Raw genomic sequence first — 57,671 nt, forward strand, 5'->3', positions numbered from 1 at the left:
CGAACAAAATGAGAAAAAGGAATAAACTAGGGAGAATGTTGAATCAAGCGGGAATAAGTGGAACAAAACCAATGAAAACAAGGGCGCAAGAAAAACGGCGTCCTTTTTTATTGAAGAATAGATAAAAACCAAAAATGCGAAAGATTTTAAAAATCGCAAAAAAAAGCGAAACAAAATGCGAAAATAAAAAAGCGTTTAAAAAGCGTTTAAAAATCGTTTAAAGCGGTTTTTTGTTTTTATCTTGTAATTGTTTTATCAGCGCGTAAATCTGACATTTTTCGTAGCAATTGATGTTTATGTTGTCCGCTATACAGATGTCATTTCTTGTGTAGTTGTTGCCATATTGAATGTATATGCTGCCTTGTGGCGCGTCCTTAGTATTATCATTAAAGAATTTAAGAATTGACTGCTTGTCCATATAACCCCTTATCTATGCAACCAATTTAACCAAATTAATAATCTTCTCGTTAGCGCTTTCTTCGCTTAGTAATTCGTAAATCATCCATACCATTTGCGCCTTGGCTTCGGGCGCCATGGTTTTGCGTGTCATTGCTAGTATTTCTTCTAATGTGCTAATCGCCGTAAGAAAGCGCGCCTTGCTTACTTCTGTCAAGTCTTCATTATTTATACGTTGTTCTACATGATAAGGCGATACGGGCTCGCGTATGCTTTTTGGTTCAATGCCTAGTTGTCTCTGCACATCTTCGGGAAATGAAGAATAATGAAATTCTAACCCTCCACCTTTTACACCTATAACATCCCTTGCCTTCCAGTTTTCTTTTTTAGCTTTTCGCGTGATGTTAGTAGCTTGGGCGGGAATTCCTTTGAGTTTTAGTTCCTCCAGTTGCTTGGATGTGTACCATTCCTTAAATGATTTCATAAATACTCCTTTCTTAATCATTTGATGATTAAGAAAAATAAAAATTAATATTTAGCCAAATCAATAAGTTAAAGAAAAATCAATAAAAACTAGAAATTTTTTCAAATCATCACTTGATTAATAAAAGATTTAGTAATATTATTAATTCCGTAGTTAATCAGCTAGATGATTAAGTAAGTGATTAAGTACGCTTTAAACTAAAAATAAAGGATTACACAAAATGAAAGAAAAGAAAAGACCTAAAGATATGCATCGCGCAGATATTCGCGCGGAATTGATGAAAAAGGGTATTTCTTTGGCTCAATTAGGTGTGAAGCACGGATTAGCAAAAACAACGCTAAGAAATGCGCTTGATAAGCCATATCCAAGAGGAGAAAAAATTATATCCGCCAGGCAATGTACGTATAGATGGCAGTTACACCAATGCTATTCGCGATGGTTCATCTTTTAAGCTGACCTGGGCGCACCGTGACCGTGACGTGCAAGCCGAGAAGCTCATTGCGCACACCGAGGACAGCACCGTTCTGGGCGAGGGCGTCAGCTACAAACTAGATTTGTTGGACGGCGATAGCGTGGTCCGCTCAATTGACACCACGGACACCCAATTTGACTACCCGGACGCCAAAAAAGTCGAGGGTGAGCAATTTAGTCAGATAGCGCTTTATAGCGTTAAAAACGGCTTACACAGCCTGCACAAGTACCTGTTTAATGTGCAAGGGGCGTTATTATTGCTGCACAAGTTTGATTATCAAGCCACATGGAGTGCCGGCGATAACTATTTAAATCGCTACAATGACGGCTATTTCGGCGGCTTAGGCTATATTATGCTAAGCGATGGCGCAAGCCCGACTACCGATATTTACAATGATTATGCGATTGCAGCGGGACAGTATGCGCGCTTTGTGCTAGATTATAAGATACTGAGTTACGCGCAGCGCAAAGGCAAATGCCGGGTGATTGTGCAGCTTTTAAGCGGGGCCGATGTGGTGCAATCATACCAATCGGAGCTTCTGGGCGACTGGACAACTGACGATTGGCATCCTCAACAAGTGGCTGATAGTCTTGCGCAAAATGTCGATAAAATTCGTGTGCGTATTGAGGCACAGCCCGGCGTTAGCCGCAATGCGCTGGCATTCAGGGATATTACAATTCGGGTCGGGCATAATTAAACAAATGGACGCACTGATGGAGGCTTATAAAAATGGCTAATAAAGTTTATTTGGCATTTTACAAATATAGACGCAACTGGCGCAAAGAACCGATTAAAGCCCTTGCGGACGCGGTAACGCGCTTTCTTACAAAAGGCAAATATTCACACTGTGAGTTAGTAATTGAAGAGATTAAATTCACAAGCGGAGACCACTACGAGCACGAAACTATCTATCATTGTTTTTCTGCTTCAATAGAGGACGGAGGCGTCCGCCAAAAAGAAATTGATGTGATGAATGGTAAGTGGGACTTAATTGAACTGCATAATGTAGATCCGAATCACATTATAAATTATTTCGGTTGGACGAAAGGCATGAAGTACGACTGGTGGGGCGCGATTGGTGTAGTGTTTGGCATTAAGCACAAACGCAGTAAATATTTCTCTTCAGAATGGTGCTACAACACTTTACACAGCAGTCAAGACGGCTGGCGATTCAGCCCAAATGATTTGGCGGTTATTTTTAAACAAGGATAAATGCTATGAACAAATTAACAGTCGAATATTTAACAAGTCTGATTAGTAGCGTTGAGCATATTCACCAAGGCTTACTGACTATCTGCACAATTACGTTAAAAAACGGGTTCCAATTAGTCGGTACAAGCGCTTGTGTAAGCAAAGGAAACTACGACGTACAAATCGGCAGAACAATCGCTTATGAAAACGCATTTAATAAGTTGTGGGAGCTTGAAGGCTACTTATTAAAATGGCGTATCTATGAAAGCCAAAACAACAAAGTAACATTGCGCAACGGCAAGCAAGGCGAGGTTGTATATACAAGCCCATTCGGCAAGTTGTTAGTCGTTGAGAATAACGGTGATGAATTGCCTACAGTGCATTGGCACAACACCGACGGATCTTTTTATGCGGACACGGAAAGCGGTTTAGATGTAATTGACTTAACTTAAGGATAATCATGCAATGCTTGAACAAACAAACAAACAAATTCACTGCCGAACAGGCAGACAAAAACGGCGGGGTAATACCCGTCGTTTTTGTTTATGTACGTATGATGATTCTGCGTTAAATTTGAGGGCGATTAGTCGTTAGTCATGTGTAAAATTTACGTAGTGTTGTTTTATTAAATTATTCATACAATTTGCGAAAATATTGTTTCGCAAATTGCTCTATTCTCTTTCGCAAATTGCTCACTCCGCTACAACCAGTGCAATCACTTCGCTACGGTGCGTAGCACACATATTGGCAGAGAGATGAAGTTTGATGCCGTTTGAAGGCAGCGCGGCAAAAAGCCTACGGGCATGTTTGCGGGTATTGACCACCGCCAAAACACATGGACGCTCTGCAATTTCGTCGGCAATCTCTTGCCAGCTCTGTGTTTCATCATTTGGAGGCGGCATTTTGATGCGGACGCGGCGCAGACGTTCCGATAAGGCAATTTTGTCCGCCACAATCTCGCGCACATCCGGCAAACCTTCCAAAACGGTACGTCCGAATGCGTCAATATTTTTGCCAAGTTCAGGCTGAGTTGCCGTGCAAAGAACAAAGGTAACGCCGTAATCACACGCCAATATCCGCATCATATCGGTAATCGGTTTTTGAAAATCGCGCGGAAGCTGTTGGACTTCATCCAAAATAATCACGCTGTCTGCAATATTGTGAATCTTGCGGCAGCGGCTGGTTCTTGCCGCAAACAGGCTTTCAAACAACTGCACATTGGTAGTAACAATCAACGGCGCATCCCAGTTTTCCGCAGCAAGGCGCGTTTTGGCAGTTTCCTTGTCTTCCTTGACTTCCAAATTGCTGTGATGCTCCAGCACCGCATCATCGCCCAATGCTTTACGGAAAACATCGGCGTTTTGTTCAATAATGCTGGTAAAGGGAATGGCGTAGATAATCCGTTTTTTACCGAACTTCAAAGCGTGTTTTAAAGCAAACCCCAAGCTCGCCAAGGTTTTGCCACCACCTGTCGGCACAGTTAAAGAAAATAAAGTGCGGTCGGATTCTGCGGCAGAAAAACATTGCGCTAAAATGGCACTCCGCTCTTGATTTAACACTGAATGCTTATCCGATTTTTCTGCAAGATCAAGCATATGCTTCTCGTAACGGCTGTGCATATCTTCTAAATCGGGGAAATTCGGGCGAAAACCTGCCTGTTGCGCCGCATCCGCATCGACAAAACCGTTCATAAAGGCTTCGGTATCTAAAAAATCAGCATCCACCAAACAAGAAAAGAGAAAACGCATCCAAATATGCAGTTCTTCAAGATTTATCCCGCTTTCCCAAACGTTTAAAAGGTCTTCTTCAAGCGCATCACCAGATAAGGATAAAAAGTCTTCAACTAGCCCACTTTTTTCCAAACCGGCTAAAGACTCTGCCAATTCATCGTCCGCCTGTGCCAAACGGTATTTCAAACTACCTTTGTCATACCAATCCGCCAAACCGGCATGATGCCCTGCTATTAAATATGCCAATAAATGCCCTAAGAAAGGATCAAGATTTTGCGTTGCATATTTTGCGCCTGCGGTCGAATGGGGAATTTTATGGGGTTTGGAAGATTCAATATCCTCAAGATGCGCGTTTTCCCGTTCAAATCCTGTAACCCTACGGATATATTCCTGAAAAGCCTCTTGAAATTTTCCCAAATCATGCAAAAGCCCTGCATATTCGGCAAACAAAGCCCCGTAACGTCCGGCAAAGCGTCTGGCGAGTTTTGCTACTTTTTTCAAGTGGTTTTGCAGAGGGTGAAAATGCCATTTTGAATCTTGGCGGGCATGGGCGATGACTTCAGACATTTGCATCTCCGTAATAGAAAAGCAATCGGTTTGTTTTTCCAGTACTGCATTGGGAATATCTGCCGAAGTCGTGCAGGAGGCCGAGGAGTTCGGCGGCTAAACTTAAATTTAGTTTTGAGGCAAGCTGTCCGGCAATGGAAGAGGTTTCGAATAAATGATCAATAAGTAACTGCCGTAATCCATTGGACTGGCGCACGTGTGCAATCGCATTTCTACTCATCGCGGTTTCCTTTAGGTCAAAAAATCGGCCTAACTTTTTTAGCAATAGCATTTTTAATTATGGGAGGAGGATAGCAAAAAACATTCAGCGCCACCAAACAGATAAATTCAAATTTGCGACCTCCCTCACACTTTCCCCCCCACTCTGAAAATTCCCCATTTCATGCTAAAGTTAGCGCACATTTTTTCATAAGGGTTCATCATGTCTTTTGTTGCATCATTCAGCGATAAACTTAATTCACTTGCCGAGATGTTAATCCAATCTTTTCCTGAGCAATTCGATTCGGCGTTATTTGCACAAATCCGGCAGCAGAAAGACGATCCTGCAAGCCATATCGGGCAGATTGCCGTGGCAGTGGCGATGTCGGATTTTGTGGTGGAAGTGTGGCAAAAACAACCGCACTTTTTGGCGAAATGCTGGCAAAATCCACCGCACTTTGATGACTGCGATCATTATGCCGAACGGCTGGATGCGGTGTTGCAAAAGGTGCAAACGGAAGAAGAATTTTATCGGTCATTACGTCAGTTTCGCGCCCGTGAAATGGTGAAACTGAGTTTTTGCCAAAGCCTGAATCTTGCCACGGTGGAACAGATTTTTATTCGCTTGTCGCAACTGGCGGAAAGCCTGATTATCGGGGCACGCGATTGGCTTTATGTGCGCGCTTGTGAGGAAATGGGCACGCCGATGGATGCGCAGGGCAACGCACAGCAGCTCTACATTCTCGGTATGGGCAAGCTGGGCGGCTTTGAGCTGAATTTTTCCTCCGACATTGATTTGATTTTTACGTACCCGAGCCAAGGGGAAACCGTGGGCGCACGCCGTAACATAGACAATGCAAAATTCTTCACCCGCTTGGGACAACGCCTGATTAACGCCTTGGATCAATACACCGCAGACGGCTTTGTGTATCACACTGATATGCGTCTGCGCCCGTTTGGTGACAGCGGTGCGCTGGCGCTCAGTTTTAATGCCATGGAACAATATTATCAGGATCAGGGGCGCGATTGGGAACGTTACGCCATGATCAAAGGGCGGATTTTAGGCGCGCAGACAACGGATCCGAATGTCACCGTGTTGCAAAATTTACTGCGCCCGTTTGTGTATCGTCGCTACATTGATTTCAGTGTGATTCAAGCATTGCGCGACATGAAGCAGAAAATCGAGCGGGAAGTGCGTCGCCGCAACCTCACCGATAACATTAAACTGGGTGCCGGCGGGATTCGTGAAGTAGAATTTATCGTGCAGGTTTTTCAGCTGATCCGCGGTGGGCGTGAAGCCGCGCTGCAACAACCCGAACTGCTGAGTTTATTGCCTGAACTCACCAAGCTTCACTTAATTTCCGACGAACAGGAAACGCAGTTGCGCCATGCCTATTTATTTTTGCGACGTGCGGAAAACGTGCTGCAAGCCATCAAAGATCAGCAAACACAACAACTGCCCGATAATGAATCGGATCGCCAACGTTTAATCTTCGCCTGTGCGGAATTCACCCAATGGAATGCGCAGCGGAAAAGTGTCAATATCCGTTATCCGATTCACGATTGGAGCGGTTTTCTTGACGTGTTGCATGACCATCAACGTAAAGTGCGGTCGGTTTTCCAATCATTAATTGGTGACGAACAGGAAGAAAATACCTCAGAAAACGAATGGGAAGATTTTCTCGAAACGGATTTTGACGAACAGGAATTGCTCGGCATTTTGCAACAAAACGGCGTGCCGGAGACGGAACAGGATGTGGTGTTGGATCGCCTGTTACAATTTCGTAATGAACTGCCCCGTTATGCCATCGGCGTACGTGGGCGGGCGGTGCTCAATCGCTTAATGCCCAATGTGTTGCAACAGGTTTTGTATACGCCTCATTGTCCTATTTTGCTGCCGCGCATTCTAACCATCATCGAAAAAATCCTGACCCGCACCACCTATTTGGAATTGCTGGCGGAAAATCCGCAAGCCCTAACGCAACTTATTGAGCTTTGCGCCCAATCGAAGTTTATTGCAGAACAAGTGGCGCGCCACCCGATTTTGCTGGATGAACTGCTCGATCAAAAATCCTTGCGAAATCCACCGCACTTTACCGAGTATGCCTCCGAATTGCAGCAATATTTATTGCGTTTGCCGCAAGGCGACGAAGAACAATTTATCGACGGCTTGCGGCAATTTAAGCACGCCGCCCTGCTTCGTATTGCCGCCGCGGATATTCTCGGCGTACTGCCGGTGATGAAAGTCAGCGACCATCTCACCTATTTGGCGGAAGCAATTATCGGCGCGGTGGTCAATCTGGCATGGCAACAAATTGCCGTTCGCTTCGGCGTACCCGAACATTTGGCGGAAGGACAGAAAAATTTCCTGGTGGTGGGTTACGGCAAATTAGGCGGCATTGAATTGGGCTATAAATCCGATTTGGATTTGGTGTTTTTATACGATCCCGCTACTAATAGCCAAACCGTCGGCGGTAAAAAAGTCATCGACAGCAACCAGTTTTATTTGCGCTTGGCACAAAAAATCGTCAGCATTTTCAGCATGAACACCAGCGCGGGGATTTTATACGACGTCGATATGCGATTGCGTCCGTCGGGCGATGCGGGCTTACTGGGTTGTTCCTTCGCCGCCTTTGAAAACTACCAACTGAACGAAGCCTGGACGTGGGAAAAACAAGCCCTGGTGCGTAGCCGGGCGGTCTTCGGCGAACCAACACTACGAGAAGAATTTGACGCCATTCGTCACAAAGTGCTAGCCGCGCCACGGGATCCAGCAAAACTCAAACAGGACGTATGTGAAATGCGCAAAAAAATGTATCAGCATTTGACGCAACAGACGGAAAATCAATTCAACATCAAAACCGACTCGGGCGGCATTACGGACATTGAATTCATCGCGCAATATCTGGTGCTGGCGCATTCACCACAACAACCAGCACTCACCCGCTGGTCTGACAATGTGCGTATTTTCGACATCATGGTGAAATACGGCGTAATTTCCGAAACAGACGGCGAACGCCTGAAACAATGCTATGTAGATCTGCGAAACCGCACTCACCACCTGAATTTACTGGGCTTGCCTTCCGTGGTCAACGCCTCGGAATTTCACGCCGAACGAGCGTTTGTGCGGGAGATTTGGGCGCGGTTGTTTTATTAGATAAAGTGCGGTCATTTATTTTGTTAAATCACAATTTAAATTTGAAAAAACCGCTGATGTCCATCAGGCATTTCTACACTAAGGCGTAATTTGCCGCCCATTGCTTCGATGTAACGTTTGAGGGTTGCAAGCTTAATTTCATTGCCACGCTGTTCCAGTTGATTAATTGCAGGTTGAGTTACACCTAAAATCGTAGCTAATTGTTGTTGCGATATATTTAATTCTTCTCGCAACAGTTGCAAACCGGTTTCAAGAATTAAATCTTCCGCCATGGTTTGAATACGTTGGCGGCTTTCTACCGAACGTTCATCAATAACTTGTTGTAATGTTTTCATTTTGTTTGCTCCATGGTTGCCAAATAATGATTCAATTCTTGATCTGCAATTCTAATCATCGTACGGTAAAACCGCTTGTCATTGCCTTTATCTCCACCACATAAAACAATGGCTCTACGCTTTGGATCAAAAGCAAAAAAGAGTCGAATTGCTCTTCCCGAATGCTGAACGCGTAGTTCTTTCATGTTGCTATGAATTGACCCTGCTACGCTATCTACATAAGGACGGGCTAAATTCGGACCAAAATGTTCCAACCGTACCAAGTTTGCCAAAACACATTCCTGCGTTTTTATCGGCTGTTGATTTAACCAAGTTTCAAATCGTTCCGTTAAAATCACCGCCCACATAACCACCTCATTTTATAAGTTATAGCTTATACTTTCAATCCTAAATAAAACAAGTATGAAAACGAGATAAAAATCGTAAAGAAATGTGAACTCATTTTGCGATGGCGATCGCAAAAACTCCAAAAAAACAACCGCACTTTGATCAAGAAAACCAAAGTGCGGTCTTATTTTTTATGTTTTGCGGCATTAATGCTCGCGGGTTTTGAAGAAGGTGACGTCGGGGTAACGCTCCTGTGCAAGATTCAGATTCACCATGGTCGGGGCGATATAAGTGAGATTATCGCCACCATCTAATGCGAGGTTTTGCTCGTTTTTGCGTTTAAATTCTTCAAATTGTTTCGCATCACGACATTCAACCCAACGAGCGGTTGCCACATTGACATTTTCGTAAATCGCTTCCACGTTGTATTCGGATTTCAAACGGGACACCACCACATCAAACTGCAACACACCCACTGCACCAACGATTAAATCGTTGTTCAGCAACGGGCAGAAAACCTGCACCGCGCCTTCTTCGGAAAGTTGCACCAAGCCTTTTAACAATTGTTTTTGCTTGAGCGGATCTTTCAAACGAATACGACGGAACAATTCCGGTGCGAAATTCGGAATACCGGTGAATTTCAAATCTTCCCCCTGGGTGAAAGTGTCGCCGATTTGAATGGTGCCGTGGTTGTGCAAGCCGATAATGTCGCCGGCGTAGGCTTCTTCCGCATGAGCGCGATCGCCAGCCATAAAGGTTAAAGCATCGGAAATCACCACATCTTTGCCGATGCGCACGTGTTTGAGCTTCATGCCTTTTTCGTATTTACCGGACACCACGCGCAGGAACGCCACGCGGTCGCGGTGTTTCGGATCCATATTAGCTTGAATTTTAAACACGAAGCCGCTGAATTTTTCTTCGTCGGCGAAGACTTTACGCGAGTCTGCCTGACGAGCTTGCGGCGCTGGCGCCCATTCCGTTAAACCGTCGAGGAAATGATCCACACCGAAATTTCCTAACGCCGTACCGAAAAACACCGGCGTGAGTTCGCCGCTCAGGAATAAGTCTAAATCGAATTCATTGCTGGCGCCTTTCACTAATTCCAGTTCATCACGTAATTGCTGCGCCAAATCATCGCCCACGGCGTTATCTAATTCGGGATTATCCAATCCTTTGATAATACGCACTTCTTGAATGGTGTGACCTTGCCCCGTTTGGTAAAGATAGGTTTCGTCTTTATATAAGTGATACACGCCTTTGAACAATTTGCCACAGCCGATAGGCCAAGTAATAGGCGCACAATGGATTTTCAGCACGTTTTCCACTTCGTCCAGCAATTCCATCGGGTCACGAATATCGCGGTCGAGTTTATTCATAAAGGTAATAATCGGTGTATCACGCAAACGGGTCACTTCCATTAATTTAATGGTGCGCTCCTCCACCCCTTTTGCCGAGTCGATCACCATCAAACAGCTGTCCACAGCGGTTAAAGTGCGGTAAGTATCTTCAGAGAAATCCTCGTGTCCCGGGGTGTCCAGCAGGTTGACTAAACAGTCGTTATATGGGAATTGCATGACGGAGGTGGTGATGGAAATCCCGCGTTGTTTCTCCATTTCCATCCAGTCGGATTTGGCGTGTTGCGCCGAACCCTTGCCTTTCACCGAACCGGCTTTTTGAATGGCGTTGCCGTAAAGCAACACTTTTTCGGTAATGGTGGTTTTACCCGCATCGGGGTGAGAAATAATCGCAAACGTGCGGCGTTTGCTCACTTGTTCTTGAGGATGTGTCATCTGCTGTTTGTCTTATAAATAATGAAGAAAACCGTCCTGAGACGGCTGAGAATTTGGTCGCGCAACTATATGCTTTTTAGCCTGTCTTTTCAAGACTGGAAAATAATGCTAACAATCACCGCAAAAAATGCAAACGTTTACGTAAAAAGTGCGGTACAATACGCGCCACGATTTTTGCCCGGATAAAAGGTAATGAAATGACACAACTCAGTCTTAAAAAAATCTATTCCGACAAAGTGTCGCCAAAGTAATTGCAGAAATATCAAGAAGCGTTGGATTTATTAACGAAATAACTTTAAAGCAATCCCTTCTATGGATTAGAATAGCGGGGATTTTTTATCATGAATAGGAGTTATATGAGGTCGGTTGCGATTGTCGGCTTGGGTTGGTTAGGGTTGCCGTTGGCGCGCTATTTAAAGAATCTGGGTTGGGAAGTGAAAGGCACGAAACGCACCCACGACAGTGTGGAGCAAATGCGTTTGTTGCGATTAGAAACTTACCACTTGGAACTCACCCCCGATATTAATGCCGATCCCGACGATTTAAGCGCGTTGCTTTCTGTTGATACGTTGATTATCAATATTCCTCCGAGCCAATATTTTTTCGATCTCAAACATTATGTGGTCGGCGTGCAGAATCTGGTGAATGAAGCCTTATTGCACGGAGTTCATCATATTATTTTTATTAGTTCCACCTCCGTTTTCCCTGAGATTTCCGCGCATTTTGACGAATCCATCCAACCGCAGCCCGAAACGGATGTGGGGCGCGCCTTAGTGGAAATTGAAAATAACTTGGCGCAACTACAGAATATTGATTGCGATGTTATTCGTTTTGCCGGTCTTGTGGGGCAAGATCGCCATCCGATTTTTTCCCTCGCCGACAAACAGGATCTCAAGTGCGGTCGTTCGCCGGTGAATTTAGTGCACTTGGACGATTGTGCCCGTGCCATTCAACTTCTATTGGAAACACCCGGCGGCTATCGCCTGTATCATTTGTCAGCGCCCGTGCATCCGCCCCGTGAAGCTTATTACCGCTTGGCGGCGGAAAAACACCGTTTAAATCCACCGCACTTTATCAGCGCACCGGAAGATCCACAGCGCATTATTGTGGCGAACAAAATTTGTCGTGAACTGGATTTCGTTTATCAATACCCCGATCCGAATCTAATGTTTTCGGAAAAATAAAAGTGCGGTCGGTTTTTAAGTTATTTTTTAGTTGCACTTTTTATTAAAACCCGTTTAACCAAAAATAAACACAAAACAAATAAGGAAAGAAAATATGTCAAATACCATTTTGCAACACCTACCGAAAGGTGAAAAAGTCGGCATCGCCTTTTCCGGTGGCTTAGATACCAGCGCGGCATTGCTTTGGATGCGTCAAAAAGGCGCCATTCCTTGCGCTTACACCGCCAATTTAGGTCAACCGGACGAAGACGACTACAACGCAATCCCGCGTAAAGCGAAAGAATATGGCGCGGAAATGGCGCGTTTAATCGACTGCCGCACCCAATTGGCACAAGAAGGTATTGCTGCCATTCAATGCGGCGCCTTCCACGTTTCCACCGGCGGCGCCACCTATTTCAACACCACTCCGTTAGGTCGTGCGGTCACCGGCACCATGTTGGTATCCGCCATGAAAGAAGACGACGTACATATTTGGGGCGACGGCAGCACCTACAAGGGCAACGACATTGAACGTTTTTACCGCTACGGTTTATTAACCAACCCACAATTAAAAATCTATAAACCTTGGTTGGATCAACAATTTATCGACGAATTGGGTGGCCGTTTTGAAATGTCCAACTTCTTAATCGAAAACGGCTTCGACTACAAAATGTCCGTGGAAAAAGCCTACTCCACCGATTCCAATATGCTCGGCGCCACCCATGAAGCCAAAGACCTGGAATTCTTAAATTCCGGCATTCGTATCGTCAACCCGATCATGGGCGTGCCGTTCTGGCGTGAAGACGTACAAATCAAAGCGGAAGAAGTCACCGTGCGCTTTGAAGAAGGCGTGCCGGTGGCATTAAACGGCCAAACCTTTGATAACATCGTGGAATTATTCCTTGAAGCCAACCGCATCGGCGGTCGTCACGGTTTAGGTATGTCTGACCAAATCGAAAACCGTATCATTGAAGCCAAATCACGCGGCATTTACGAAGCCCCGGGCATGGCATTATTGCACATTGCCTACGAACGTTTGGTGACCGGTATCCACAACGAAGACACCATCGAACAATACCGCATCAACGGTATCCGTTTAGGGCGTTTGTTATACCAAGGTCGCTGGTTCGATCCGCAAGCGTTAATGTTACGCGAAACCTCCCAACGCTGGGTGGCGCGTGCGGTTACCGGTGAAGTGACGCTAGAATTACGTCGTGGTAACGACTACTCCTTACTCAATACCGAATCGCCGAACTTAACCTATCATCCTGAACGGTTAAGTATGGAAAAAGTGGAAAATGCGCCATTCGATCCGCTCGATCGTATCGGTCAATTAACCATGCGCAATCTGGATATTATTGATACCCGCGATAAATTGGGCATTTATTCCGGCACCGGTTTATTGGCGGTGAACAAAGAATCTGCGTTGCCGCAGTTGTATAAAAAGGCGTAAGTCGTTTTTTCGCCAAGGTAACAACAAAATTGCCTTAAATTATTGAACATAATTCAGCCTCATTGGGGCTGTTTTATCTTTCGGAACTTGAGGAAAATTAACCAAGCACCCCCCTCCTCTGCATATATTTTGCAATCGCCTGCCATTTGCAATATCATAGCGCCCTTTCTTATTACTTGATTTGGAGTAACTTATGCTTGAAATTGATTCCGTTGAAATTCTGGGCTATGTGGCAACCTTAATTGTCGCCGCCTCCTTTTTGTTTAAGTCTATCGTGCCGCTTCGCATTGTAAACGGTATCGGCGCGGCGTTATTCGTCGTTTATGCCCTGATTACCCAAACCTACCCTGTGGCGTTATTGAACGCGTTTTTAGTCGTCGTACATATTTACCAGCTATGGCGTTTGAAAACCACCGGCAAAATCACCCGTATCGAATAAATCTCTTCTCAAAAGTGCGGTCGGTTTTTTATGTGTTTTTATATCACGGACGACCGCATGCTTTTCTCTAACTTATCACTAATAAAATTTATTTATCTCAAACATTAGAAAAAGTATCAAAATATGTGATCTAGGTCACAAATTTACCCTTCATTTTGTGATCTCTTGTTGTTTTAATCAGCAAAATTAGGTTAATCTCAAAGCGGTTATTTCACACACAACAGGAGAAAATATGAAGAAATTCACAACAAAATGCTTACTCAGCAGCCTTGCGCTTTCTATTGCGCTTGCCGTAGGCAGCCCGGCTATAGCGAACCCGCAAGCCCCTGCCATGACCGCAACGGAACTGGCTGCAGCCCGTTACGACAGCGCTAACGACATATTTCATCCTGTTTATGCCAAACATGGCATGGTCGCCAGTGAACAAGGGTTAGCCAGTGAAGTGGGCGCCGCCATTTTACGCCAAGGCGGCAATGCCGTGGACGCCGCAGTCGCCGTGGGATTTGCGCTCGCCGTGGTATTGCCGAACGCCGGTAACATCGGTGGTGGCGGTTTTATGGTGCTACATGATGCCAAGAGTGGCGAAAACTACTCCGTGGATTTCCGCGAAACTGCGCCCCTGAAAGCCCATCGTGATATGTATTTGGACAAAGACGGCAATGTGATTGACGGACGCTCCCTTTACACCCACTTTGCCGTCGGCGTGCCGGGCACCGTTGCGGGCATGGAATACGCGCTGAAAAAATGGGGCACTCTGTCTCTCGCTAAAGTCGTTGAACCCGCCATTCAATTGGCGGAAAAAGGCTTTACCGTCGGTCCGATGCTCGCCAAAACGCTGAAAGAAGAAAAGGACAATTTGGGCAAATGGGCATCATCCAAAGCTATTTTCTTTAAAGATGGAGAACCGTTAAAAGAAGGGGATTTGTTGGTGCAAAAAGATCTGGCGAATTCTTTAAAACTCATCGCCAAACAAGGTGCCAAAGCTTTTTATGAAGGCGACATTGCGAAAAAAATCGTCGCTGAAATGGAAAAGCACCAGGGTTTGATCACCATGGAGGATCTGAAAGGCTATAAAGCCATTGAACGCAAACCTGTTGAAGGCGAATATCGCGGTTTCAAAGTGGTCACCATGCCGCCACCAAGCTCCGGCGGGATTCATTTGGTACAAATTCTGAATATTCTGGAACGCTACCCTCTCGCCGATTATGGTGTAAACAGCGCAAAATCCATTCATTATCTAGCGGAAGCCATGAAACTTGCCTATGCCGACCGCTCCGAATATTTGGGTGATCCGGATTTCGTAAAAATTCCGATGAAAGGTTTAACCTCTAAAAAATATGCTGACCAATTGGCACAAGGCATTAGCGAAGCGACAGTAAAACCGGCGGCGGAAATCAAACCGGGACAACCGCAGCCTTATGAGAGCGATCAAACCACCCACTTCTCCGTAATGGATAAAAACGGCAACGCGGTGGCGGTGACTTATACGCTAAACTTCAATTTCGGCAGCGGCATTGTGGCAGCAGGCACCGGCATTTTATTAAACGACGAAATGGATGACTTCTCCGCCAAACCAGGCGTACCGAACGGCTTCGGCTTAATCGGCGGCGAAGCCAACGCCATCGCCCCACAAAAACGTCCGCTTTCTTCCATGACACCAACTTTAGTCATGAAAGACAACAAACCTTGGTTAGTCACCGGCAGCCCGGGCGGCGCACGCATTATCACCACCGTGCTGCAAAGTATCGTCAACACTGTGGATCATAAAATGAACCCGGCGGAAGCCATCGTCACCCCACGCGTCCACCATCAGTGGTTGCCTGACGAATTGCGTGTAGAAGAAGGTTTAAGCCCCGACACCTTGGCGATCCTAAAAGCCCAAGGCTACACCATCAAAGAAAAAGCCCCGATGGGACGTGTGCAAATTATCCAAGCCCGCGAAGACGGCTTCTACGGCTACTCCGACCCACGCAATCCGGAAGGGAAAACGGTCGGGTATTGATCATTAAAATGCGGTAAAAATAAACCGCACTTTGATTTCGCCGATCAAAGTGCGGTTATTTTTTCAAGTGTTTTTGAACGCCCGGAAAAAAGATCGCACGTCATGCGACCTTTCTATCAAACGGATTACAACTGAATCTCTGCCAACAAACCCATTCGGTTGCCATTCAGATCCGTGGTATTTTTTAACCGCACTTTGTAGTGATGCAATTCGGCGATACGGTGAACGATGGATAAGCCCAAGCCGCTGCCTTTTTCGTTCTGTCCCGCCGGGCGATAAAAGCGTTGTCCGAGTTTGGCGAGATCGGCGTCGTCTACGCCACCGCCGTTGTCTTCCACCGCAATCTTGGATTTTTCTAACCGCACTTTAATGCGGCTACCTTGCGGGCAATAACGAATGGCGTTGTCGATAAGGTTGCGCAACATTAAAGAAAGCAACAACGGCTGCCCCAGCTTCACTGCCGGCACGGCAATTTCTTCAAACTCAAGAGTAATATCACGTTTTTCCGCATGAAAATACAGGTCGCCGATAAGGGACGGAACAATTTGCTCCCAATGAATTTCCTGTAAATTATCCAATTCCTGCAAACTGTCCAAACGGGAAAGGGTTAATAATTGTTCAATTAATTGCGTCGCACGGTCGATACCTTGGGTTAAATTATCCAACGCCTGTTCGCGCATATTGGCGTCATCACCGGCAATTTGCGCCACTTCCGTTTGAATACGCAACGCCGCAAGCGGGCTGCGTAATTCGTGGGCGGCGTCGGAGGTAAAACGCCGTTCACGCAATAACATGGAAGAAGTGCGGTCAAAAAACTGATTCAAACTTTGAATGAGCGGCAGGATTTCCGTCGGGATATTTTCCGTTTTCAACAAAGACGCATCATCAGGCGTACGTTTTGCCACTTGTTCACCGATTTGTTTCAGGCTTTTTAACTCTTTGCGAATCACCAATCCGAGAGCGAGCAGTAAAAACGGCAAGCCGGCAAACCAAATCCACATTTGCCCAAACACCATTTCATTTACTAAGTCATCGCGATATTCCTGTTCCTGCCCTACGGCGATCATGAGCGGTCCGTCTCCCACCGGAAGCCAGAAAATACGCCATTCGTCATCATCTTCCCGCAGACGGGATTTACTGAAGCCACGCGCCGGCGCAAAAATAAAGTTTTCCCCATTTTCGCCGTCGCTCAATAAAATATCCCCGTCCGGCGCAAAAATCGCAAAAGCTAAGGCGTCATCTTCATAATCCGGTCTTTTAAAACCGTGGCGTTTATGCGACGGTTTGCCACGTTGATGACCGATTAAAATGGTGCGTAAATCGGAAGACGCCAGACGTTGGGCAAATAAAATTTGTTGTGCGTCAAACACTTGGTTCACTTCTTTACGCACCTGAAACCAAGCCACCGCCGTGAAAATCAGCCACACGCACACCGACACCAGCGACAAGGTGACAATCAAACGAAAACGCAGGCTGTAATTATTCCACTTACTCAGTTTCATCATTTTTTCCCAGTGCATAGCCCACGCCGTGAACGGTGCGAATAAATTGTTTGCCGAGCTTTTGGCGCAGGTTGTAAATATGCACTTCCAGCGCGTTACTGCTCACTTCGTTATCCCAGTTATAAAGTTTGTCTTCAATAAAATCGCGGGTCAGCACGCGTTCTTTATTCAACATAAAGAGTTCAAGCAGTTTATATTCACGGGTGGTCAGGGCAATTTCCTGATCGCACAGAAAAACCTTTCGTTGATTCGGATCGAATTTCACCCGGCTATGTTGAATAATCGGGTTGGCGTGTCCGTAGCGACGACGAATCAGTGCCTGCAAACGTGCCACCACTTCCGCCAGGGCAAACGGCTTACACAAATAATCGTCCGCACCGCGTTGCAAGCCGGTAATGCGCTCATCCAGAGTATCCCGCGCGGTAAGAATCAGCACCGGCACATCCTGCCCGTTTTTACGCCATGCCTGCAACACATCCAGCCCGTCCATTTTCGGCAAGGTTAAATCCAGCACCACTGCATCATAAGGCGCCGACTCCGCCGCTTCCAATCCGGTTTTGCCGTCGGTAAACCAATCCACGGCGAAACCGGATTTGGTCAACCCAATTTGAATGCCGTTACCGATTAAAGGATCATCTTCGATTAATAAAATCCGCATAAAAAACCTACCGCACTTTTTAAGTCAATCTCTTTACGCCTCCCGTTTATGGGGAAGGAACGTCTTGCTTTTAAGAATAAAAATACAAAAACAAACAAAAAGCGGCATAGCGCCACTTTCTGTTTTTTCGGTTTGGATTATTTTACAATTTTTTCTACGCGTTCAATATCCACTTCGGTCTTATTCCAGGATTTATCCACTTCGCCGTAAAGTTTCACTTCATCGCTTGGGGAAACATCCTGTCCGCGCCAGGCTTTGCGTTCGATTTCCACTTGGATTTCGCCGCTGGCATCTTTAAAGATAAAGTCATCTTTGCCCACTTGTTTCACGATGTTACCTTGTAAAATGATGTATTGATCATCTTGCCAGGAACCGGCTTCAGAAGCTTTGCTCACCGTTTGATCGGTATTCACAAAACCGCCACGTTTGAAATCACCTTTTTTGTGGTGTTCCATTTTCGGCGCATTCGGGTCTTGAAAACCGCCTTGTGCAAACACGCCGGTAGCAGCGATGGTTGATAATACTAAAATTGTTGCTAAACTGCGTTTCTTCATGTGAAATCTCCTCAATTAAATTCATCTTATAAGTAACAAAGCCTTGCTTTGTTGCGAGCTATTAAACGAAACAAAAGTTAAGAAAGTATTAAGTCCAACACTTTTTTATAAAAAAGGAAAAATTATGCGTTATGACCAAATGTCTGCCTTCATTGTGATGGATATTGTACGGGAAGCGGCGAAATGTACCGACGGCAGCTATAAATTCGCCAAACTACGACCTACACCCGCAATATCGAGCATTTGTAGGAAGGCGTAAATCGCATTAAGCAATGGCTGGCGAACAAATAAAATACCCGTTAGGGTCATTGAACGGCAAATTTATGCGCCTATAATAAGCACGAATTTTCACTTTCTATTAACAACACAACTATGAGCATCCGAATTCTTCCCGAAAATGAAATTAAACAGGCGGCAGCCTCTTATGTCACCCCGCCGCTGCTTTTCTCCAATCCGAAAAATTTATATCAGCGCCGCGCGTCTAAGAGAATTGGCGCAAGATCACCCGCTCGCCAATTATTTGCTGTTCGCCGCCGCTATCGCAGATGCGCAGCTGGAACTCTTGGAAACCATGCCGATTCCGCAGGATCCGCGTTTACAGGCACTCTCTGCCGAACAATTGGGAAATAAGCCTTTAGACGTTAAAAGCCGGCAACGGGATCCCATTTGGCGCGAATTATTGACCGCACTTTTGGCGAAATTAAAACCTTCCGCCAACGATCAAATGCTCGCCACCATCGAATGGCTGGAAAAAGCGGCAGACAGCGAATTGGAAAATCTTGCCGATAAGGTTTTAGCACAGGAATTTGCGGTGATTTCCAGCGACAAAGCGGTGTTCGTGTGGGCGGCGCTTTCTTTATATTGGTTGCAATTAGTCCAACAGATTCCCTACAACGCCAAACAGGAAAGCACCGAAAACCTGCACATCTGCCCTGTTTGCAGCTCTGCGCCGACCGCCAGCATGATTCATTTCGGCGCGAAGCAAGGCTTGCGTTACCTGCACTGCTCCTTGTGCGAAAGCGAATGGAACATGGTGCGCAACCAATGCACCAACTGCGGACAAAGCAGCGACTTGGATTATTGGTCTTTTGACGAATACCTGGCGGCGATCCGAAGTGAGAGCTGTGGGAACTGCCATAGCTATTTGAAAGCTCTATATCAAGAGAAAGATCCGAAAATGGAAGTCATCGCCGACGATTTGGCGTCCATCTTTCTGGATATGGAAATGGAGAAAAAAGGCTTTATGAAAAGCGGCTTGAACCCGTTTGTGTTCCCGCCGGAATAATAAAAAACATTCATAAAAATGACCGCACTTTCGCGACAAAAAAGGCATCCAACGGATGCCTTTTGCTTTTGGATTATTTGCCCGATAAATCAATTTGATATACGGCAAATCCTACTTCATCGGTGCCCACCTGTTTCATCGGATACTGCGCGTTTTCCTTGATGAATTGCGTTGCCTGCGCACTTGGTGAAGTTTCAACGCGTACATCTAATTTCGCGTTGCCTTTGATCGGCACAAAACGCCAGTTTTTATCGGCACTTGGGTTTACGCTGCCTTCTTTCTCGCTGGTGGCTTTGATGTAATCCGCCAACACCTGACGATTTTCATCCGGCGACGCATAAACAATGTGTTTATCGCCGGTGCCGGGGAATTTTTCGCCATAAGCACGATAATTGTTGGTGGCGATTAAAAATTCCGCTTTCGGATCCACCGCTTTGCCTTGATAGGTCAAATTCACCACGCGGTGGGCGTTCGGATTGATAAGCTTACATTCGCCGTCATAACGCGGCGGTTGGGTTAAATCATATTCGTAATTGACGCCATCGATGACATCGAAATTATAGGTGCGAAAGCCTTCCCAATCCAATAAAGGTTGCGGTTTGTCACTGCCCGGATCAATTTGTTTAAACATTCCCGCACTGCATTCCAACCATTCTTTCAATTGCTCGCCATTGACTTTCACGACAACCAAGGTGTTCGGATACAAATACAAATCCGCCGCATTACGGAAAGTTAATTCGCCTTTGTTCACTTCAGTGTACCCCGTCGGATCGTTTTTCCGACCGCCCGCTTTAAACGGCGCGCCCGCACTTAAAATCGGTAAGCCCGCCATTGCCGGCACGCTTGGCGCCACGTTTTCCACATAGGCTTTTTGCGCTTGGTTAACGATTTGAATGGTCGGGTCATCCTGCACCAGCGCCAAATAGCTGTACATATTATCGGTGGCTTTACCGATTGGCTGCGCCACGAATTTACGGGTGGCGTCATGCGTTTCTTTCAAAAGTGCGGTCATTTCTGCGTCATTTTCCGCTAACGGCTTTTTGTTTTCCACATCATAAATCGGGCGCAATACGGCTTTCCCGTCGGTCACAATCCATTTGCCATTATGTTCGCTCAATACCAAATCTACTACGCTGATATTGTTCGCCCAGTAGCCCGCCATGCTTTCCGGCACACCTTTCACCGTGCCCTTGGCAATGTCCGCATTCGGCGATTTGGCAAATTCTTTATTCGGGAACAAACGGTGGGAATGGCCAAAAATCACCGCATCAATATGCGGCACATCGGCGAGATAGAAAGCGGAATTTTCCGCCCCTTCGTGATACGGCTCATCGGATGGCCCGGTATGCGCCAAGGCAACGATAATATCCGCACCTTTTTGCTTCATTTCCGGCACATATTTTTGTGCGGTTTTGACAATATCGCGGGTTTCCACTCTGTCGGTTAAATTGGCTTTATCCCACACCATAATTTGCTGCGGCACAAAACCGATGTAACCGATTTTTAACGGATGGGATTTGCCGTTGTTGTCCACCACCGTTTTTTCCTGAATCACATAGGGCGTGTAATAAGGATCATCGGTTCCCGCTTTCACCACATTGGCGTTCACAATGGGGAAATTCGCCTGTTTGATGGCGTCAGCTAAATAATCCAAACCATAATTAAATTCATGATTGCCCAAGGTGCCTACCTCATAATGCAAGGCGTTCAAACAGGCGATTGCCGGGTTCGGCTCACCTTCTTTATAGCCTACTGCCGCCTGATAATCGGCAATCGGGTTGCCCTGAATCAAATCGCCGTTATCCACCAGCACGCTGTTTTTCACTTCCGCACGGGCTTGGCGGATCAAACTTGCCGCGCGGGTAAAGCCGAATTTCTCCGTCGGCGCGTCTTTGTAATAATCAAAATCCGTCAAAAAGCTGTGAATATCGGTGGTGCCGATAATGCGCAAATCCACCTGATTCCCGTTTTTGGCAAACGCCATCGGATGGCAACTCAGCGCCAAAACACTGCTCGCACCAATTTGAATAAAACGTCTTCGATTCATCATAATAAGATCCTTAGTTTTAGGGAAAGACGGCGTTATTGTAAGGCAAATGGGCGGGGCTTTGAAAGGAAAAGTGCGGCCATAAAATTCATCGGATTTTTTGACCGCACTTTAATTCTTTATAACGACAGAAAACAAATCAATTTCCCGCAAAATTAACATTTACCTTCCGCCAAATTCCGCTAGAATACATGAGAATAATTTTCAATCACAGAAATGAGGAGATTTAAGATGTTGAAAAAGACATTATTGGCATTAAGCTGTCTCGCGTTGGCGACATCCGCTTTGGCAAAAGAAGTCACGATTCCCACTGCGCGCGGTGAAGTGACGTTGGATGCGCCACCGGCAAAAATTGCGGTGTTTGATACCGGCAGTTTGGACACCCTGCAAGCCTTGGGCATAAAAGTGGATGGCGCGGCAGATGTGAGCAAGGTTCTCCCTTATTTAAAACCGACCTTGGAACAAGCCAAAAATGTCGGGACGATTTTTGAACCGAATCTGGAAGCCTTAAATGAATTAAAACCGGATTTAATTATTGTCGGTACCCGTACGGCGAAAAAATTTGATGATGTGAGTGCCATTGCCAAAACCGTGGATTTGACGGATAACGGCGACAAATTGATTAAAAGCGGTATTCAACGCATTGATAGCTTCGGCAAATTATTTAATAAACAAGCGGAAGCGGATAAATTAAAAGCGGAGCTCGAAACCTTGTTTAAACAAACCAAAGACGCAGTAAAAGGCAAGGGTAACGGTTTAATTATTTTAGTCAACGGCGGCAAGATTTCCGCCTTCGGTAAAGGCTATCGTTTAAGTTTTATTCACGAGGATCTCGGCGTGCCGATGGCAGATCCAAGCATAAACGTCAGCGGTCATGGTCAACCGATCAGTTTTGAATTTATTGAGAAAACCAATCCGGATTGGTTGTTTGTGTTAGATCGCATTTCCGCTATCGGGCAGGAAGGGAAAGGCGCCAAAGAAGTATTGGATAACGAATTAATTCGTCACACCAAAGCCTGGAAAAACGGCAATATCGTGTATTTAAGCAGCGCCTCTTACCTTGCGCCGGGTGGTGCGGAACAATTAAAAATGGATTTGAATAACATCAAAGCCGCCTTTGAGAAAAAATAATCCGCCGAATCTTTTAACGGTTTTCTCCTGCGGGAGAGAACCTTTTTTATGTTAATACCATGCCGAACATTTTCACCCTGAACCGAATTAATTTTGTCCTTCTCCTTTTACTCACCGTGGGCAGCATTACCGTCGGTGTTGCGGATTTTCATTGGGCACAATTTTTTACCCAACCGGAGCAAATGCAGGTATTGCTTATCAGCCGCTTGCCGAGAACCGCCGCCGTGATTTTAGTAGGCGCCACACTTGGCGTGGCGGGCATGGTGTTGCAAATCGTACTGAAAAACCGCTTTATTGAACCCAGCATGATCGGTGCCAGTCAAAGTGCGGCAGTGGGTGTGCTATTGGTGAGTCTGCTCTTTCCAAGTACGGCGCTCCTTCTCAAAATGTCGATAGCCACGCTGAGCGCACTCATCGGCATGGGAATCTTTATGTTATTGCTCCAACGTCTGCCTCCGCATCAAAGCCTGATGGTGCCGTTGGTGGGGATTGTATTCGGTAACATCATTGAAGCGATCACCACCTTTATTGCTTACGAAACGGACAGCATACAACTGCTTTCTATCTGGTTTGCCGGGGATTTCTCCGCTGTTCTGGCGGGGCGTTACGAACTTCTGTGGCTTACCGCCATTCTTGCTGTCGTGGTTTATATTATGGCGGATCAACTAAGCATCACCGGCTTGGGGCGCAATATCAGCACCGCGTTAGGCATTAATTATCGTCAAATGACGTGGTTTGCCTTAATCGTGGTGGCGATGATTACGGCGGTTGTGGTGGTAACCGTCGGGCAAATTCCTTTTATCGGGCTGGTTGTACCGAACATTATTTCCCGCCTTTCCGGCGATCGCCTGCGACAAAATTTGCCTTCCGTGGTGTTGCTCGGCGCAAATTTGGTGTTAATGTGCGACATTGCGGGACGGGTTATCAATGCGCCTTATGAAGTGCCGATTTCAACGGTGTTCGGCATTGTCGGCACCTTGATTTTCCTCTATTTATTATTTAAGGGGAACGCCCATGGGAAATAATCGCAGAATGCCCTTCCTTTGCCTGTTGCTCACGTTCGCCTGTGTATTTTTCATGAGTTACAACGCCAACGGCAACTGGGATTTCGTGTTACCGTTCCGTGGAAAAAAACTTTTATTATTGCTTATCATGGCTTACACCATCGGGATTTCCACGCTATTGTTCCAAACCCTGACCAACAACCCAATTCTCACCCCGAGCATTTTGGGCTTCGATTCCTTATATTTATTGGTGCAAAGCATTTTAGTTTTCTCCTTTGGCGGCATCGGCTTCACGCAATTAAATATCGCCGGCAAATTTGCCTTTGAAACCCTGTTAATACTGTTCGGGGCTTTATTATTATTTCGCACCTTAACCAAAAATAACAGCGATTTGGCGCGCATGATTTTGGTAGGGATTATTTTCGGCGTACTGTTCCGCAGTCTGAATAATTTACTGCAACGCATGATCGACCCGAACGAATTTGCCGTGGCGCAAGGCTCTTCCTTCGCCAGTTTTAATACGGTGAATCCAATCTTACTTTGGATCGGCACGGCGATCACACTTATCAGCGCCGTCTGGATTTGGCAGCAACGGTTTAAATTAGACGTGTTATTACTCGGACGTGATCGCGCCATCGGGCTCGGTTTGGAATACCACCAATTTAGCCGAAAACTTTTGATTTGCTGCGCATTTTTGGTCTCCGTTTCCACCGCACTTGTCGGCCCGATTCTGTTTTTAGGCTTATTGGTATGCGCTATCGTCAACGCCATCAGCCCAACCATGCACCACAGTCAACGTATCCCTATGACATTTATGGTATCCGCTATCACCCTTGTAAGCGGGCAAGCCTTATTTGAGCAAGTGATGAAAATGCAGGGCGTGCTCAGTGTGGTCATTGAATTCGTCGGCGGTTTGGTGTTCATCTATTTAATGTTAAGACGGGCAAAATAAAGGAATGCATTGTGATTAAAATCGAAAATATCACCTATAAGATCGGTCATGCCACCATTTTAAATAACATCAATCTCACCATTCCCAATGGCGGGATTACCGCCCTCATCGGCGCTAACGGCGCGGGGAAATCGACCTTGTTGTCTTTAATCGCCCGTCTCAATCCCATTCAGCAGGGAAAGATTTGGTTAAATGAAATGGATATTGCCACCACGCCATCGCGCATCATCGCGCAGAATCTGGCGATTTTAACCCAAGATAACGTGATTCATAGCCGTATTACCGTGCAGGATCTGCTCTTTTTCGGGCGCTACCCGCATCACCAAGGCAGACCGACGGAAGAAGATAAAAACATTATTCAGGCGGCATTAAAACGTTTCGATTTGGATGCACTCGCCTACCGTTTTTTAAGCGAACTTTCCGGCGGGCAACGGCAACGGGCGCTGATTGCCATGACGTTCTGCCAAAAGACCGATCACGTTCTGTTGGATGAACCGCTCAATAATCTGGATATGTTCCACGCCCGCGAACTCATGCGCCTGTTACGCCAACTCACCAACGAACTGGCACTCACCACCGTGATGGTAGTCCACGACATCAACATGGCCGCTGCCTATGCGGACATCATCGTTGCCATGAAAAACGGCGAAATTGCCATGATAGGCACCCCGGAAGACATCATCACCAAAGCGAATTTAAAAACGATATTTAATCTGGACGCGGAAGTGCTGGAACATCAAGAAAAGCGTTTAGTGGTGCATCATATGTAGTATTTGCTACTTTCTTTATTTATTACAAAGAAAAGTGCGGTGGTTTTCTCAGGTGTTTTTAAAAACACTTAAAAAATCCACCGCACTTTTTAGAAACGGGTTTGAAATCAGCGCAACAAGCGTTCTACTTCGTTGGCTTTAACAAGGAATTGTTTACGTTCCGCCGTACCCATGCCGCTGCTTCCCCCCGGAAGTTTAACGGTAAGCGGATTGACCGGACGCCCGTTAATATGGAATTCGTAGTGCAAATGCGGGCCGGTAGAACCGCCGGTGTTGCCGGACAACGCGATACGCTCCCCTTTTTTCACTGTTTGCCCTACTTTTACTAGCGGTCTGCTGAGGTGCATATACACGGTTTGGTATTCACGGGAGTGGCGTAGCACCACATAACGACCGGCACCGTAAGCCTGATAGGCGATTTTCTCTACCGTGCCGTCTGCCGGCGCAATAACCGGTGTCCCTGTCGGCATCGCAAAATCCACCCCTTTATGTGGTGCAATGCGTCCCGTAATCGGATGGCGGCGACGCGGATTAAACGGAGATGAAACGCGCGCCTGACGTTGCAACGGGTAACGGGCAAAGCCTTTACCTAAGGTTTCCCCCTGGCGGTTGTAATAACGACCGTTGCTGGCTTGGATCGCATAATAACTTTTGCCGCTGCTCACAATATGAATGGCTTCCACATTACCCTGCCCGGTCCGTTTGTCTTCCAGATATTCACGGGAAACCAAAATAGAAATCTTCGTGCCTTTTTTCAGTTGTTTCAGGCTGACCTGCCATTGTAACGCAGAGAATAATTGATAAATCTGACGATTATCCAAACCGAGTTTCTTCAGGCTGCTGACGAAAGATCCTTCCATTTCGCCACGCAACACTTCACGTTTCCAAACACTTTTTTTCTCCACAATTTGGCGTTTAAATTTGCCATCTGTCTGAAGTTCATAAATGTGTTCTTTTTTCTGGGAAACCAGCCAGTTCAAATATTCCAGCTCTCCGTCATTATTTAAAATCCAGTAAAATTGTTGCCCTGCCTGTAAATGTTTCAATTCCGGATAAGAAGCGATAAGCTGTTTACTGGTGTCATCTTCCAAACCGGACAACTCCAACACGTCTTTTAAGGCATCTCCTTTGACAACGGTGTGACTGAACTGATCTTTAATCCGAATCGCCTGATCGGCAACATCTAAAATATTGGTGATCGCATTTTTCGCATCGTCCGGCAATTTATCCAAATCATCAAATTCGTCGTGAGTTTTGACTTCTTCCACTTCATCATCTTTGCCGACATCATCGTCATAAGAGGTGGCGTTATTATCAATTGTGCTGATACCCAGAGTATCTGCCAGAATCCGTAATTCATGGGAAACTTCGTTGGCGAACGACATAGTGTAAGCAGAAGCCGGGTAAAGATCGTCGGATAAAATATCTTGAAATTGATCACTGCCATTGGCAAAACCGTTACCTTTTGAGGAGAAATAGGAGTAAGTCGGATTATTGACAGTGTCGATTTTTTTGGAGGCAGAATCATTTAAATGCAAAAAAAAACCGGCAAAAATAGAAAAAAGCGCAATAAAAAAAACAATCGCTTTAATACGCGATTTTCTTTTGCGGCGATCTCTTGCCAGTTTTATATGTTGCACGACGTTGATTCCTTGACTGCATATTGTGGTTTAAGTGTATTTATGACCAAGCAAATATTAAAAAATTCAGCAAAAAATATTAAATGCCAAATAAACAGCGTAATTATACACATAAATCGGCTGGTAACTTGTTAAATGATAAAAAATAAGTTATTTTTAGCGCAATTTTTCTTCAAAAGAACCTAAAAATGCAAATTAGTGCAATCAGACTGCCTTTAGTCGAGTTAAAAAACATCAATGTGAAATTCGGACAACAAGCCGCTTTGCAAAACATTAACCTGACTGTTTACCCCAATTCGATCATCACTATTGTCGGGCCAAACGGTGGCGGCAAATCCACCTTATTGAAAGTGCTGCTAAAACTGCAACAGCCTACTTCCGGCAACGTGATTTACAATAAAAATATTCGTATTGGTTATGTGCCGCAAAAAATCTATCTGGATCCCAATCTGCCGATCACCGTGGAGAAATTTTTATCCCTGAAAAAAGGCATCCGCCCACAGGATATCCGGCAAGCAATGGCACTACTATCTATTAGCCACCTCATCCATAACAGTATGCAAAAGCTGTCCGGCGGCGAAATGCAGCGCGTATTGTTAGCACGTGCTATTTTAAATAAACCAAGTTTATTGGTATTAGATGAGCCCACTCAGGGTGTGGACATCGCCGGACAGGCTGAGCTGTATCAGCTCATTCACCAAACCCGCGAAAACCTGAATTGCGCGATTCTCATGGTGTCGCATGATTTACATATTGTAATGGCAGACACCAACGAAGTGTTGTGCATTAATCAGCATATTTGCTGCGCCGGCACGCCGGAAACCGTCTCCAACGATCCGACCTTTATTCACTTTTTCGGAGATCAATTTTCCAAAAATATTGCTGTTTATACACACCATCACAATCACCGGCACGATATGCACGGTAACATTCACCGTGTGGAACCAAAACAATCTCAATAACGACTGACATTATGTTTGATATTCTCTTTCCCGCCTGGCTGACAGGCATCATTCTTTCACTGATTACCGCACCATTAGGGGCTTTTGTCGTGTGGCGCAAAATGGCGTATTTCGGCGACACCCTTTCTCACTCGGCACTCCTCGGTGTAGCATTAGGAATTTTTCTGCAAATCAATCCTTACATTGCTATTTTAGCACTCACCTTGTTGCTTTCCATCGCGCTGGTATGGCTGGAAAATAACACTCAGTTTTCCATCGATACCCTGCTCGGCATTATCGCCCACAGTTGCCTTTCCATCGGCGTGGTTACGGTCGGCTTGCTGAAAAATGTGCGGGTGGATTTAATGTCTTATTTGTTCGGCGATTTACTGGCAATTAACTATCAGGATTTATGGTATATCGGCATTGGCGCAATTATTGTGTTAGCGGCACTATGCTATTTCTGGAAGCCGTTAATTTCCGCGACCATCAGCCCGGAACTGGCGCAAGTGGAAGGCATTAACGTGAAAAAAATGCGTTTTATTCTGATGATCTTAACCGCTTTAACCATCGCCTTAAGCATGAAATTCGTCGGTGCATTGATCATCACTTCACTACTGATTATTCCTGCCGCCACCGCCCGACGCTTCGCCCGCACGCCGGAAACTATGGCCATTATCGCCGTCTTCATCAGTATGATCGCTGTCTCCCTCGGTTTGACCTTATCCGCATACTACGACACCGCCGCCGGTCCTTCCGTGGTTATCTGCTCTACATTCCTGTTTCTTTGTTCTTTATTAAAAAAACAGCAGGGTTAAAATTTGCCGAAAAAAATAACCGCACTTTATCTCCCTAATAACGAAAATATTCATGTATTGCCTATTCTGATTCATCAATACCTTTAAATTGTCGGGAATAAAACATCTGATGTTAACATGCTGAAAAAACGCTCTATTACCGCATTCAATTTCTGTATTAGTTCATGCTCTGTATAGCATAAGGCAAACTGTCATTGTGAACTATCATCTCACGCCAACAGGTAAACCCATGAAGGCAGACTAGATCAGTATGAATAACCGATAAATCCGTTTTGTTTAATTGGACCGGTATATTTTTCGGCATTAACGAGACTCAGCCGAAAGTCAGCCACATCTACAACCAACAATCATGGGTTGTAGATGTCCTACTTTTAAGATACAGCGCATTTTTTGGTTAAATCAGGTTACTGATAAAAATCACCAAAATAATAAACGGAACGACAAATTTCACATAATTAAACCAAACCTTGATAAAGGTGGAATTCAGGGCCGGGGAGAGTTCTTTTTTCGCTTCCTCTTTTAATACGAAACCGACAAAAATAGCGCAACCCAGTGCGGTGAGCATAAACAGAATGTTGCCGCTGACGAAATCAAAGGCATCAAAAATACTTTTGCCGAAGAAAGTGACGTTTTTCCATACATTATCGCCGAGAATCGCCGGCACGTTGCCTAATAAGAAAATCCCGCCGAGGGTCAAAATAATGGCTTTGCTTCGACGCATTCTGAGTTTTTCCTGTAAAGCGGTGATGATGACCTCGTAAATGGTGATGGAAGTAGTCAGCGCGGCGATCAACAGTAAACTGAAGAAAACAATGGCGAAGAATTTACCCGCCCATAAATGGGAGAACACAATCGGTAGGCTTTGGAATACCAAGGTTGGTCCGGCGTTCGGTTCAATGCCGAAGGTGAATAGCGAAGGGAAAATCATGAATCCCGCCAGCACTGCAATAATGGTGTTGGTGAAACCGGTGATGACGGCGGTTTGAATAAGATTTTCTTCTTTATTTAGGTAACTGGAAAGGGTGATTAATACACCAAAACCAAGACTTAACGCGAAGAAAACCTGTCCTAATACGAAAATAAATAATTCGGCTGTGATTTTGGAGAAATCGGGTTTTAGGTAAAAGGTGATCCCTTCCATGGCGCCCGGTAAAGTGATATTGCGAATCACCATGCCGATTAAGAAAATAAAGAGCAACGGCATAAGGTACCTCACAGCGCGTTCAATGCCGCCGATAATGCCTTTTGCCAAAATGATGTAATTCACTAACGCAAAAAGTGCGGTGTAAATAATGATTTCTAAGGGACTGTTGCTGATGTGTACTTCGTAGAAATCTTGGGCGACTTCTTTTGTGATAGTAGTGGAAATATCCAGCGTGCCGGTGATTAAGTTGATGATGTAGGTGATTACCCAGCCGCCAAGCACCATGTAATACGCCATGATACCGAAGGCGCCGAGCAAGCCCATATAACCGATGATTTTCCAATATTTGGAAATGCCTTTATCGAGAATTTTGTCGCCGAAGGCATCAATAGAGTTCACCCGCAAACGGCGACCGATGACGTTTTCCACTAAGATCATCGGGATCCCGATTAAAATCATGGCTAAACAGAATAACAACACATAGGCACCGCCGCCGTGTTCGCCTACCAAATAAGGAAAGCGCCATGTTGCACCAAAGCCTACGGTTGCACCGGCGACAGTAAGCACATAAGTTAAGCGACTGGACCAGGTTTGTCGTTCCGGTTTCGTTGTTGTCATAAGTTTTCCTGTATCTCTTAAATTTTAATATTCCGTTTTATCTTTATATTCACATAAATCTTCAATAATGCACGCCCCGCAACGGGGTTTGCGCGCCACGCAGGTATAACGCCCGTGCAGAATCAGCCAATGGTGCACATCCACTTTAAATTCGGCGGGCACCACTTTAATCAATTTTTCTTCCACTTTCACCACATCTTTGCCGGGTGCAAAGCCGGTACGATTACACACGCGGAAAATGTGGGTGTCCACAGCGATAGTGGGATGTCCGAAGGCGGTGTTTAGCACCACATTAGCGGTTTTTCTGCCGACACCGGCAAGGGCTTCTAAGGCGGCGCGATCTTCCGGCACGTCGCCGTTGTGTTTTTCAATTAAATCACGGCAGGTTTTGATGATATTTTCCGCTTTGCTGTTAAACAAACCGATGGTTTTAATGTACTCCTTCAAACCATCCACACCTAACGCCAAAATCGTTTGTGGGGTATTGGCGACGGGAAACAGTTGGTCCGTCGCCTTGTTCACGCCTTTGTCGGTGGCTTGTGCCGATAGAATCACCGCAATTAACAATTCAAAAGGGGAACTGAAATTCAGTTCCGTCGTTGGGTGCGGATTAGCAGCGCGTAGGCGTTTTAGGATTTCAATTCTTTTTTCTTTATTCATAAACTTCCTTTTACTTTTTTGCTTGTGCAAAAAATACACACCAAGCTAATTTGCTTATCTGAGCTTGGTTAGAATTTTCCTAAGAATTCAAAGTCGCTCAGACAAATTATATGAGGATAAATTATCTGAGCATTATTTCTTTTAAACTACTTTTTTGTATCTATTACATTTTTTAAGGCTAACAACAAAGCTAAACCAATAAATGCGCCGGGAGGCAAAATCGCAAGTAACAGATTACTGTCATTGTGGAAAAATTCAATCCGCATGAATTTAGCCCAATCGCCCAGCAAATTTTCGATGCCGTCAAATAAAGTACCGTTGCCGATGATTTCGCGGATGCCGCCGAGCGCTACTAAACTGAATAACATCCCTAATCCCATGGAAAAACCGTCAAAGGCGGAATGGGAAATGCTGTTCTTGGAAGCAAAGGCTTCGGCGCGACCGATCACAATACAGTTGGTGACGATGAGCGGAATAAAAATCCCGAGAGATTGATAAAGCGCGTAGGTATAGGCATTCATCAATAATTGCACAGCGGTTACCGTGGTTGCGATGATCATCACATAAATCGGAATGCGGATTTCATTGGGGATGTGCTTACGGAAAAGAGAAACTACCGTGTTCGTACACGTCAGCACAAGCATGGTGGCTAAACCCAGCCCGAGGGCGTTGGTCACGGAGTTGGACACCGCCAGCAGCGGACACAACCCAAGCAGTTGCACCACGGTGGAGTTGTTGGTCCAGATGCCCTGAATGAAAATCGTTTTCCAAATGCTTTTTTCATTTGAAATATTATTCATAAGCTCACTTGTTCGCTTATTCACCCCTTCGGGGCCGTTGGCAGAACCAACGTTCAAAAAATGTTGTTTTTTGTCAACCGCACTTTTGGCTTCGGTTTGTTGCAGTTCTTGTGTTTCGTCTAATTTATCCATCACTTTCTCTCTCTTTCGGCAGATTATCCAGCATAGCCAATGCCGCCCGTTTCACTTGGTTAACCACAGCGCGGGGCGTGATGGTGGCACCGGCGAATTGATCGAATTTACCGCCGTCTTTTTTCACCGCCCATTCTGCGGCATTTTCGTTGCTGATAACCTGATGATCAAAACTTAAAACCCAGTTGGAAATGCGGGTTTCAATTTTATCGCCTAATCCCGGGGTTTCGTGGTGTTCCGTAATGCGCACGCCAAGCACTTCGCCATCAGGTTTCATGCCCACCAAAATATGAATATCGCCGGAATAGCCATCATGCGCCGTGCTTTCAAAGGCATAGGCAGTAGTCACGCCGTCTTTCTTTGCCGTGCATATTTTGCTTATCTCCACGACTTGTAATGTCCCCGCTTGCGGTGCATAACAAGCCTGCGTCAGATCATTATTGAAGTAATCCTGCGGGATCACTTGTAGTAACAGTTCCTGTTGCTGTGCCTGTATTGCCTGCTTGATTTTATCTTTGGTTAAAAAGTAAATGCCACCGGAAATTATTGTGCAGCAAAACGCAACAAACGCCAACAATATAGCGGATTTAGAAGTGACTTTAATGGTTTGCATACTCTCTTACCTCCGATGACCGGCAACCCGCGGGCGGGTATAGTGATCAATTAACGGCACGCAAATGTTGCTGAGTAAAATCGCGAAGGCGACACCGTCAGGATAGTTGCCATAAAAACGGATTAAATACAACAAGCTTCCTACCAACGCACCGAACACCAATTTGCCGCGCGGCGTGATGGAAGCTGTGACCGGATCGGTGGCGATAAAGAATGCGCCGAACATCATGGCGCCGCTCATTAACTGCGCCGGTAAGCTTAATTGCGCGCCGTTGCCGAATAATTCGGTCAGTAAATCTAACAACGCAAAACTGCCTAACATGGCTGTAGGGATTTGCCAGTGAATGATTTTTTTTAGAATTAAGAATACACCACCGATAAGAAACGCCACGTTAATTTGCCACCACCCTTGCGCAAGGTCCCAGCCATTTTGCGTAAAAATTGGTAATTTCACCAAATCGTAAAATGCCACATCGGCGCTGCAATCGGAACAAAGGGCTGAATAGAAAGTTCGTGCGCTGTCGAGCGGAGTTGCCTGTGTAATGCCGTCAATGGATGCCGTTAATTGGTGCAGACTAAAACCGTCGGAGGTCAGCCCTGAAAAAATCAACAATGCCGCATCATGAAAGGTCGGCGGTTCCGCCAATAATGCGATAGGTGGCATCCAAGTAGTCATTTGTAACGGGAACGACACGAGCAGCACCACATAACCCACCATGGCAGGATTAAACGGATTTTGCCCCAAGCCGCCATAAACGTGCTTGCCGAGAATCACTGCACAAAACGTACCAATCAGAATAACCCAGTAAGGTGCGTAAGGTGGGATGGCAACGGCGAGAATAAGTGCGGTCAAAATCACGCTAAAATCGGAAATGTAACTTAACATCCTTTTTTTGCGTAACCGCGTTACCGCCAATTCCAGCAATAATGCAAACATAATTGCCAACGCCGATTGAATCAACACACCAAAGCCGAAATAATGAACTTGCAAAACGATTGCCGGAATCATGGCAAAAATCACCCAAAACATCACGCGCGCCGTGAGCTTGCCGGAATGGGTATGGGGTGAACTTATCATCTTAAACATTTATCGTTCCTTAATCTTGTTGCGTGTTTTCACGTTGGGCTTTCTTCGCTTTCGCACGGGCAATAGCGGCGGCAACAGCGGCTTTGCGCGGATCGTTCTCTGCGCCATTTTCATCGGAAATATTAACCGCACTTTTTGCCGTTTCGGGTTCGCTTGATTCTGCGTTTTCCGTTTGCTGCGCAACTTTCTTCGCTTTCGCACGGGCAATGGCGGCAGCAACAGCGGCTTTACGCGGATCGGTTTCCGCGCCATTTTCACCGGAAATATTAACCGCACTTTTTGCCGTTTCAGGTTCGTTTGCTTCGACGGCTTCCGTTTGCTGCGCCGCTTTCTTGGCTTTCGCACGGGCAATGGCGGCGGCAACGGTAGATTTTTTATCCTCAAGTGCGGTGGTTTTTTCTAGCGTTTTTTCTAGCGTTTTTTCTAGCGTTTTTTCTAGCGTTTTTTCTGTTTTCTGCGACGGCGAGTGTGCCGCTTCCGCCTGACGGGCTAAACGACGGGCTTTGCGTTGTGCCATGATGTCGCTGTTGTCAGGCAGGATATGACCTTTTTCGTCAACAATGGTTTTCTGTTCTGCCTGCGTAGCTTCCGTCGTTTCGGCTTTTTTCGCTTTTAAGCGCGCTAAGGCGGCAGCCACCGGATCCACGCCTTTTTGTTGCGCCAATTCTTCACGACGGGCGGCTGCAGCACGTTGTGAGCGATCTTTGCGTTCCTGTTCTTCCCGTTCCAAACGGGCTTGGCGTTGTTCAAAACGTATTTTAGCTTCTTCCGCCAATTTGGCTTTGTGTTTGATTTCCCAGATTTTAGCTTTTTCCCGGCGGAAATATTGAATTAACGGAATGTGACTTGGGCAAACATAAGCGCACACGCCGCATTCAATACAATCTTTGAGGGAATATTCTTCCGATTTTTCGTGATCTTCGCTGCGTGCAAACCAATACAATTGCTGCGGCATGAGTTTCACCGGGCAGGCATCGGAACAGGCAGAACAGCGAATACAATTTTTTTCTTCTTCCGACGGGGCGTATTCAAAATGATCCGGCGCCAACAGGCAGTTGGTCACTTTGGTCATCGGCGCATTTAAATCGGGCAGAATAAAGCCCATCATCGGACCGCCCATGAAGACCGGGAAACGATCGTCGTATTGATAGCCCGTTTCGCGCAACAAGTGATAAATCGGCGTTCCAAAACGCGCCCAATAGTTGCCTTTATCGGCGATTTTATCACCGGTGAGGGTGACGACGCGCTCAATCAGCGGTTCATCATCCATCACTGCGCGTTTAATAGCAAAAGCGGTGCCGATGTTTTGCATCAGCACGCCGATACCGGAGGAGCGTTGACCGCTAGGTACCTCCATGCCGGTCAGCACTTGAATTAACTGTTTTGCCGCGCCGGAAGGGTATTTGGTCGGAATCACTCGGATTTCAATATCGTTGGCGCCGTGTAAGGCGCGTTCCAAGGATTTCACCGCTTTTGGTTTATTATCTTCAACGGCGATCACCACTTTCTCAGGGCGTAAAATGTAGCGCAAAATACGCACGCCTTCGATAATTTCATCAGCATAATCACGCATTAAGCGATCGTCGCAGGTAATGTAAGGTTCACATTCCGCGCCGTTAATAATCAGTAATTTCACCTGTTTCTCGGCGGAATGAATTTTTGCCGCGGTCGGGAATACCGCGCCACCCAGACCGGCAATGCCCGCCTGATAAATTTTTTCGATTAACTGTTCCGGCGTTTGGCTAAGGAAATCCTCCAACGGGGTTTGCTCGCGCCATTGATCTAATCCATCCGCTTTAATATGCACACAGGTTTCCGGTAGACCGGAAGGATGGGCGGTGACATAAGGCATCACATCAATGACCGTGCCTGAAGTAGGCGCATGAACCGGCAGCGAACGCAAACCGTCCCCCTGGGTGAGCGGTTGACCTTTCAAAACATGATCGCCGCATTTTACCAATAAATTGCCCGCTGTGCCGGCGTGTTGTTTCAGAGGAACGTAGAAATTATCGGGCAACGGCAAGGTACGAATAGGCGCGCGGTTGGATTGGGATTTCATGTCGGGCGGATGAATGCCGCCATCGAATTCCCAAAGCTTGCCACTGTTGAAACGGGTTAATACATCAGCCATTTATTTCCCCACAATGATTTTCTTTTCGGCCGATGTGGTGTCAATAATCGGAATGACTAAATTAGGATCGAATTTCCAATCCCAGCTATCAATATTTTTTTCCACTTTAATCATCGAAATACAACTAGTCGGGCAGGGAGCAACGCAAAGTTCGCAGCCTGTACACAAATCGGGAATAATGGTATGCATGGATTTGTTGGTGCCGATAATGGCATCCACCGGGCAGGCTTGGATACATTTGGTGCAGCCGATACACATATTTTCATCAATAAATGCCACTTTCGGTTCGGGATCTTCTGCTAAATCCGTTTCCGGCGCATCAACCCCCAGCAACTCGGCAATTTTAATCACTGTCGGGCGGCCACCCGGAATACATTTGGTAATCACATCACCGTTAGCAATGGCTTCTGCGTAAGGTTTACAACCGGGATAACCGCATTGCCCGCATTGGCTCTGCGGCAAAATAGCATCAATTTTTTCCACGATGGGATCGGCTTCCACCTTCAGTTTAACCGACGCAAAGCCCAAAATGGCGCCAAAAATCAGCGCCAACACAGCTATGGCAATGAGTACGTAGTGGAAGGTAGTCATTATAGTTTCACTAATCCGGTGAAGCCCATAAAGGCAAGCGACATTAAGCCTGCCGTAATCAGGGCGATGGACGCGCCACGAAACGGCATGGGCACATCGGCGGCAACCAGACGTTCACGCAAGGCGGCGAATAAGACTAAAACCAAAGCGAAACCAGCGGATGCGCCGAAGCCATAAGCCACGGATTCCGTTAAATTATGAGCAAGATTGACGTTCAATAACGCCACGCCAAGCACCGCACAGTTGGTGGTAATCAGCGGCAGGAAAATGCCCAATAAACGATATAGAGTCGGGCTGGTTTTATTGATGACCATTTCGGTAAATTGCACCACCACGGCGATCACTAAAATAAACACTAGGGTACGTAAGAACGTGGCGTTTAAAGGCGCGAGAATATAATTATCGATCAAATAAGAACACAACGCCGCCACCGTCAGCACGAAGGTTGTTGCCAAGCCCATGCCGATGGCGGTCTCGATTTTTTTTGAAACGCCCATAAAAGGGCAAAGCCCAAGGAATTTCACCAGCACGAAGTTATTAATTAATGCCGTGCCGATGATCAGTAAAATATAATGTGTCATAGAGTTCTATTCGTTCGTGTAAGCGGTGTATTATCGCTATTTACGGGCTTAAGAACAATAAAAAATTGGGATAAATTCTAGCAAAAACGATCGCACTTTTTTATACACTGAAAAGCGTGTTTTAGAAAAGTGCGGTCAAAAATTTTGGTGAATTTTACACGCCGAAAGCCTTTGGGCAGGAAGGAATAAATTATGGGATTTCTTGCGCAAGAAATTCGCCGAGATCCGGATACTCAAATTGAAAGCCTTGTGCCAACAAATGTTGCGGCACGAGATTTTGGCTGTCCAGCAACAAACCGGCGCGTTCGCCGAGCATGAGTTTCAGGATAAATGCCGGCACTGTTGCAAAGTGCGGTCGGCGCAGGGTTTTGCCTAATAGGGCATTAAATTCGGCATTACGTACGGAGTGCGGTGCAACAAAATTAAAGGCGCCGCGACAATCGGGATTTTCCAGTAAAAATAAAATCCCACGCACCATGTCCGCCAGCGAGATCCAGCCCCAATATTGCTTGCCTGTGCTTAATTTTACACCCAATCCGCAACGATATAACGGCAGCATTTGCGCCAGCGCGCCACCTTGTGTGCCGAGCACAATGCCCGTGCGCACCAAACAAACCCGTGTATTGGCTTTCAGCGCTGCCGCTTCCCAACGCCGACACAAACGGGCGGCGAAGTTGCCTACGGGTGGGCTATGTTCGTCAATGATCTGTTCGCCGCAATCGCCGTAATACCCCGTCGCCGAACCGGAAATAAAACATTGCGGCGGATCATCGCTGCGGTTAATGAGTTGCGCCAGTTTTTCCGTTAAAGAAACGCGGCTGGATTCCAACCGCACTTTTTGGATTTCCGTCCAACGGCGGGCAAAAATCGGCTCGCCCGCCAAATTAATAATGGCGTCAAATTGATTGAAATGCTGAAAATAATCCAATGTATTAATCAATTCAATATTTTTGGGAAGTTGTTTTTGCGCCTTGGCGGGGTGGCGTGCCAAGGCGGTGATTTGATGATGTTGTGCCAGTAACGAAGGAATTAGTGCACTTCCGATAAAACCGGTGCCACCTGTCATAAGAATTTTCATGCGCTTCCTCCGTGGTTGATGAATTAAAAGGCGTTTTCGAATAAATCCTGAATGCGTAACATTAAGTTATTGATGTCGGTGTTTTTGGTTGGTGTGACAAAAATCGTATCGTCGCCCGCAATATTGCCTAAAATGCCTTCCACTTTACTGATTGAATCAAGCAGGCGGGCGATCAGCTGTGCCGCACCGGGGGAAGTTCGAATGACGATTAATATGCCGTTATGGTCAATGTCCAGCACTAAATCTCTTAATGACGTTTGAGTATTCGGCACGCTGAGTTCGCTCGGTAGGCAATACACCATTTCCATACGCGTGTTACGGGTGCGCACGGCGCCGAATTTGCTGAGCATACGGGATACTTTCGATTGGTTTACGCTACGAAAACCAAGTTTTTGAAGCTCGGCGGCAATTTCCGTTTGTGAACCGTATTTTTCTTCGCGTAATAAAGTTTTAAATGCTTTGACCAGATTGTCCGGATTTTTATTCAACATAGGTTTGTCTCTTGTGGAACATAAGTGGCTGAATTTTGCATAAAAGCAGTGACTTTAGCAAATAAATATTTAATTAAAACGGAAAAGTGCGGTCATAAAAAATTATGTTTTTTGTGATTTTTATGTTCAATAGAAAATAAAAAATTTGAGTTAGATCGCACATTTGCACCTGCCTGTTTGAATTTAAAAATTGATCAGCGTACAATTTTTTCAGATTTTTTAACCACCTATTTTTTACTACATGAGGAGAATGAAATGAAAGTTGCTGTTTTAGGTGCCGCAGGCGGTATCGGTCAAGCATTGGCATTATTACTGAAGTTACAACTGCCGGCAGGTTCCGAATTGTCACTTTATGATATTGCGCCGGTTACTCCGGGTGTTGCGGTGGATGTGAGCCACATTCCTACGGCGGTGAAAATTGAAGGCTTTGGCGGTGAAGATCCGACACCTGCGCTTAAAGGCGCGGATGTGGTGTTAATTTCTGCCGGTGTGGCGCGTAAACCGGGTATGGATCGCTCCGATTTATTCAACATTAATGCAGGTATCGTGCGTAATTTAATCGAAAAAGTGGCAATAACTTGTCCGAAAGCCTGTATCGGTATCATCACCAACCCGGTCAATACCACAGTTGCTATCGCGGCGGAAGTGTTGAAAAAAGCCGGTGTTTATGACAAGCGTAAATTATTCGGCGTGACCACCTTGGATGTGCTTCGTTCCGAAACTTTCGTTTCCGAATTAAAAGGCTTAAATGCTTATCGCACCACCGTGCCTGTCATCGGCGGACACTCCGGTGTGACTATTCTTCCGTTATTATCTCAAGTGCAATACGTTGAATGGAAAGAGGACGAAATTGAACCGTTAACCAAACGCATTCAAAATGCCGGCACCGAAGTAGTAAACGCGAAAGCCGGCGGCGGTTCCGCAACCTTATCCATGGCGCAGGCGGCAGCCCGTTTTGCTAATGCTGTAGTCCGCGGTTTACAAGGTGAAACCGTCGTAGAATGCAGCTATGTGGAAGGCGACGGCAAATACGCCTGCTTCTTCGCACAACCGGTTCGCTTCGGCAAGGAAGGTGTGGAAGAAATTCTACCAATCGGTAAACTCAGCGCCTTGGAACAACAGGCTTTAGAAACCATGTTACCGACATTGCGTGCAGATATTGAATTAGGTGAGAAGTTTATTAATCCATAGGCTGACCTTGGGCATAGCATAAAAAGTGCGGTGAATATTTTCTGCGTTTTTATTGCTTTCGTTCCCTATCGAGAAAATCCCCGCTTGAACGGGGATTTTCTCTATCTGGGAATACGTAGAATATGAGAAATGGCTAAAATGCACAAGCTACTATTTTAGTCAGGTTGTATTAAAGCATTATGTGTATTAACCACTCTGACACGACATAAAAAATTAATATTCATTTTATAAAGATAAAAACTGTCATTAGTAGCACGAGTACTTTTCGCTAAGATAAAAGTGTCACTGTATTTTGCTAATACGTAATAGGCTTTGCCTTCAATTTCTAATGAGTCAAATACTGTTTTGAAATGTGGGCGGGAATATCCGACGATAAACGCACATATTACAAAATAACAATAGGTAGCCAACATCACATAAATTTTATTTTTATATAAAAACGCGAGAGTCGTGTTGATAGAAATCGTACCGATGTGCTTGTGAATATAATTTTTAAACAAAAGAGTAAAGATAAAAGTAATGCCAATATAGAAGATTGCGAAAAGATAATTAACTTTTCCAACTGTCAGGATGTAACCAAGAATAACCGGAATAAAGAAGACATTACACAGAATATAAGTCCGCAACAGATTCATGCAGTAATCGGTCATGAATGGTCTGGCTTTTTTTAACCCAAACAAGCCAACCAAATAAGTTGCCAAGAGGATAATACTTACCCAAATTACATAACCGAAACTACGTGCTACATTACCGGTGCCCACATCTACATACCACCATGGGAAGCCATAAAAATAAGATTGTCCCCAGCCATAGCCGTAAGCTACTGACCAACCCAAAACGACTAAAAAAGCCATAGAAATCGAAGATGAGATAAGTTTACTTAAGGTTTTTAACATAAAGACTTTAATTTATTGTTGGTAAAATAAGAGTGAAAATCATTTTATGAAAAAATTATCTTAGTTCAAGTTTTACGGGTCTGTTTGAACAGAATTTATTCACATGTTACCTATTTACTCATTGGGATTTTTTATCAGGAAGCCTATAAAACTCCCAGAATAATAGATAAGGATAAATAAAATTTTAGGGTAACTATTTTCTATAAAGTAAGTTGTTGGGTTTGTGAATGCAAAAGCATAAGGAGGATTTTAAATTGATTTTTAATTCGTATGTTATCTAGTATGATCAATTTAAACTGACACAAAAGTGCGGTAGAAAAATACCGTGTTTTTCCGCCGCACTTTTGTGTTCTGTAGTAGCCGGGAATTAATTCACTTTTACAATCCAACCTTCCGGCGCTTCCACGTCACCGAATTGGATGCCGGTGAGTTCGTCGTAAAGGCGTTTGGTGACTGGACCCACTTCGGTTTCGGAATAGAAAACGTGGAAATCATCGCCGTATTGGATTCCGCCGATTGGGGAGATAACGGCGGCAGTTCCGCAAGCACCGGCTTCGGTAAATTGACCGAGTTCGTTGATATACACATCGCCTTCAATAGTTTCCATACCTAAGCGTTCTTTGGCTAAATAAAGTAGCGAGTATTTGGTGATACTTGGCAAAATAGACGGAGAAAGCGGAGTGATGAATTTGTTATCGCGGGTAATACCGAAAAAGTTTGCCGCGCCCACTTCTTCAATTTTGGTATGGGTTTTCGGATCAAGATAGATGGCATCGGCGAATTTGCGTTCGGCGGCAAGTTCATGCGGTAACAAACTTGCCGCGTAGTTTCCACCCACTTTCACGCCACCGGTACCGTGCGGTGCAGCGCGGTCATAATCGGTCACCAGGAAATTGGACGGTTTCATGCCGCCTTTGAAATAAGCACCGACCGGGCAGCAGAATACGCAGAAAATATATTCCGGTGCCGGGCGCACGCCGATGTTTTCACCCACGCCGATCACGAACGGACGCAAATATAAGGTCGCTCCGGTACCGTAAGGTGCCACCCAGCGTTCATTAGCTTTCACCACTTCTTTACAGGCGCGGATAAATAATTCGGTAGGCACTTGCGGCATTAATAAACGATCGCAGGTATTTTGCATACGTTTGGCATTTTGGTCGGGGCGAAAAAGGTTAATTGAACCGTCTTTACAGCGGTAAGCTTTTAAGCCTTCAAAACATTGTTGACCGTAGTGAAGTGCGGTAGATCCTTCGTGAATATGGAGTGTGCTGTCGGTGCTTAATTCACCGTTGTTCCATTTGCCCTCTTTCCAGCGGGCGATGAAACGATAATCCGTTTTGATATAACTGAAGCCGAGATTTTTCCAATCAAGTAAGTCTGACATAGTTTTTCCTTATGTGTATATTGTTATTTAGGTTATTTTTAATCTACCTTATTCCATAAGGATTTAAAATATTTTAATCACAAAAACAAATGAAATTTTGGGCGAAGAAGCGAAGCGCACTCGGATTTGTGAGCGGGAGCAGGAAATCGGCAGATAACTATGTTAGAATTCAGCCATAAAAAACACCGCTCTTTTTAGGGAGCGGTGTCCGGCGAATAAGCCTAATATACAGGAAATAAAATAGTAACTTTTGTTACTTCGTTTGGAACAACCAAACAATATGCAAACACAACATCATACTTAATTGGAAACTCTTTAACCAGTAAGAAAGTACCAAACACTAAGTATTGTTGTATTGTATGCAAAATGGAAATATTGGGCAAAAGAGATTTTTTTATTGGATTTATAAAAAAAAATAATCTGATTAACCGCATTTATAAATAAACCATTTAGGAATTATCATGTATAAGCGTTTGCCACCGTTAAACTCGCTTAAAGCCTTTGAGGCCGCTGCCAGATTTTTAAGTTTTACCAAAGCGGCGGATGAGCTTTTTGTTACCCAAGCGGCGATTAGCCACCAAATTAAACTGCTGGAAGATTTTTTAGGCGTGGAACTCTTTAAACGAAAAAACCGCGCCCTGGAACTCACGGATTTCGGCAAAGCCTATTATGCCGATATTACGAAAATCCTTTTCCGTTTAGTGGAAGCCACCGATAAACTGCTTGCTTTAAAAACCGATAAACACTTAACCATCAGTGTGCCGCAAACCTTTGGGATTCAATGGTTAGTGCCGCGTTTGAGTGATTTTAATAGGCTACATCCCGATATTGAAGTGCGTTTAAAAGGCGTGGATCAGGATGAGGGTTTACTTAGCCAGGATATTGATATTGCCATTTATTACGGCAAGGGCAATTGGGATAACTTACAGCTGGATCGTCTGGTGGAGGAGGATTTATTGATTCTTGCTTCGCCGAAATTATTGGCGCAAAAACCGATTCATCATCGAGACGATTTAAAACATCATACGCTGCTGCATATTCACGCCCGTGACAATTGGCAACACATGGCGAATTATCTGGAACTGGAAGATTTAAATATTCAGCAAGGTCCGATTTTCAGCCACACGTTTATGGCGTTACAGGCGGCGATTCACGAGCAGGGCATTGTGCTTGCCAATCGAATTTTAGCGCAGCAAGAGCTGGATAACGGCAATTTACAGCCGGTTTTTGACACGAATTTACGCGATCCGAAATCCTTTTATGTCGTCAATCATTTGGATAACAACAAAGATGAACGAATCGTCGCGTTCCGTTCCTGGATTATTCAAACTATCAATCAAGAAGAAAATAAACAAGAAAATGAATAAGTTGGCATTATATTGTCGAATGGGCTTTGAGCGCGAGCTGGCGGCAGAAATCACCGATAAAGCGGCGGAAAAGGGCGTGTTTGGATTTGCCCGCATGGCGGAAAACAGCGGCTATGTGATATTTGAATGCTATCAGCCCGGCGATGCCGATTTATTGGCGCGTGAGTTGCCTTTTCAACAGCTGATTTTCGCCCGTCAAATGTTGGTGGTGTCCGATTTATTAACGGATTTACCGCAACAGGATCGCATCACGCCGATTGTTCACCAATATCAACAAATTGCCGATACCATTGCGTTGAAAAACAGCAGTGAATTATGGGTGGAAACCGCCGATACCAACGAAGCAAAGGAATTACTCGGATTTTGTCGCAAATTTACCGTGCCGTTGCGTCAAGCGTTGAAAAAGCAAGGCTGGCTGAATGCCAAACCTAATCAAAAGTGCGGTCTGACATTACATCTTTTTTTCTTACGCAATAACGCCTGCTATGTGGGCTATTCCTATAATCACAACCATTCCGCGCATTTGATGGGCATTCAGCGCTTAAAATTTCCCGCCGAGGCGCCAAGTCGTTCTACGCTGAAACTGGAAGAGGCGATTTTAACCTTCATTTCGCGCCACCAAGAACCGGAATTGCTTAATGAGACGATGTATGCCGTGGATCTCGGCGCTTGCCCGGGTGGCTGGACCTATCAATTGGTGAAGCGCGGTTTATTTGTGTATGCGGTGGATCACGGCAAAATGGCGGCAAGTCTGCACGAGACGGGGCGCATTGAACATTGTGCGGAAGACGGGTTTAAATTTCAGCCGCCGAAGCGACGTAAAATCGATTGGCTGGTGTGCGATATGGTGGAGCAACCGAGCCGAATTGCGGAACTGATGACCAAATGGCTGCTCAACGGCTGGTGCCACAGCATGATTTTCAACCTAAAACTGCCGATGAAAAAACGCTATGCCCAAGTACAACAATGCCTGCAACTGATTGCGGATAAATTGTCGCAACAAGGCTTAAAATATCGGTTACAGGCAAAACATTTGTATCATGATCGTGAAGAAATTACCGTTTATCTTCGATTGTTGTAAGAGGCGGTAAAATTTTTATTTTTTATACCGCACTTTACACAAATTACTTGTAAAATAACCGCCCACAGATGACCTAAAGTGCGGTTGTTTTTTTCAGTGTTTTTATTGGAGGCAATATGCGTTGTCCTTTTTGTTCAACGGAAGAAACCAAAGTCATTGACAGTCGTTTGGTTTCCGATGGTTTTCAGGTGCGTCGGCGCAGAGAGTGCGGTCAGTGTCACGAGCGTTTTACCACCTTTGAAACGGCGGAATTAATCGTGCCGAAAATTATTAAAAATAACGGTAATCGCGAGCCGTTTAACGAAGACAAATTACGTCGCGGCATTCAGCACGCGCTGGAAAAACGCCCGGTTAGCTCCGACGACGTGGAAAAGGCAATTAGCCGTATTATTCACCAATTACGCGCCACCGGCGAGCGTGAAGTGCCAAGTAAATTGGTGGGTACGCTTGTGATGGACGAGTTAAAAAATCTGGATAAAGTGGCGTATATCCGTTTTGCGTCCGTGTATTTGAGCTTTGATAACATTAATGAATTTAGCCAAGAAATCGAAAACCTCAAGGATCAATAATGGACGCACAATTTAGCCCGCAAGATGTCGCTTTTATGCAACTCGCCCTGGATTTAGCCAAACAGGGCGAATTTACCACCACACCGAATCCTTCGGTGGGATGCGTGTTGGTAAAAAACGGCAAAATTGTGGGCAAAGGTTTCCATTTTAAAGCGGGCGAACCCCATGCCGAAGTGATGGCATTGCGTGAAGCCGGTGAAAATGCCCGTGGCGCCACGGCGTATGTGACCCTTGAGCCCTGTTCCCATTTCGGACGTACACCGCCTTGCGCCAAAGGGCTGGTGGAAGCCGGCGTAAGTAAGGTGATTGCCGCCATGTGCGATCCGAATCCGCAGGTAGCGGGCAAAGGATTACAGATTTTAGCGGATGCCGGCATTCAAAGTGCGGTAGGTTTATTAGAAGAAAAAGCGGAACAGCTTAACAAAGGTTTCTTAAAACGGATGCGTACGGGCAAGCCTTTCGTGCAGTTAAAATTGGCTATGAGCATTGATGGCAAAACCGCCATGGCGAGCGGCGAAAGCAAATGGATCACCGGCGCACAGGCAAGAATGGATGTGCAACAATATCGTGCCAAAGCTTCGGCGATGTTATCTACCTCACAAACGGTACTGGCGGACGATCCGAGTTTAAATGTGCGTTGGGCTGAATTGCCAAATGAAACACAAGCCCGCTACGTACAGGAAAATTTACGCCAGCCGGTACGCGTTATTTTGGATTCCACTCATAAAGTGCGGTCGGATTTTAAGGTGTTTTTAACGGATGCTCCTGTTTGGCTGGCAGGTGAGGATGACTTTCAACTAACGGGTTTTCCGACGTCAACGGAATATTTAAAATTAGACCGAAGCTATGGCGAAAGCCGTTTACAGGCACTGATGACAGAATTGGGCAAACGTCAGATCAATACGCTTTGGGTCGAAGCGGGTGCCACCTTAGCCGGCGCGCTAATTGCCGAAAACCTGGTAGATGAATTAATCATCTATATGGCGCCAAAACTGTTAGGCGATCACGCCAAAGATTTATGTCATTTGCCCCATTTAACCCGACTCGCCGACGCGCCTTTATGGCAATTGCAATCTTGTGAACCTACCGGCGACGATCTTAAATTAATTTATATAAGAAAATAAGGAACACAATGTTAAAAAAAATCTTACATTCCGCACTCATCGGTTTGGTTACGGCAGGTGTGATTTTGTTTGTGCTACCGAAAATCACCGGGAAATCCGTGTTACCGGAGCAAGAAATCGCCTCTTATAAAGATGCAGTGCGTATTGCTTCGCCGGCGGTTGTGAACGTTTATAATCAGGCGTTTACTTCTTCGTCCGCGCAATTGCAGGTGAATAACCTCGGTTCGGGCGTGATCATGTCAAAAGACGGTTATATTCTGACGAACAAACACGTTATTCAAAATGCCGATCAAATTGTAGTAGCGTTGCAAAACGGGCATATTTTTGATGCGGCGCTCATTGGTTCCGATTCTTTAACGGATTTGGCAGTATTAAAAATTAAAGCGGATAATTTATCCACGATTCCGCAAAATCTCAGCCGTCCGGTGCATGTGGGAGATGTGGCGCTGGCAATCGGCAATCCGTATAACCTGGGGCAAAGCGTGTCACAGGGGATTATCAGTGCGGTGGGACGTAGCGCGGTGGGTGAGGCGCTCGGGCGACAAAACTTCATTCAAACAGACGCCTCTATTAACCGTGGGAATTCCGGTGGCGCGTTGATTAATTCCGCCGGCGAACTGGTGGGCATCAGCACGTTGAGTATCGGTAAAACCTCCAATGAAATTGCCGAAGGTCTTAATTTTGCCATTCCTATTGACTTGGCAAATGATGTGATGAAAAAAATTATTCGTGACGGACGAGTGATTCGCGGCTATTTCGGCGTGCAAACGGATATTTTGTTTAGCAACGGACAAGGTTCTTCCGAACGCGGGATTTTAATTACCGGCGTCATTGAAAACAGCCCGGCGGCGAAAGCCGGATTACAAGCCGGCGATATTATTTTGAAAATCAATAAGGTAGAGGCCCATTCACCGACAGAAATGATGAAACTGATTGCCGATGTGCGCCCGAATACGAAAGTTGAAGTGGAAATATCCCGCTTAGGTAAAACTTATAAACTCCCGGTAATTATTGAAGAATATACATTTAATCAATAGGTTGTTAAATGGATCGAATAAAAACCAGCCATTTTTTTGCCTGTTTGGATCGCTTGAGATTGATTCAGCGCTGGTCGCTTATGCGTAATATTGAACGGGAAAATCTGGCGGAACATAGCTTACAGGTGGCATTTGTCGGGCACGCCTTAGCCTTAATTAAAAATCGTTTTTACGGTGCACAACTGAATGCAGAGCGCATTGCGGTGATGGCGATGTATCACGACACATCGGAAATTTTTACCGGCGATCTGCCGACACCGATCAAATATTTCAATGAAGAGATTACCCATGCTTACAAACAAATTGAGACCGCTGCCGAGTTGCATTTGATCAGTTTGTTGCCGGAAGAATTGCAGGCAGATTTTTTACCCTATCTGGATAGTCACTATTTTTCGGATGATGAAAAACATATTGTGAAACAGGCAGATTTAATCTGTGCTTATATCAAGGTGAAATTTGAACTGGGAAATGGTAATCAGGAATTTAGATCGGCAAAAGTGCGGTTAGAAAATCTGATGGATCAGTGGCGAAGCCCGGAAATGGATTATTTTTTACAGGTGTTTGTGCCGAGTTTTGGTAAGTCTATTGATGAAATTACCTTGTAAGTTAAATTTATAAAAAATCTCCTGCGGTGAAAACGGCAGGAAATTTTTTATCATCGAGAAATGATGCTACATCCAGAAAATACACGCGATGGTGGCAATGACAAGTATACAAGTGATGTCAATATATTTGCCGACCCGAATCATATCACTTTGTTTTACGTTACCCGTACCGTATACAATGGCATTCGGTGGTGTACCTACCGGCAACATAAAAGCACAGGATGCACCCAAACCGATAATCATGGCAAACCCGAGCGGTGACATATTTAGTGCGTGTGCAATAGAGATGAAAATCGGCACTAGCAGCGCCGCGCTGGCAGTGTTAGAAGTAAATTCGGTTAAGCAAACGATAAAGGCAGCGATAATCAGTGCCATAACATAAGTGTGTCCGCCGTTGATTAAATAGACAATGCCATCTGCCATAATTTTACTTGCACCGGAGTTTTCCAAGACAGAACTCAGGGTTAAACCGCCGCCGAATAAAAACAGCACGCCCCATTCGGTGTTCGATTGAATTTCTTTCCAAGTAGCAATACCGCTAACACAAATAACCACGGCGGCACACAGAGCAATCATGCTGTCTATACTTTCGATAGCTTTCGGTAATCCGAGTAATACAGTCAGCGCAGAATTCAATTGTTTACTGAAAATCCATAGTGAAGCGACAAGGGCAAAAATCACTAAGGTTAACCAGCGTTTGTTATCCATTTTCATTTGTTCAAATTGAACATCAAAACGTAAATTCAAACGTGGGCGGAAAATAATGTAAAGCCAGCCGATAATGATTGGAAACAGTAATAACATCATAGGTAAGCCATATTTTAACCAATCGGCAAAACTGAGGTGTAATTGGGAGGCGGCTATAGCGTTTGGCGGACTACCTACCAAGGTACCCATGCCGCCGATACTGGCGCTGTAAGCAATACCGAGCAATACGAAGACATAAGTATTATGCTCTTTTTGGCGATCCATTTGACTCAGAATACTCATGGAAAGCGGGATCATCATGGCGGCGGTAGCTGTATTACTCATCCACATGGATAAAAAGGCGGTGGCGAAGAAAATATACATAACAGCGATAAATAAACGGCCTCTTGCCAAATGCATGATTTTATTGGCAATCATTTTATCGATTTTCTGTACATTTAACGCTGTTGCCAATGCAAAACCGCCAAAGAACAGAAAAATCGTCGGATCGGCAAATGCTACCAGCGCCTCTCGGCTGTTTACCAAGCCAAGTCCTACGGATAAAATCGGTACAAAAAGGGCGGTTACGCTAACATTTATGGCCTCGGTTAACCATAAAATGCCGACAAACGCCAATAATGCCAAACCGCGATTGGCTTGTTCATCAAAGGGAAGCACATTAAGAAGAATGACAAAAAGAATGACATCAATAACGAAAATCATACTTTTCTTGTTTATTTTGCTTTTCTGTGATGGAGTAAAAAGTGGTGTAATCATAAATCACCCTAAAAATAAAAAGACAAAAATCATAAAATAATATGTCACAACAGGAATATACCTGAGAGACTATGCGCTACGTCAACAAAATGCGACTTTTATGCCATGTATGGCAAAAGTGCTCCAAATGATAATTCATCGTAGCTGCTCTTCATGGAAAAAAAGACTAATAAAGGGTAGCAAGAATGATTTGCTCCGGATCGACGGAAATCCAAACCTGTTGCTCAAGCTCAATATGTTGAGTTTTGGTGAGTGTAGCACAGAACTCAATTTTTGAATCTTCTAAGACTAAAATTGCTTCTCCTGCCTCCCCTTTGTCAATAATGGATTTTACCGTTGCACGGAATTGATTCGGCATATTTCTTGCCTGTTTGGCGCGGATTTTTACCCAAGGTGCTTTAAACATCAACATAACTTCCTTATTTAATTCAAGTTTTAAACGCACCGCACTTTTTTCTGTAATCGACACGGTTAATGGCTCGGAAAAGCCTTCCAGCTCGATATCCACAAAACAATGTACATCTTCAAAACGTAATGCCTGAACGATGCCGAAAAACTGATTGCGTGCGCTACTTTGCAGCGAAAACCGCGCGGTAGCGGAAAGCAAACTGTTGAGCGGAACCTTTTCGTCTTTCAAAATGCTAAAGGCCTTTTCTTGTGTTTGTTCAAGTAAATCATAAAGTTGCAGCAACCGTTGCGCATAAACGGTAAGCGCCGTGCCGCCGCCGTTTTTGCCGCCGATATTGCGTTCCAGTAACGGTTTCGGGCTGATTTTATTCATGGCTTCAAGGTGATCCCAGGCGCTTTTGTAACTGACTTTGGCATTTTTTGCCGCTTGGTTAATGGAGCCGCATTTTTCAATTTCTTTTAATAAACGGATCCGCTTCGGATCTGCGAAGAGTTGTTGTTTCAATTTGATGGTGAGTAAAATTTCGGTACTTCGCATGTGGTTTTCCCCTCAAAATTCGCTGTGGAATATATCGTTTTATGACATGGTTTATCGGTTGCACATCATACTATATTTTGTTCTAAATAAGAACGCCGATAAATCGTTTGGCACATACGCAATCTTGTGATCTTTTCTTGTTCAAAAATATTTTTATATTGCGCTCATCGTTGTATAATCTGCGCGATATATAATTTATTTACTAACCAAAAACGGAGTTTGTATTATGTCTAAATATTCAAAAATTGCCGCAGGTTTAGCCGCCGCTTATTTTGCCTTTTCACTTTCCGCTCAAGCTAAAGTCACTGTTTTTGCCGCTGCGTCCATGACCGATTCCTTGAAGCAGGTCGCCGCCGATTATTACAAAATGAACCCGAAGGAAGAAGTTGTATTTTCTTTCGCCTCCTCTTCCACATTAGCCAAACAAATTGAAGAAGGTGCGCCTGCCGATTTATTTATTTCCGCCAGCGGCAAATGGATGAAATACCTTTCCGATAAAGAATTAACCGTGAAAGAAAGTGAAAAATTATTAGTAGGTAACGAACTGGTACTTATTTCACAAAAAAACAGCAAATTAGAAAATGTCGATATTGCTAAAGGCGAATGGATTAACCAATTAAATAATGCTTATTTATCCGTTGGCGACCCGGCGCACGTGCCTGCCGGTCAATATGCCGAAGAAGCCTTAACCAAATTAAACTTATGGGACAAAGTGAAAGATAAATTAGCCCGTGGCAAAGATGTGCGTGCCGCATTAGCTTTGGTTGAACGTGGTGAGTCTCCGTTGGGTATCGTATATGCAACCGATGCGAAAGTGAGTAAAGAAGTCAAAACGGTCGGTGTCTTCCCACAAGATTCTTATAAACCGGCAAATTATCCGGTTGCCATTTTAAAAGATCACAATAATGCGGAAACGCAAGCCTTCTTAAAATATTTAGAATCGCCTGAAGCGAAAAAAGTCTTTGCGGATTACGGTTTCTCGGTAAAATAACCGCACTCAATTGACGTCTGAAGCGTAGCCATTGTGCTACGCTTTGTTTATGGGCTATTATAAAGGGAATCGGGATTTTGCTTACACAATTTCTGACGTTATTAGGTTTAAGCCAATTAGAAATCGACGCCATTCGGTTGAGCCTGGAAGTGTCTGTCAGTGCGATGATTTGGAGCCTGCCTTTTGCGATTTTTGTGGCGTGGCTGTTAGCGCGTAAAGAATTTTATGGAAAATCCATCGTCAGCGGCATCATCCATTTGCCTTTGGTATTGCCCCCTGTGGTGATTGGTTACCTGTTGTTGGTGGCAATGGGACGCAACGGTTTCATCGGCAAATATTTATACCAATGGTTCGGGCTGACTTTCGGCTTCAGCTGGCGCGGGGCGGTATTAGCCGCTGCCGTGGTGGCATTTCCATTAGTGGTTCGGGCAATTCGTCTTTCGCTGGAAAGTATCGACTTAAAATTGGAACAAGCCGCCAGAACCTTGGGCGCTTCCCCTTGGCGGGTATTTTTTACCATCACCTTGCCCCTATCTTTGCCGGGAATTTTAGCGGGCATCGTATTGGGATTTGCCCGCTCCTTGGGTGAATTCGGCGCAACCATTACTTTCGTTTCCAATATCGCCGGTGAAACACAAACTATTCCTTTAGCAATGTATTCTTTCATTCAAACGCCCGGCGCGGAAGAACAAGCCGCCCGTTTATGTGTTTTTGCTATAATTTTATCCCTGGTTTCCCTGTTGTTATCGGAGTGGCTGGCAAAACGGATGCAGAAAAGATTAGGACAAAGCGATGCTGTACATTGATGTAAAAAAACAATTAGGCAATTTATCCCTACAGGCGAAGCTTGAAATTCCATCGCAAGGCGTGACCGCACTTTTCGGCTTATCCGGTTCGGGGAAATCTTCTCTGATCAATTTGATAAGCGGGTTAATTAATCCGGATGAGGGCGTAATTGCGTTAAATGATCGTGTGTTATTTGAAGCGGAAGAGGGAATTTGTGTTCCCGCCAATCGGCGCAATATTGGTTATGTTTTTCAGGACGCACGCTTATTTCCGCATTACACGGTGAAAGGCAATTTGCGCTACGGCATGAAAAATACCAGCAAGGATGAATTTGACTACATTGTGGAATTGCTGGGGATCGGGCATTTATTAAAACGTTATCCGATCACTTTATCCGGCGGTGAAAAACAACGTGTGGCAATCGGGCGGGCACTATTAACAGACCCGGAAATTTTATTAATGGACGAACCGCTTTCCGCCCTAGATCTACCACGCAAGCGGGAATTATTGAATTATCTGGAACGATTATCCAAAGAAATTAATATTCCGATTTTGTACGTGACGCACAGCATTGATGAACTTTTGCGCCTGCCGGAACGGGTTGTCTTATTAACCGACGGAAAGGTGGAAGCCTATGATATGTTGGAGAACATTTGGGAAAGCCCGCTGTTCTTACCTTGGAAACAGGAAAACGAACAAAGTGCGGTGCTTTCTCTGCCTGTTTTTATGCATAATCCGTCTTATAAAATGACCGCACTTTCTATCGGCGATCAGAACATTTGGATTAACCAAGTGGCGTCGGAAATGAATGAAAATGTCCGTATTTGCGTTCATAGCTCCGATGTGTCCATCAGTCTGCATAAAGCGGAAAAATCCAGCATTCGAAACATTTTACACGGGCGCATTGTGAAAATTCAGGAACAGGAAAACCGTGTCGATCTCAAACTGGATATTGGCGGAAAGCATATTTGGGCGAGTATCAGCAAATGGTCGTTTCATGATTTGGCATTGCAACCGGGACAACTGGTTTATGCGCAGATTAAAGCCATTTCCGTGCTGTCTGCATAGTTTGAGCGCCCCTATTTAGTAGGTTAGATAGAGGTGCATTTTTTCTGAAAAGAAAAGCACTCTACCCTCTCCCCCAAAACTTAGACAGATAACAAACCTAAGTTTTAAGGTACAGAGCAAAGTGCGGTCATTTTCTTCGGTATTTTATTTCACTTGATTCAACAGGAATTGCACCAGCAAGGAAACCGGTCTGCCGGTGGCACCTTTATTGGCGCCTTGTAACCACGCGGTACCGGCGATGTCTAGGTGTGCCCATGGGTATTTCTTGGTGAAATTGGCAAGAAATGCAGCAGCGGTGATCGTACCGCCCCAGCGTCCGCCAAGGTTAGCTAAATCGGCAAAGTTAGATTTAAGCTGTTCTTGATATTCTTCACTTAACGGCAAACGCCACGCCTTGTCGGCACTTTGTTGCGCCGCTTTTTCAATGGCCGCAGCAATGTCATCATGAGTGGAAACCAAGCCGCTGTTGTGTTGACCTAATGCCACCACACACGCGCCGGTTAAGGTAGCAATATCAATAACGACTTGCGGATCAAAGCGTTCCACATAAGTTAACGTATCGCACAACACTAAACGTCCTTCTGCATCGGTGTTCAACACTTCCACCGTTAAGCCGTTCATGGTGGTAAGAATATCGCCCGGGCGATAAGCATTGCCATCAGGCAGATTTTCGCAGCCCGCCATCACGCCGATAACGTTTAGCGGCAGCTGTAATTGCGCCAATGCGCTCATTACGCCGTAAACAGATGCCGCACCGCACATATCATATTTCATTTCATCCATGTCGGCGGCGGGTTTGAGAGAAATCCCGCCTGCGTCAAAGGTTAAGCCTTTGCCCACCAGTACGATAGGTTTCGCGTTCGGATTCGGCGCATTACGGTATTCCATAATGGAAAGTTTTGCTTCATTACGGGAACCGCGAGACACCGCCAAATAAGCGCCCATGCCTAATTTTTCCATGTCGGCTTCGTTGATAATTGTGGTTTTGATGAGAGGTGAGTGTTTTGCCAAGTCTAAGGCTTTATCCGCCAGGTAGTTTGGGGTACACACATTTGGCGGGCAATTTGCGACATCTTTAGTAAAGCGCACGCCCAATGCAATGGCGGAAGCGTGCTGAATTGCCTGCTCAGCGGTGGTTTGATCCTTGGCATCCACATTAAAAATCACTTCACAAAGTGCGGTGGATTTTTCCGCTGTTTTTTGGCTTTTGAATTGGGTGAATTGGTATAAATCCTGTTCGACGGTTTCCACCGCGAAGCGAATATTCCAATAAAGATCGCGTTGGTTGAGCTGAATTTCAGTTAAAAAACTGACCGCACTTTTGGCTTGGGTTTCTTTTAATGCCTGTACGGATTTTTGAATAAGTTGTTTATATTGACGTTCGCTAAGCTCTCCGGCTTTGCCGCAACCCACCACCAATACGCGCTTGGCAGCGATATTTGACAAATGGCGTAACAAGGCGGCTTGCCCTAATTTGCCGCTGATTTCGCCGTTTTCCACCAAATCGCTTAGATAATTGCCGGAAAGGTTGTCAATTTCCACCGCACTTTTGGATAGGATTTTCTCTTCAAAAATGCCCACAATCAGGCAGTCCGCAGGCTGATTAATGGCACATTGTTGAGCACTATACTTCATTTTTTCCTCGCTTATTTTGCTGTTTTAAATGCTAAATTAGGGTATCATACCTTACTTATTATTTAGGCAAATCAAGTGATTCACCTATTTTAATTACAACGAATTTAATCTCTTTTGCTCAAATTGCAAGAGAAAAATGGACGATAAAGTGATTTTAACCCGATATTTAACCAAAGAAATTTTTAAAAGCCAGATTGCGATTTTGTTTATTTTGCTGCTGATCTTTTTCTGTCAGCAATTAGTACGCGTACTGGGCTCTGCCGCAAACGGTAAAGTACCGGCGGATTTAGTCTTTTCTTTACTCGGCTTAGGTATGCCAACCATGGCGCAGCTCATGTTGCCGCTCTGTTTGTTCATCGCCATTTTACTGACGCTGGGGCGTTTGTATGCAGAAAGTGAAATTACCGTGATGCGTGCCTGCGGTGTGGGACAGCCGATTTTAGTCAAAGTTGTACTGCTACTTTCCTTATTAACGTCAGGTGTGGCGGCTTACAACGCACTTTGGTTGACACCTTGGGCGATTCACAAACAGACAGAAATTGTGGAAGATGCCAAAGCCAATCCGAATGTAGGTGCATTGTCCGCCGGGCAATTTGTTAGCGCCAACAACAGCGATTTCGTGCTGTTCATCGATGACATTCAAAATAATCAAATCAATAATGTTTATGTGTTCCAAACGCAACCACGCGGGCAAAGCAAGCCGTCGGTGATCGTAGCGGAAAAAGGCGAATTAAAAGCGTTACCGAACGGCGATCAGGTGCTGAATCTACAAAACAGCGAACGCTTTGAAGGCACGGCGGCACTGCCGGATTTTCGCATCACCCATTTTGATGAATATCAGGCGTATTTAGGGCATAAAGCAGTGAATGATGATTCTGCCGAGACGGAAGAATTAAGTTTAAGTCAGTTGTTAAACACCAAAACACCGGCGGCGAAAACCGAGTTTCACTGGCGCCTAACCTTAATTCTCGCCGTGCCGATTATGGCGTTACTTGCCGTGCCGCTAAGCCGTGTGAATCCGCGCCAGGGGCGTTTTGCTAAAGTGTTGCCGGCATTGTTGTTGTATTTAATTTATTTCTTATTGCAAAGCTCGTTAAAATCCGCCGGCGGGGCAGGCAAATTGGATGCCGGGTTATTCATGCCGTTAGTCAATATTGTCTTTTTCTTACTGGCAATTCTCCTGAATAGCTGGGATAGCGCATTTATGTATCGCATTCGTTATTCGTTCAATAAAAAAGCGGTAACACAGGGATAACTCGATGAATACATTAGAACGATATATCGGTAAAAGTATTTTAGGTACGATCTTCGCCACCTTGTTAATGTTGGTGGGGTTGTCCGCTATCATTAAATTCGTGGAACAGTTCCGCAGTGTGGGCAAAGGCACTTATGATATTTTACAAGCCATCGCTTATACCGTGCTGACCATGCCGAAAGACGTGGAAACCTTTTTCCCGATGGCGGCACTACTCGGCGCACTGATTGCTTTAGGTAATCTTGCCAGCCGCAGTGAACTGGTGGTGATGCAATCTTCCGGCTTTTCCCGTATGCGTATTGGTTTTGCGGTGATGAAAACCACGCTCCCTTTAGTGTTGCTGACCATGGTGATCGGTGAGTGGGGCATTCCGCAAACGGAACAATTCGCCCGTGATATGCGTTCCAAAGCTATTTCCGGCGGTTCAATGCTATCGGTGAAAAACGGTATTTGGGCGAAAGACGGCAATAATTTCGTGTATGTGCGTCGCATTACCGATGACGTGGAATTAAATGATATTTATATTTACACCTTTAATGAACAGCGTCAGTTAGAGAAACTCAAACACGCCAACCGGGCAACCTTTAACAGCGGCAAATGGACGTTGCAGCAAGTCAACGAATCACGTATTCAGCCGGAGAACATTCAAACCACCAATCGTTTAAACGAAGAATGGCAAACCAATTTAACACCCGATAAACTTGGTGTGGCGTCGTTACGACCAACTTCTTTATCTATTTCCGGTTTATCCAATTACATTACTTTCTTAAGGGAGACGGGACAGGATTCCAAAAATTTCGAGCTAACCTATTGGCGTAAATTATTCCAGCCGATTTCGGTTGGAGTCATGATGATGTTGGCGCTGTCCTTTATTTTCGGACCGTTGCGCAGCGTGACTGCAGGCGCCCGTATCCTTATCGGGATTTGCTTCGGCTTCCTGTTCTATGTGGTGAATGAATTATTTGGTAAATTCAGTTTAGTTTATAACACCACGCCGCTTATCGGCGCGCTGATGCCGAGTGTGCTGTTCCTAATCATCACTTGGTGGTTGTTGGCACGACGACGTAATTAGGCAAAAGTGCGGTCATAAAAAATGCTGTTTTTAAAGCCCGTGATACATCGCGGGCTTTTGTTTCGCACATTAATTCAATTCATAAAATAAATGAAATATTTGAAATTGACACATATTCCTTTTCGCTTTAATTTGAACCAACGTATCCGACTGATGAAAACACGAGGCAACTTTATGAGTTACGCAAAAGAAATTGATAATCTAAATCAACATTTAGCTGATTTAAACGGCAAAATTAATGTCTCTTTTGAATTTTTCCCGCCGAA

55 protein-coding genes (1 of these 55 running past the window's edge) are annotated in these 57,671 nt (G+C 45.2%); 29 read left to right on the forward strand and 26 right to left on the reverse strand.

The annotated features are described in order from the left end of the window. Positions 1-430: 430 nt before the first annotated feature. Complete coding sequence (locus A3CS_RS0105510) at positions 431-880, reverse strand: DNA-binding protein (protein WP_019518307.1); 450 nt, start codon at positions 878-880, stop codon at positions 431-433. 220 nt (positions 881-1,100) lie between these two features. Between A3CS_RS0105510 and A3CS_RS1000000111495 the strand changes: the two genes are divergently transcribed. The 4 genes from A3CS_RS1000000111495 to A3CS_RS1000000111500 all read left to right on the forward strand — a co-directional run bounded on the left by A3CS_RS1000000111495 (position 1,101) and on the right by A3CS_RS1000000111500 (position 2,995). After that, on the forward strand, positions 1,101-1,331 hold the full coding sequence (locus A3CS_RS1000000111495; protein WP_233143743.1) for a helix-turn-helix domain-containing protein: 231 nt from the start codon (positions 1,101-1,103) through the stop codon (positions 1,329-1,331). 121 nt (positions 1,332-1,452) lie between these two features. Continuing rightward, positions 1,453-2,049, forward strand: a complete 597-nt coding sequence (locus A3CS_RS0105515) for a hypothetical protein (RefSeq protein WP_211205774.1) — start codon at positions 1,453-1,455, stop codon at positions 2,047-2,049. A 32-nt stretch (positions 2,050-2,081) separates the two neighbouring features. Next, positions 2,082-2,564: a hypothetical protein gene (locus tag A3CS_RS0105520; protein ID WP_019518309.1), complete on the forward strand. Its 483-nt coding sequence runs from the start codon at positions 2,082-2,084 to the stop codon at positions 2,562-2,564. Between the two features lie 5 nt (positions 2,565-2,569). Next, a complete protein-coding gene (locus tag A3CS_RS1000000111500; RefSeq protein WP_019518310.1) occupies positions 2,570-2,995 on the forward strand; it encodes a Gp49 family protein in 426 nt (141 codons plus the stop codon). Between the two features lie 240 nt (positions 2,996-3,235). Here the strand turns inward: A3CS_RS1000000111500 and A3CS_RS01000000110945 are convergent, their stop codons facing one another. Both A3CS_RS01000000110945 and A3CS_RS0105545 read right to left on the reverse strand, forming a co-directional pair. Continuing rightward, complete coding sequence (locus A3CS_RS01000000110945) at positions 3,236-4,840, reverse strand: CRISPR-associated endonuclease Cas3'' (RefSeq protein WP_019518312.1); 1,605 nt, start codon at positions 4,838-4,840, stop codon at positions 3,236-3,238. Beyond that, complete coding sequence (locus A3CS_RS0105545; RefSeq protein ID WP_005567423.1) at positions 4,833-5,060, reverse strand: hypothetical protein; 228 nt, start codon at positions 5,058-5,060, stop codon at positions 4,833-4,835. Before A3CS_RS0105545 ends, A3CS_RS01000000110945 begins: the two co-directional genes overlap by 8 nt. A 201-nt stretch (positions 5,061-5,261) precedes the next feature. Here A3CS_RS0105545 and glnE point away from each other — a divergent pair, with 201 nt between their 5' ends. After that, a complete protein-coding gene (gene glnE / locus A3CS_RS0105550; protein WP_019518313.1) occupies positions 5,262-8,195 on the forward strand; it encodes a bifunctional [glutamate--ammonia ligase]-adenylyl-L-tyrosine phosphorylase/[glutamate--ammonia-ligase] adenylyltransferase in 2,934 nt (977 codons plus the stop codon). Positions 8,196-8,230: 35 nt separating this feature from the next. On the opposite strand, the gene A3CS_RS0105555 is transcribed toward glnE, so the two are convergent. From A3CS_RS0105555 to prfC, 3 genes are all read right to left on the reverse strand, one after another. After that, positions 8,231-8,530 carry a helix-turn-helix domain-containing protein gene (locus A3CS_RS0105555; RefSeq protein WP_005545913.1) on the reverse strand — a complete coding sequence of 100 codons (300 nt, stop codon included), beginning with the start codon at positions 8,528-8,530 and terminating at the stop codon, positions 8,231-8,233. Continuing rightward, positions 8,527-8,877 carry a type II toxin-antitoxin system RelE/ParE family toxin gene (locus A3CS_RS0105560; RefSeq protein ID WP_005555126.1) on the reverse strand — a complete coding sequence of 117 codons (351 nt, stop codon included), beginning with the start codon at positions 8,875-8,877 and terminating at the stop codon, positions 8,527-8,529. Before A3CS_RS0105560 ends, A3CS_RS0105555 begins: the two co-directional genes overlap by 4 nt. Before the next feature lie 186 nt (positions 8,878-9,063). Then, positions 9,064-10,647 carry a peptide chain release factor 3 gene (gene prfC, locus A3CS_RS0105570; RefSeq protein WP_005545909.1) on the reverse strand — a complete coding sequence of 528 codons (1,584 nt, stop codon included), beginning with the start codon at positions 10,645-10,647 and terminating at the stop codon, positions 9,064-9,066. Positions 10,648-11,003: 356 nt separating this feature from the next. On the opposite strand from prfC, the gene A3CS_RS0105575 reads away from it, so the two are divergent. The 4 genes from A3CS_RS0105575 (at position 11,004) to ggt (ending at position 15,704) form a co-directional block, all read left to right on the forward strand. Beyond that, positions 11,004-11,831, forward strand: a complete 828-nt coding sequence (locus tag A3CS_RS0105575; RefSeq protein WP_005545905.1) for an NAD-dependent epimerase/dehydratase family protein — start codon at positions 11,004-11,006, stop codon at positions 11,829-11,831. Positions 11,832-11,925: 94 nt separating this feature from the next. Then, positions 11,926-13,263 (forward strand): argininosuccinate synthase, encoded by a 1,338-nt coding sequence (gene argG, locus A3CS_RS0105580; protein ID WP_005545903.1) that lies wholly within the window; start codon positions 11,926-11,928, stop codon positions 13,261-13,263. A gap of 193 nt (positions 13,264-13,456) precedes the next feature. Then, positions 13,457-13,702: a YgjV family protein gene (locus A3CS_RS0105590; RefSeq protein WP_005540815.1), complete on the forward strand. Its 246-nt coding sequence runs from the start codon at positions 13,457-13,459 to the stop codon at positions 13,700-13,702. A gap of 232 nt (positions 13,703-13,934) precedes the next feature. Continuing rightward, entirely contained in the window at positions 13,935-15,704 is a 1,770-nt protein-coding gene (ggt, locus tag A3CS_RS0105595) for a gamma-glutamyltransferase (RefSeq protein ID WP_005575133.1), read from the forward strand. Between the two features lie 125 nt (positions 15,705-15,829). Here the strand turns inward: ggt and qseC are convergent, their stop codons facing one another. From qseC to A3CS_RS0105610, 3 genes are all read right to left on the reverse strand, one after another. Next, on the reverse strand, positions 15,830-17,224 hold the full coding sequence (gene qseC / locus A3CS_RS0105600) for a quorum sensing histidine kinase QseC (RefSeq protein ID WP_019518315.1): 1,395 nt from the start codon (positions 17,222-17,224) through the stop codon (positions 15,830-15,832). Beyond that, positions 17,193-17,864, reverse strand: coding sequence for a response regulator (locus tag A3CS_RS0105605; protein ID WP_019518316.1), 672 nt, complete (start codon positions 17,862-17,864; stop codon positions 17,193-17,195). The genes qseC and A3CS_RS0105605 overlap by 32 nt, the downstream gene beginning before the upstream one ends. Before the next feature lie 137 nt (positions 17,865-18,001). Continuing rightward, the gene (locus tag A3CS_RS0105610) at positions 18,002-18,418 is read right to left on the reverse strand and encodes a YgiW/YdeI family stress tolerance OB fold protein (RefSeq protein WP_005545895.1); all 417 of its coding nucleotides are present in this window, start codon (positions 18,416-18,418) and stop codon (positions 18,002-18,004) included. A 424-nt stretch (positions 18,419-18,842) separates the two neighbouring features. On the opposite strand from A3CS_RS0105610, the gene fdhE reads away from it, so the two are divergent. Next, positions 18,843-19,703, forward strand: a complete 861-nt coding sequence (fdhE, locus tag A3CS_RS0105620) for a formate dehydrogenase accessory protein FdhE (protein ID WP_005545894.1) — start codon at positions 18,843-18,845, stop codon at positions 19,701-19,703. 73 nt (positions 19,704-19,776) lie between these two features. Here the strand turns inward: fdhE and cpdB are convergent, their stop codons facing one another. Further along, positions 19,777-21,753, reverse strand: coding sequence for a 2',3'-cyclic-nucleotide 2'-phosphodiesterase (gene cpdB, locus A3CS_RS0105625; RefSeq protein ID WP_005575131.1), 1,977 nt, complete (start codon positions 21,751-21,753; stop codon positions 19,777-19,779). A gap of 228 nt (positions 21,754-21,981) precedes the next feature. Between cpdB and A3CS_RS0105630 the strand changes: the two genes are divergently transcribed. From A3CS_RS0105630 to A3CS_RS0105645, 4 genes are read left to right on the forward strand one after another with little or no spacing between them, the layout of a single operon-like run. Further along, a complete protein-coding gene (locus tag A3CS_RS0105630) occupies positions 21,982-22,881 on the forward strand; it encodes a siderophore ABC transporter substrate-binding protein (RefSeq protein WP_005545889.1) in 900 nt (299 codons plus the stop codon). A gap of 59 nt (positions 22,882-22,940) precedes the next feature. Then, positions 22,941-23,906 carry an ABC transporter permease gene (locus tag A3CS_RS0105635; RefSeq protein ID WP_005545887.1) on the forward strand — a complete coding sequence of 322 codons (966 nt, stop codon included), beginning with the start codon at positions 22,941-22,943 and terminating at the stop codon, positions 23,904-23,906. Then, on the forward strand, positions 23,896-24,837 hold the full coding sequence (locus A3CS_RS0105640) for an iron chelate uptake ABC transporter family permease subunit (RefSeq protein ID WP_005545884.1): 942 nt from the start codon (positions 23,896-23,898) through the stop codon (positions 24,835-24,837). The genes A3CS_RS0105635 and A3CS_RS0105640 overlap by 11 nt, the downstream gene beginning before the upstream one ends. An 11-nt stretch (positions 24,838-24,848) precedes the next feature. After that, positions 24,849-25,607 carry an iron ABC transporter ATP-binding protein gene (locus tag A3CS_RS0105645; protein ID WP_005545882.1) on the forward strand — a complete coding sequence of 253 codons (759 nt, stop codon included), beginning with the start codon at positions 24,849-24,851 and terminating at the stop codon, positions 25,605-25,607. A gap of 107 nt (positions 25,608-25,714) precedes the next feature. On the opposite strand, the gene mepM is transcribed toward A3CS_RS0105645, so the two are convergent. Continuing rightward, complete coding sequence (gene mepM / locus A3CS_RS0105650; RefSeq protein WP_012820973.1) at positions 25,715-27,247, reverse strand: murein DD-endopeptidase MepM; 1,533 nt, start codon at positions 27,245-27,247, stop codon at positions 25,715-25,717. Between the two features lie 188 nt (positions 27,248-27,435). On the opposite strand from mepM, the gene znuC reads away from it, so the two are divergent. Both znuC and znuB read left to right on the forward strand, forming a co-directional pair. Further along, on the forward strand, positions 27,436-28,209 hold the full coding sequence (gene znuC / locus A3CS_RS0105655; protein WP_005545878.1) for a zinc ABC transporter ATP-binding protein ZnuC: 774 nt from the start codon (positions 27,436-27,438) through the stop codon (positions 28,207-28,209). An 11-nt stretch (positions 28,210-28,220) separates the two neighbouring features. Continuing rightward, a complete protein-coding gene (znuB, locus tag A3CS_RS0105660) occupies positions 28,221-29,006 on the forward strand; it encodes a zinc ABC transporter permease subunit ZnuB (RefSeq protein WP_005545876.1) in 786 nt (261 codons plus the stop codon). A gap of 394 nt (positions 29,007-29,400) precedes the next feature. Here znuB and A3CS_RS0105665 read toward each other — a convergent pair whose 3' ends face one another. The 10 genes from A3CS_RS0105665 to argR all read right to left on the reverse strand — a co-directional run bounded on the left by A3CS_RS0105665 (position 29,401) and on the right by argR (position 38,931). Next, complete coding sequence (locus A3CS_RS0105665) at positions 29,401-30,768, reverse strand: sodium-dependent transporter (RefSeq protein WP_005545874.1); 1,368 nt, start codon at positions 30,766-30,768, stop codon at positions 29,401-29,403. A 24-nt stretch (positions 30,769-30,792) separates the two neighbouring features. Next, on the reverse strand, positions 30,793-31,428 hold the full coding sequence (gene nth / locus A3CS_RS0105670) for an endonuclease III (RefSeq protein WP_019518317.1): 636 nt from the start codon (positions 31,426-31,428) through the stop codon (positions 30,793-30,795). Positions 31,429-31,574: 146 nt separating this feature from the next. Further along, on the reverse strand, positions 31,575-32,360 hold the full coding sequence (locus A3CS_RS0105675; protein ID WP_005544007.1) for an electron transport complex subunit E: 786 nt from the start codon (positions 32,358-32,360) through the stop codon (positions 31,575-31,577). After that, positions 32,353-32,973 carry an electron transport complex subunit RsxG gene (gene rsxG / locus A3CS_RS0105680; RefSeq protein WP_005544008.1) on the reverse strand — a complete coding sequence of 207 codons (621 nt, stop codon included), beginning with the start codon at positions 32,971-32,973 and terminating at the stop codon, positions 32,353-32,355. The genes A3CS_RS0105675 and rsxG overlap by 8 nt, the downstream gene beginning before the upstream one ends. Positions 32,974-32,979: 6 nt before the next feature. After that, the gene (rsxD, locus tag A3CS_RS0105685; protein ID WP_005545871.1) at positions 32,980-34,059 is read right to left on the reverse strand and encodes an electron transport complex subunit RsxD; all 1,080 of its coding nucleotides are present in this window, start codon (positions 34,057-34,059) and stop codon (positions 32,980-32,982) included. Positions 34,060-34,069: 10 nt separating this feature from the next. Further along, complete coding sequence (gene rsxC, locus A3CS_RS0105690) at positions 34,070-36,190, reverse strand: electron transport complex subunit RsxC (RefSeq protein ID WP_019518318.1); 2,121 nt, start codon at positions 36,188-36,190, stop codon at positions 34,070-34,072. Further along, positions 36,191-36,781 carry an electron transport complex subunit RsxB gene (gene rsxB / locus A3CS_RS0105695; protein WP_005585539.1) on the reverse strand — a complete coding sequence of 197 codons (591 nt, stop codon included), beginning with the start codon at positions 36,779-36,781 and terminating at the stop codon, positions 36,191-36,193. It lies immediately after the preceding gene. Next, complete coding sequence (rsxA, locus tag A3CS_RS0105700; protein WP_005538237.1) at positions 36,781-37,362, reverse strand: electron transport complex subunit RsxA; 582 nt, start codon at positions 37,360-37,362, stop codon at positions 36,781-36,783. The genes rsxB and rsxA overlap by 1 nt, the downstream gene beginning before the upstream one ends. Positions 37,363-37,552: 190 nt before the next feature. Continuing rightward, positions 37,553-38,440 (reverse strand): TIGR01777 family oxidoreductase, encoded by an 888-nt coding sequence (locus tag A3CS_RS0105705; RefSeq protein WP_019518319.1) that lies wholly within the window; start codon positions 38,438-38,440, stop codon positions 37,553-37,555. Positions 38,441-38,463: 23 nt separating this feature from the next. Then, positions 38,464-38,931, reverse strand: coding sequence for a transcriptional regulator ArgR (gene argR, locus A3CS_RS0105710; RefSeq protein ID WP_005545859.1), 468 nt, complete (start codon positions 38,929-38,931; stop codon positions 38,464-38,466). A gap of 255 nt (positions 38,932-39,186) precedes the next feature. On the opposite strand from argR, the gene mdh reads away from it, so the two are divergent. Next, positions 39,187-40,122 (forward strand): malate dehydrogenase, encoded by a 936-nt coding sequence (mdh, locus tag A3CS_RS0105715; protein WP_019518320.1) that lies wholly within the window; start codon positions 39,187-39,189, stop codon positions 40,120-40,122. A gap of 155 nt (positions 40,123-40,277) precedes the next feature. On the opposite strand, the gene A3CS_RS0105720 is transcribed toward mdh, so the two are convergent. Continuing rightward, the gene (locus A3CS_RS0105720; RefSeq protein ID WP_005538250.1) at positions 40,278-41,018 is read right to left on the reverse strand and encodes a hypothetical protein; all 741 of its coding nucleotides are present in this window, start codon (positions 41,016-41,018) and stop codon (positions 40,278-40,280) included. Positions 41,019-41,385: 367 nt separating this feature from the next. After that, positions 41,386-42,405, reverse strand: a complete 1,020-nt coding sequence (locus A3CS_RS0105725) for a branched-chain amino acid aminotransferase (protein ID WP_005545854.1) — start codon at positions 42,403-42,405, stop codon at positions 41,386-41,388. 461 nt (positions 42,406-42,866) lie between these two features. Here A3CS_RS0105725 and A3CS_RS0105730 point away from each other — a divergent pair, with 461 nt between their 5' ends. The 6 genes from A3CS_RS0105730 to yfbR all read left to right on the forward strand — a co-directional run bounded on the left by A3CS_RS0105730 (position 42,867) and on the right by yfbR (position 48,188). After that, on the forward strand, positions 42,867-43,772 hold the full coding sequence (locus tag A3CS_RS0105730; RefSeq protein WP_005538253.1) for a transcriptional regulator GcvA: 906 nt from the start codon (positions 42,867-42,869) through the stop codon (positions 43,770-43,772). Next, on the forward strand, positions 43,765-44,853 hold the full coding sequence (rlmM, locus tag A3CS_RS0105735; protein WP_025298326.1) for a 23S rRNA (cytidine(2498)-2'-O)-methyltransferase RlmM: 1,089 nt from the start codon (positions 43,765-43,767) through the stop codon (positions 44,851-44,853). The genes A3CS_RS0105730 and rlmM overlap by 8 nt, the downstream gene beginning before the upstream one ends. Positions 44,854-44,969: 116 nt before the next feature. Continuing rightward, positions 44,970-45,422, forward strand: coding sequence for a transcriptional regulator NrdR (nrdR, locus tag A3CS_RS0105740; RefSeq protein ID WP_005538258.1), 453 nt, complete (start codon positions 44,970-44,972; stop codon positions 45,420-45,422). After that, positions 45,422-46,546 (forward strand): bifunctional diaminohydroxyphosphoribosylaminopyrimidine deaminase/5-amino-6-(5-phosphoribosylamino)uracil reductase RibD, encoded by a 1,125-nt coding sequence (gene ribD / locus A3CS_RS0105745; protein ID WP_019518321.1) that lies wholly within the window; start codon positions 45,422-45,424, stop codon positions 46,544-46,546. The genes nrdR and ribD overlap by 1 nt, the downstream gene beginning before the upstream one ends. A gap of 8 nt (positions 46,547-46,554) precedes the next feature. Beyond that, positions 46,555-47,583, forward strand: coding sequence for an outer membrane-stress sensor serine endopeptidase DegS (gene degS / locus A3CS_RS0105750; protein WP_005538261.1), 1,029 nt, complete (start codon positions 46,555-46,557; stop codon positions 47,581-47,583). Positions 47,584-47,591: 8 nt separating this feature from the next. Beyond that, complete coding sequence (gene yfbR, locus A3CS_RS0105755; protein WP_005545851.1) at positions 47,592-48,188, forward strand: 5'-deoxynucleotidase; 597 nt, start codon at positions 47,592-47,594, stop codon at positions 48,186-48,188. A gap of 66 nt (positions 48,189-48,254) precedes the next feature. Here yfbR and A3CS_RS0105760 read toward each other — a convergent pair whose 3' ends face one another. Both A3CS_RS0105760 and A3CS_RS0105765 read right to left on the reverse strand, forming a co-directional pair. Next, positions 48,255-49,598, reverse strand: coding sequence for a DASS family sodium-coupled anion symporter (locus A3CS_RS0105760; protein ID WP_005545850.1), 1,344 nt, complete (start codon positions 49,596-49,598; stop codon positions 48,255-48,257). 220 nt (positions 49,599-49,818) lie between these two features. Continuing rightward, the gene (locus tag A3CS_RS0105765; protein ID WP_005538269.1) at positions 49,819-50,598 is read right to left on the reverse strand and encodes a TOBE domain-containing protein; all 780 of its coding nucleotides are present in this window, start codon (positions 50,596-50,598) and stop codon (positions 49,819-49,821) included. 226 nt (positions 50,599-50,824) lie between these two features. Here A3CS_RS0105765 and modA point away from each other — a divergent pair, with 226 nt between their 5' ends. The 3 genes from modA (at position 50,825) to modC (ending at position 53,443) form a co-directional block, all read left to right on the forward strand. Then, positions 50,825-51,589, forward strand: coding sequence for a molybdate ABC transporter substrate-binding protein (modA, locus tag A3CS_RS0105770; protein ID WP_005566733.1), 765 nt, complete (start codon positions 50,825-50,827; stop codon positions 51,587-51,589). A gap of 77 nt (positions 51,590-51,666) precedes the next feature. After that, complete coding sequence (modB, locus tag A3CS_RS0105775; RefSeq protein WP_005545848.1) at positions 51,667-52,395, forward strand: molybdate ABC transporter permease subunit; 729 nt, start codon at positions 51,667-51,669, stop codon at positions 52,393-52,395. Continuing rightward, positions 52,382-53,443 (forward strand): molybdenum ABC transporter ATP-binding protein ModC, encoded by a 1,062-nt coding sequence (gene modC, locus A3CS_RS0105780; RefSeq protein ID WP_005545847.1) that lies wholly within the window; start codon positions 52,382-52,384, stop codon positions 53,441-53,443. The genes modB and modC overlap by 14 nt, the downstream gene beginning before the upstream one ends. A 144-nt stretch (positions 53,444-53,587) precedes the next feature. On the opposite strand, the gene A3CS_RS0105785 is transcribed toward modC, so the two are convergent. Continuing rightward, complete coding sequence (locus tag A3CS_RS0105785; protein ID WP_005545846.1) at positions 53,588-55,078, reverse strand: leucyl aminopeptidase; 1,491 nt, start codon at positions 55,076-55,078, stop codon at positions 53,588-53,590. A gap of 148 nt (positions 55,079-55,226) precedes the next feature. Here A3CS_RS0105785 and lptF point away from each other — a divergent pair, with 148 nt between their 5' ends. From lptF to metF, 3 genes are all read left to right on the forward strand, one after another. After that, positions 55,227-56,333 carry an LPS export ABC transporter permease LptF gene (lptF, locus tag A3CS_RS0105790; RefSeq protein ID WP_206380225.1) on the forward strand — a complete coding sequence of 369 codons (1,107 nt, stop codon included), beginning with the start codon at positions 55,227-55,229 and terminating at the stop codon, positions 56,331-56,333. A gap of 4 nt (positions 56,334-56,337) precedes the next feature. Next, complete coding sequence (lptG, locus tag A3CS_RS0105795; RefSeq protein ID WP_005545844.1) at positions 56,338-57,405, forward strand: LPS export ABC transporter permease LptG; 1,068 nt, start codon at positions 56,338-56,340, stop codon at positions 57,403-57,405. 174 nt (positions 57,406-57,579) lie between these two features. Then, positions 57,580-57,671, forward strand: the start of a protein-coding gene (gene metF, locus A3CS_RS0105800; protein WP_005589001.1) for a methylenetetrahydrofolate reductase. Its footprint extends 793 nt past the window's final position; the window shows 92 of its 885 coding nt (coding positions 1-92); the start codon lies at positions 57,580-57,582; its stop codon lies beyond the right edge, outside the window.

This window comes from Aggregatibacter actinomycetemcomitans DSM 8324, from assembly GCF_000372365.1.
Classification (GTDB): Bacteria; Pseudomonadota; Gammaproteobacteria; order Enterobacterales; family Pasteurellaceae; genus Aggregatibacter; species Aggregatibacter actinomycetemcomitans.

Coding starts and splice junctions, on each gene's coding strand:
- A3CS_RS0105760 (WP_005545850.1), bottom strand. CDS start 49,598: ATGATTTTCGTTATTGATGTCATTCTTTTTGTCATTCTTCTTAATGTG.
- A3CS_RS0105675 (WP_005544007.1), bottom strand. CDS start 32,360: ATGGATAAATTAGACGAAACACAAGAACTGCAACAAACCGAAGCCAAA.
- qseC (WP_019518315.1), bottom strand. CDS start 17,224: ATGCACTGGGAAAAAATGATGAAACTGAGTAAGTGGAATAATTACAGC.
- lptG (WP_005545844.1), top strand. CDS start 56,338: ATGAATACATTAGAACGATATATCGGTAAAAGTATTTTAGGTACGATC.
- A3CS_RS0105520 (WP_019518309.1), top strand. CDS start 2,082: ATGGCTAATAAAGTTTATTTGGCATTTTACAAATATAGACGCAACTGG.
- A3CS_RS1000000111500 (WP_019518310.1), top strand. CDS start 2,570: ATGAACAAATTAACAGTCGAATATTTAACAAGTCTGATTAGTAGCGTT.
- rsxA (WP_005538237.1), bottom strand. CDS start 37,362: ATGACACATTATATTTTACTGATCATCGGCACGGCATTAATTAATAAC.
- A3CS_RS0105560 (WP_005555126.1), bottom strand. CDS start 8,877: ATGTGGGCGGTGATTTTAACGGAACGATTTGAAACTTGGTTAAATCAA.
- nth (WP_019518317.1), bottom strand. CDS start 31,428: ATGAATAAAGAAAAAAGAATTGAAATCCTAAAACGCCTACGCGCTGCT.
- A3CS_RS0105610 (WP_005545895.1), bottom strand. CDS start 18,418: ATGAAGAAACGCAGTTTAGCAACAATTTTAGTATTATCAACCATCGCT.
- A3CS_RS0105640 (WP_005545884.1), top strand. CDS start 23,896: ATGGGAAATAATCGCAGAATGCCCTTCCTTTGCCTGTTGCTCACGTTC.
- rlmM (WP_025298326.1), top strand. CDS start 43,765: ATGAATAAGTTGGCATTATATTGTCGAATGGGCTTTGAGCGCGAGCTG.
- nrdR (WP_005538258.1), top strand. CDS start 44,970: ATGCGTTGTCCTTTTTGTTCAACGGAAGAAACCAAAGTCATTGACAGT.
- ribD (WP_019518321.1), top strand. CDS start 45,422: ATGGACGCACAATTTAGCCCGCAAGATGTCGCTTTTATGCAACTCGCC.
- A3CS_RS0105555 (WP_005545913.1), bottom strand. CDS start 8,530: ATGAAAACATTACAACAAGTTATTGATGAACGTTCGGTAGAAAGCCGC.
- A3CS_RS1000000111495 (WP_233143743.1), top strand. CDS start 1,101: ATGAAAGAAAAGAAAAGACCTAAAGATATGCATCGCGCAGATATTCGC.
- modC (WP_005545847.1), top strand. CDS start 52,382: ATGCTGTACATTGATGTAAAAAAACAATTAGGCAATTTATCCCTACAG.
- A3CS_RS0105545 (WP_005567423.1), bottom strand. CDS start 5,060: ATGAGTAGAAATGCGATTGCACACGTGCGCCAGTCCAATGGATTACGG.
- A3CS_RS0105730 (WP_005538253.1), top strand. CDS start 42,867: ATGTATAAGCGTTTGCCACCGTTAAACTCGCTTAAAGCCTTTGAGGCC.
- A3CS_RS0105575 (WP_005545905.1), top strand. CDS start 11,004: ATGAGGTCGGTTGCGATTGTCGGCTTGGGTTGGTTAGGGTTGCCGTTG.
- A3CS_RS0105590 (WP_005540815.1), top strand. CDS start 13,457: ATGCTTGAAATTGATTCCGTTGAAATTCTGGGCTATGTGGCAACCTTA.
- argG (WP_005545903.1), top strand. CDS start 11,926: ATGTCAAATACCATTTTGCAACACCTACCGAAAGGTGAAAAAGTCGGC.
- modA (WP_005566733.1), top strand. CDS start 50,825: ATGTCTAAATATTCAAAAATTGCCGCAGGTTTAGCCGCCGCTTATTTT.
- rsxC (WP_019518318.1), bottom strand. CDS start 36,190: ATGGCTGATGTATTAACCCGTTTCAACAGTGGCAAGCTTTGGGAATTC.
- A3CS_RS0105510 (WP_019518307.1), bottom strand. CDS start 880: ATGAAATCATTTAAGGAATGGTACACATCCAAGCAACTGGAGGAACTA.
- prfC (WP_005545909.1), bottom strand. CDS start 10,647: ATGACACATCCTCAAGAACAAGTGAGCAAACGCCGCACGTTTGCGATT.
- A3CS_RS0105665 (WP_005545874.1), bottom strand. CDS start 30,768: ATGACAACAACGAAACCGGAACGACAAACCTGGTCCAGTCGCTTAACT.
- degS (WP_005538261.1), top strand. CDS start 46,555: ATGTTAAAAAAAATCTTACATTCCGCACTCATCGGTTTGGTTACGGCA.
- A3CS_RS0105605 (WP_019518316.1), bottom strand. CDS start 17,864: ATGCGGATTTTATTAATCGAAGATGATCCTTTAATCGGTAACGGCATT.
- fdhE (WP_005545894.1), top strand. CDS start 18,843: ATGTCACCCCGCCGCTGCTTTTCTCCAATCCGAAAAATTTATATCAGC.
- znuB (WP_005545876.1), top strand. CDS start 28,221: ATGTTTGATATTCTCTTTCCCGCCTGGCTGACAGGCATCATTCTTTCA.
- cpdB (WP_005575131.1), bottom strand. CDS start 21,753: ATGATGAATCGAAGACGTTTTATTCAAATTGGTGCGAGCAGTGTTTTG.
- A3CS_RS0105785 (WP_005545846.1), bottom strand. CDS start 55,078: ATGAAGTATAGTGCTCAACAATGTGCCATTAATCAGCCTGCGGACTGC.
- A3CS_RS0105705 (WP_019518319.1), bottom strand. CDS start 38,440: ATGAAAATTCTTATGACAGGTGGCACCGGTTTTATCGGAAGTGCACTA.
- rsxD (WP_005545871.1), bottom strand. CDS start 34,059: ATGTTTAAGATGATAAGTTCACCCCATACCCATTCCGGCAAGCTCACG.
- znuC (WP_005545878.1), top strand. CDS start 27,436: ATGCAAATTAGTGCAATCAGACTGCCTTTAGTCGAGTTAAAAAACATC.
- mdh (WP_019518320.1), top strand. CDS start 39,187: ATGAAAGTTGCTGTTTTAGGTGCCGCAGGCGGTATCGGTCAAGCATTG.
- A3CS_RS0105720 (WP_005538250.1), bottom strand. CDS start 41,018: ATGTTAAAAACCTTAAGTAAACTTATCTCATCTTCGATTTCTATGGCT.
- rsxG (WP_005544008.1), bottom strand. CDS start 32,973: ATGCAAACCATTAAAGTCACTTCTAAATCCGCTATATTGTTGGCGTTT.
- argR (WP_005545859.1), bottom strand. CDS start 38,931: ATGTTGAATAAAAATCCGGACAATCTGGTCAAAGCATTTAAAACTTTA.
- A3CS_RS0105635 (WP_005545887.1), top strand. CDS start 22,941: ATGCCGAACATTTTCACCCTGAACCGAATTAATTTTGTCCTTCTCCTT.
- rsxB (WP_005585539.1), bottom strand. CDS start 36,781: ATGACTACCTTCCACTACGTACTCATTGCCATAGCTGTGTTGGCGCTG.
- glnE (WP_019518313.1), top strand. CDS start 5,262: ATGTCTTTTGTTGCATCATTCAGCGATAAACTTAATTCACTTGCCGAG.
- A3CS_RS0105630 (WP_005545889.1), top strand. CDS start 21,982: ATGTTGAAAAAGACATTATTGGCATTAAGCTGTCTCGCGTTGGCGACA.
- A3CS_RS0105725 (WP_005545854.1), bottom strand. CDS start 42,405: ATGTCAGACTTACTTGATTGGAAAAATCTCGGCTTCAGTTATATCAAA.
- A3CS_RS01000000110945 (WP_019518312.1), bottom strand. CDS start 4,840: ATGTCTGAAGTCATCGCCCATGCCCGCCAAGATTCAAAATGGCATTTT.
- yfbR (WP_005545851.1), top strand. CDS start 47,592: ATGGATCGAATAAAAACCAGCCATTTTTTTGCCTGTTTGGATCGCTTG.
- ggt (WP_005575133.1), top strand. CDS start 13,935: ATGAAGAAATTCACAACAAAATGCTTACTCAGCAGCCTTGCGCTTTCT.
- A3CS_RS0105765 (WP_005538269.1), bottom strand. CDS start 50,598: ATGCGAAGTACCGAAATTTTACTCACCATCAAATTGAAACAACAACTC.